Raw genomic sequence first — 55,446 nt, forward strand, 5'->3', positions numbered from 1 at the left:
CAGATAGGGGTTGACGAGCTAAGAATTGTGTCTATAATGGCGGTCTTTCCCGGGCGGGAATAGCTCAGTTGGTAGAGCGCAACCTTGCCAAGGTTGAGGTCGCGAGTTCGAGACTCGTTTCCCGCTCCAAAGAATTCGCAGGCTGGGCAGTGCCCAGCCAAGTGGCCCCGGGGCATTGGGGCAGCTGGCCGAAACGGTTGTGGCGCGATGGCAGAGTGGTTATGCAGCGGCCTGCAAAGCCGTGTACCCCGGTTCGATTCCGAGTCGCGCCTCCAGTAGTAAAAAAGTTGTAAAGAAGTATTGCGATGCGGTGCAAAAGAAGCTAGAATTTGCGCCCTGTCGTCAAAGCGGGAATAGCTCAGTTGGTAGAGCGCAACCTTGCCAAGGTTGAGGTCGCGAGTTCGAGACTCGTTTCCCGCTCCAGATGCACTGCTTCGGAGTTCCACTGAATTCCGCAAGTGGTTGAAAAAAGGGACTTCGGTCCCTTTTTTCATTCCAGCGGCGTCCGCTGGAAGCCACCCCCAGCCACGGATTTTTAGTACATTTTCCAGTACATCAATCGGGGCGAGCGGCGGTTCGGTTTCCTCCGGGTGTGGTCCCGCTGCTGGCGGTACATCTCTCCTCAATCCAACGAGACGGGGAGATGTACGATGCCTCTCACAGACACAGCAATCCGTCTGGCCAAACCCACCGGCAGGGACTACACGCTCAAGGACGGGGACGGCCTGGCGCTCTTCGTCGGCGCCAGCGGGGCGAAGAACTGGCACTTCCGCTTTTCCTGGGCCGGCAAGCAACCCCGCATCTCGCTGGGCACCTACCCCGAGATCAGCCTCAAGGAAGCCCGCGAACTCAGGGATCAAGCCCGCGCGCTCGTCGCCAAGGGCGTCGACCCCCGCATCCACCGTCGGCAGGAACGCAAGGCGGCGCTCCTCGCCGCCTCCAACACCTTCGAGGCGGTATTTCGATCCTGGCGCGACTTCAAGGCGCTGAGCCTCAAGGCCGGGCGCCAAAGCACCCTGTCGCAGGTCGACCGCATCTTCAAGAAGGACCTGCTGCCGACGCTGGGCCCGCAATCCATCTTTGAGATCACGCGCGCCGATTTGCTGGAGGTCCTGCGCAAGATCGAGCGTCGCGGCGCACACACGACCGCCGAGAAGTGCCGGACCTGGTTCAACCAGCTCTTCCGCTACGCGATGGTCGAGGTCGAGCTGCAGAGCAACCCGGCGGCGGATCTCGACATCGTGGCGATGCCGAAGCTGCGCGTGAAGCACAACCCCTTTCTGCGCATGGAACAGCTCCCGGCGTTCCTGGTGAAGCTGCGCCACTATGGCGGCGATCTCAACACGCAACTGGGATTGCGCCTGCTGTTGCTCACCGGCGTGCGTACCGGCGAACTGCGCTCCGCGGTGCCGGAGCAGTTCGATCTCGAGCGCAGCCTTTGGATCGTTCCCCCGGAGAACGTGAAGCAACTGCAGGAGCAGATGCGCAAGAAGAACAAGGACTGCACGGAGATTCCGCCCTACCTGGTGCCACTGCCTCGGCAGGCTGTTGCGATCGTACGGGAACTGCTCCGCGCCAAGTCCCCAGCCCAGCGCTACCTGCTGCCACACCGCAGCAAGCCTAGGGAGCGCATCAGCGAGAACACCCTCAACGCCGCGCTCAAGCGCATGGGCTACAAGGACCAGCTCACGGGCCACGGTATCCGGGCGACGGTCTCGACCGCACTCAACGAGTTGGGCTACCACAAGGACTGGGTGGAGGCGCAGCTTTCCCATGCCGACACCAATCAGATTCGGGCGAGCTACAACCACGCCGAGTACGTGGAGCAGCGCCGGGCCATGATGCAGGACTGGGCGGACCGCTTGGACCAGTGGGAGATGCAAGGCCTGCAGGCCGATCCGGAGATGGCGCCCTCGATGCCGCGGGACCGTCGGCTGCCGCCCGTTCCCGCCGTCGAGCCCCTTCCGATCCGCGACGGTCATGTGGAGAGCGCACCCGCCGAGGTGGCGGCAGGCGAGGGCGATGAGTTGGAGAGATCCCCGGTGCTCACGCTCGTCGCGCGCAAGGATCAGCGTCCTCAGCCGGTCTTGACCGACATCCAGCGCGAACGGGCCCTGGTGCTGGCGACCTTCGAGTCGCCCCACAACCTCCCGCTGCCGGCGTTCGCCAAGCTGGTGGGCAAGTCGCGCCATCAGATCAACCGAGACATCCAGGCCCGTCGCCTGCTGTCGCTCAGCATGGGCAACCGGGGGCAGCGCATTCCGGACTGGCAGCTGGATCCGGTGCGCCAGGACTTCACTCGTGCCGTCCTGGCGCGCGTCGGCGACCTCGACAGCTGGATGTTATATCGCGCCCTGTGCGAGCCGGTGGATGCGCTGGGCGGACTGTCCCCGCTGGAGGCGGTGGTCGCCGGCGCCGCCCGCGACGCCATGCATGCGGTGCTTGGCGTCCTGGGTCTGCTCGGCGAGCCAGAACGCGCGGTGACGGCACTGAGGCAGGTGGTCTAGTGCGAATCCGGTGATGACGCCCCGTCCAGATCGCCCATGCGCATCGAACCGACGCGCATGGCGCGCCGGGCGAACCGGGACACGCTGTCGCTGGCTTCGGCTTTCGGCCGCAGCAGGTAGGTGATCAACTGCGGCGATAGCCCGGCCAGCGGTCGCATCACCACGCCGAGCGGGCGATAGGCCACGATCTGTGTGGCCGGCGCCAAGCCGGTGCCGTAGCCTGCAGCCACGAGGGTCATCATCAAGGCGGAGGACGCGACGCGCTCGGCCACGATTGGGGCGTCGGTCACGTCGTGAAGGATGCGATCGACTTGCCGATGGATGCCCGTGCAGGCTGTCGGATCCCATAACACCATCGGGTAGCGCAGCGCCTCGGGCAACGGGATGTGCGTGTAGGCGAGGAGGGGAGAGCGCGCCGGCACTGCGAGCGCAAGCGGCTCCCGCCAGATGGGCTCGGCAGTCAATCCGCTGCGCTCCTCTCCTGACGTTGCCAACCCGACATCGTACAAGCCAGTCAGCAAGCCCTCGATTTGGCGACCAAGGATGGCTTCGGAGAGCGAAAGCTCAACGTCCGGCTCCTCGCTGCGTTGATGGGCCAGAAGATGAGCCAGTGGTGGCTGAACACCGGCATCGCTGATGGCAAGCCGGAGCCTGGAGGCGCCGGGAGCATGCGTCGACATTGGCATCGTCCAAGTGGATGATCTCCCGGAGATTAGCATTAGTGAGTTAAATTTAACGTGGTTTAAGATGTACTGATCTTCGACGCTTCTGCCGATGCAGAAGCGTCCGATACAACGCGGCCGTCCGGCCGGCTCCACCTCTTTCGAAGCTGAGCCCGCGCTCGCCTTTGGCGCCGCCGTGCGGGAGGCCCGGACCGCTCAAGGTATGGCCCAGGAGACGCTCGCACATCGTGCCGGGATCGAACGATCCCACATGGGCAAGATCGAGCGTGGGGAACACATGCCGACTCTGGCCTTGATCTTCCGAATCGCGCGAGCGTTGGGGTGCAGTGCGACGACGCTGATGGCGGAGACCGAGCAGAAGCTCGGAGAGCTCAAAGACGGGCAAGGATGATGGCGCAGTGGCGGGTTGGTTCAAAGCCGGAAATCCGCACTTCCTGACGGAGCGCAGGCTCAGCCTTGACGCGCACGCTGGGGCAGGGCGAGATTCACTGAGCAGCGAATATTCACTCTGAGTCGAACATTCGGTATAGTGCCGTTATTCGCTGTACAGGGAATAACGGCTGCCATGTTCCAGTCCCGCGCTATTGAACGCGTCCTCATCGAGCAGTTCCTGGAGTCGCTCCGGGGGCTGCCGGGGGTGCGCGCCGAGCCAGATGCGCTGGATTCTGCCGCCGAGATCGCTGATCGGGGATTCGATGCCAAGGTCGACCTGAGTGTCGCGGGCAAGTCGCTCGTCCTGCTACTAGAGATCAAGAAAGCCGTCTATCCCCGGGATGTACGCCAACTGCTTTGGCAGCTCAAGGCCCTGAATCTGGGACAGTACGTCGCCGATGCGCAGTCCCTGCTCCTGGCTGAGTCCATCTCCCCCGGCGCTAAGGAACTGCTTAGGGCCGAGCACGTTGGCTACTACGACAGCGGAGGAAGCCTGTTTCTGTCGGCTCCAGGCGCTTACATCTACATCGACAAGCCGCCCCCGAAGCCATTGGAGAAGTCGGTGCGCTCGCTGTTCTCCGGGCGACGCGCGCAGGTGTTGCACGCACTTCTGGTTCATCACGAGGACTGGTTCGGTGTCACCGAGGTAGCCGAACAGGCCCACGTCGCGCCATCGACCGCTTCGGATGTGCTGACCGAGTTGGACAAGTTCGACTGGCTTGTGTCGCGCGGGCAGGGGCCCGGCAAGGAACGCCATCTGCGCGAACCTGGTGCGCTGCTCGACGCCTGGGGCAAACAAGTCGCTTCCTCTCGCTCGCCGGCACTGCGTCGCTACTACGTGCCCGGTTTGAAGGCTGACGCTCTGATCGAACGGCTCGGGCAAGTCTTTGACGCGCACCGGGTCGACTATGCGGTGAGCTACGAAGCCGCAGCCCAGCGCTATGCACCGTTCCTGTCCGGCATCTCGCAGGTTCGCACATGGATGCTGCCCGGCTCCGCTGCTGACGCGGCGATAGCCGAACTGGATGCACGCGTCGTGAGCGAAGGCGCCAACCTCGCGGTCATCGAAACGAAGTCGGCTGGGGAGTTGCTGTTCCGCCAGCAGGTCGGCGGCGTCTGGCTGGCAAGCCCCATCCAGATCTATCTCGATCTGTTGCGCGGAGAAGGTCGCGCCAAAGAGATGGCCGAACATCTCCGCAGGGAAAAGATCGGTTTCTGATGGCCAAGCCCAAGACACTCGATTGCTACAGCGACCAGTACACGCAGGACTGCGAACGTGTCCTCGTGACGCTGCTGCGTGGGCTTGGACCTTGGAAAGAGTCGGTCTATCTCGTCGGCGGTCTCACACCCCGGTATTTGGTGAGGGCGCGGCCACCCGTCGTACCGGCGCACGCCGGAACGCTGGATGTCGATATCGTGATCGACCTGCAGATCCTCGCCGACACTGAGGCGTATCACACGCTCGAAGACAACCTGAGGAAGATGGGCTTCGAGCGTGCCGAGAACGACAAGCGGCAGAAGCTCTCCTGGCGCTGGCAAACCCGCACCGAACACGGTGCCCTCATGGTGCTGGAACTCCTGGCGGATGCGCCGGAGATCGCTGGCGGCAAGGTGCAGCCGCTCCCAACCGATGGCACGATCTCGGCCCTCAACATTCCGCATTCGTCCATTGTCTTCGACCTGCATCAGATCAGCGAGATCGAGGCGGAACTGCTTGGGGGCGATGGCATTGCCGTCGAGAGGATCAAGCATGCCAACCTGGTCAGCTTCACTTGCCTGAAGGCATTTGCCTTCGACCAGCGCTTCGAGCGAAAGGACGCGCACGACCTGATTTACTGCATCGAGCATGCACCCGATGGAGGCGAGGCGGTCGCTGAGGCGTTCAGAAAGGAGCGTGAAGGGAAGCACGGCGAGGTGGTCAAGAGCGCACTTGCCATTCTGCGGTCCCGGTTTGCGCAGGTTGGCGGGACCGAGGGCTATCGCAAGGATGGGCCCGTCGCGGTGGCCAAGTTCGAGTTGGGCGAGAGCGACGAGCCGGGGCAGCGCGAGGCGCGAGCCTTGAGGCAGCGGCAAGCGAGCGATGTCATCGATCGGCTCCTCATCCGGATCGGCTAATGGGAGAGGGTGGCATGAATTTTCCGGCAGACATCAGAGGGTGCGCGCCGCGGGGTAGTGCAAGAAAGGGGCCGATGACAGAGCACGGATCTTTGACCCATGCCGCCGAAGGCGCGGCGCTCGGCTTCTACTTTCAGTCGCTCCATGCGCTGCGTGGCATCCTGGAGCAGCCCCATGACGACGCCGCCGTGTGCCTCGAGCGGCTCGACGACGTGGAATTCGTCTCGAACGGCGAGCCGCTTTTGGTGCAGCTCAAGCACTCGATGAGCGAGAAACCGGCTGCTGTGACGCTGGCCTCGCGTGCGCTCTGGCGCACGTTCAAGGCATGGATCGACGTGCTGCCGAAGGTGGTTCTGGAGGCAACGCGATTCCAGCTTGTTACGGTGGCATCTCTTGATGCCGAAGGCGTCCTGGGGAGTTTGCTCACGGAGTCCGCCGATCGCGAATCCCTGCATGTCAAACTGCTGCAGGAGGCGCGAAGGGTTGTGGACGCGCACGAGGCGGCTAAGCACGCTGGAACCCCACCCCATGCGGATAGAGTAGGAGGCTGCATGGCATTCCTCCAACTTGACGAAGACACGAGGCGCTCCCTGCTGTCCAAAATCACCGTGCGGCCGGGCAGCAGCAATATCACGGCCATCAGTGGTGAAATTGCGGACTGCCTGGTGAATTTCCCGCCGCAACAGCGCCCTGTCCTCTGCACGCGCCTCATTGAGTGGTGGGACCTGCAGGTCATCTTCACCCTGTGCGGCAAACGGGAGCGTTTCATTACCAAGCTCGAGGTCCAACTGAAGATTGCCGAACTCGCCGGAGAAATTGAGCGCGACGAGCTACTGCCGGATTTCGAGACGGCTCTGTTGCCCACGGACCATGTTCCGGATTCCATGCTCACGCGCCAGATCGAGCTGGTAGGTGGAACTCCCAGTGATGTGCGGCTAGCCGTTCGTGAAGAATGGCGGGCGCGCTCGCAGCGGCACAAGTGGATATCGGAGCGCCTTGACATGGCATCGCGCATCGTCAAGTACGACAGCTTGCTTCAGGAGAGGTGGCAGGATAAGCACGAGCGAATGTGCGAGGAGTGCGGCGAAGAGGAGGAAACTCACAAACGCCAGTGCGGGCACCAACTTCTGCGCTGGTCTTATGACCTCGCGCACACCGAGGTGCGACCCTTCGCCCCCAACTGGAGTGCGACCTACTATGTGCGCGGCAGCTATCAGGTGTTGGCCATCGACTTGCTGGTCGGCTGGCATCCGGACTTCAGGAGGCTTCTGGGGTCCAACTCATGAACCGCGCGCACGACATCTATGCAGAGACAAACCCAGCGTACTGCGCTGCCGTGCTCGCTCAGTTCTGCGCGTCGCATAACGAGCACCGGGGGCGAGCCCCAGCGCTTGCTGTGGCCTATCTGGTGCTCCCCATCGTGCTGTCCGAGGATCTCGCCGAAACCTTCGACAAGTGTGTCAAGAGCACGGGTCTTCTCGTGTGGCTGGATCGTAGTCCGCGCATACGAGTTGGCTTGTCCGGGCGCGTGAACGCCACTTTGCCGGTGTCCACGGAGGCCATTCGCTTTGGGTGTATCGCCGGACTGCTGCGCTTGGAAGGCGAGGGGGCTATCGCCTCGTCGCACAGAAAACTGCCTGCGGCGGTTTCATCCGGTGTCGCTGGTCCGGCGCTGAAGCGAGCGCGGCTACTGGGTTCCTGGTTTGCCGAAGCCGGGTCTGCGCGCGCCGTGATGGAGGCTATGGGAGTATCAGTATGACGCGATGGAATATTGCACGTATCTTCTACCTCGGGATCGAAGGAGCGTTCCGAGAGATCGAGTTGGACGCCGGCAAGGTCAATGTGATCGCGGGTGCGTCGGGCACAGGCAAGTCCGCCGTGATCAAGACGCTGGATTACTGCCTGGGCTCTTCGAGCTGCGAACTGCCGGTATACGTACGACGACACTGTGTCGCAGTGGGGGTCAAGTGGGTGCGCGGGGCTGACGAGCTGATCTCCTGCCGTCTCGTGCCGCCAGTTGGGCAGCGCAGCAGCGATCACATGTACGTGACGACGGGGCGCGGCTTGTCAGTCCCTCGCTTGGTGGAACAGTTCGAGGGTCGGACCAATGTGGAGGCGGCCAAGACCCGGCTGGAGGAGGCATTCGGGATCGGTGACGTTGGTCAGCCAGATTCAACGGTGCCGGGACGGGAATCGCGTGATCGCGCGACGGTACGCCACGTTACGCCGTATGTGTTTGTGACGAAGGAGGTCATCGACAGCGAGACGGTACTGCTTCATGGGCTGGATGACAGGCGCAAGGCCGGCCACATCATCGCGACTCTACCGTATTTCCTTGGCGTGGTGACGGAGTCGACGGCCGCAGATGAGCGCCGGCTGAGGCAGGCGCGCAAGGCGTTAGACATTGAGGTCGCGCGAGAGAACGCGCGCAGGTCCAATGAGAGCTTGGTGAAGCAGCGCATGCGCATCCTGCTGACCGAGGCGAGCCAGATTGGATTGGCCGCTGCCCCATTCGAACAGGCCGACGAGTTCGAGTTGCTGGCGATGCTGCGAAGCGCGATGTCCTCAGATGCGAAGGCGATGCAGTATCCTAGCGAGGGGGAACTGGATGCGTTGCATGAACGCCGCCAGTCGGTGCTGTCAGAGCTGAACCAGACCAAGCGCAGGCACCGGGCGATGATGACTGCGGCTCAGGAATCGCTTAGCTATCAGGATGCGGTTCGCACCTCCGTCAAGGTGCGCCACTACGTCCCCGATGCGGTGGTGTCGAGCTACTCGAACACCGGCGAAAACCCGTGGCTGGAAGTCAGGGCGATGAGCATGCCCAACCCGACCGCCAAGGCTGGCGGTGACGGCACGACCAATCACGACAACGAGAACAACCTCGCCAAGTTCAAGAACGCCGATGTCATCGGCCATCCGGCCGGGATGGTGTTCAGCCAGTTCGCCAGCGCCTCCGGCTACACCTGCGCGGGGGCCGGCACGGCGTTCATGCCCTACCTGCTGAGCACGCTCGACACGCTGGCGTGGCGCTATAACGTCCCCGAATCGCTGTACCCGGAGGCGCTGATCCCCGGCCTGCGCGAGATCGGCACGCGCACGGCCCTGAACCTGTGGGGCAACGTCTATCCACGCGGCGGCTTCATGCACCAGGTGGACGACTACAAGAGCGGCGCCGTGGTGGCGCAGCGCGCGGGCGACATCGTGACCCGTCGCGGCCAGATCCATGTCTACCAACCGCTGCTCGCCAGTGCGCGCGACGGCTACTGGCCTGCCGGCGCGCTGATGGAAACCGATGCCTCGACGGGCAAGTGGCAGGAGCTGACGCCGACCCTCTCGAACACCTGTGCGGTGTTCCCGCACGGAAACACGCGCGTGCAGGCCCGGCAGGGCGACTACGCCTGGGCGCTGTGGCGGCCCTATAGCTGCTGCCGGCGCCGGGGGCAGGTCTTCCTCGGCAGTGTGGATTTCATGTGAGGCGTGTCCGATGAAAGCACTCCTATCCCGCCTCGCCCAGCAGGCCAGGCCCCACATCCTGGCCATCGCGCTCATCTGCGCGGCAACGATCGCGGCGGCTGGCGTCGCTTGGGCGCAGACCCGCAGCGGCGTGCAGCACCAGGGCAGCGTCATCGGCGACGACGTGCTCTACAGCATCGGCGGCGGCCGCGCGGTGTCGATGGGCGGTGCGGCCAACATGCACTCCATCGGCGTCGGCGTGGGCTGGAACAGCAACCTGATCTGCGGCGACATGAGCATCACCACGACGCTGCAGAACCAGCTGAACGGCATCACCAACGGCTTCCAGGCCATCATGTCCTCGGTGATCCAGAACGCCACCGCAGCCGTGGCGTCGCTGCCGGCGCTGATCATCCAGCGTGCCGATCCGGGGCTCTACAACCTGCTGACCAACGGCGTGCTGCAGGCACGGCTCGATTTCGACCGCAGCAAGCTGACCTGCCGCGCCATCGCCAACCGCATGGCCGACATGGCCGGCGGCCAACTCGGCTGGGACCAACTCGCCGAGGGCATGGCGCTGAAGCAGTCGGTTGCCAGCACCGATGCCGTGTCGGCGATCGACGAGGCCGAGGCGAACCGGGGCAACAACGGCGTGCCCTGGGTGGGCGGCGACAACGCCGGCGGCGCCGGCCAGCCCCCGGTGCGCGTGGTCGGCGACGTCACCCGCGCCGGTTACAACCTCATCAACGGCCGCAGCGTCACCGACACCAGCTCGATCGCGCCGTCCAGTTGCAGTGGCAACCTGGCCTGCCAGACCTGGAGCTCGCCCGATGCCGCCGCGGCCTGGGCGGTGCGCGTGCTGGGTGAACAGGAGCAGCGCACCTGCGATGCCTGCACCAAGACCGTGACCACGCCGGGCGTGGGCCTGACCCCGCTGATCCAGGAGGCGTACGAGGACAAGCTGGAGGTCCTGCAGGAACTGGTGGCCGGCAGCCGCCCCACCGGCTTCGACAACCTGCAGGCCGCCGGCAGCGCCTCGCTGCCGGTCACGCGCGGCGTGATCGAGGCGCTGCGCGACGAGCCCGACCAGGACCTCCTGGCGCGACGCCTGGCCTCGGAGGTCGCGCTCGCCAGCGTGCTGGAGAAGGCCCTGCTGCTGCAGCGCACGCTGCTCACCGGCCGCAAGGAGCCCAACGTGGCCGCCAACGAACTGGCCCAGAAGGCCGTCACCAACGAGAGCGACATCCTCGACCGCGAGATCCACAACCTCAAGACGGAGCTGGAACTGCGCCGCGAGTTGGCGAACAACTCTCCGATGGCGATCATCCAGCGCCACGGCACGCGCGCGGCCGGTTCGCGTGGCGTCTACGAGGGTGACCCGGTGCGCAACCGGCTCGACGAGCTGCAGCGGCCGCCGTCCGGCGGGAGCAACCCGTGAGCGCGGGATGGTGGCGCCTGCGCTGGCTGTTCAACCGGCGCGTGGGCCTGGCACTGCTGTGGACCGTGCCGCTGCTGATCGCGGCCGTTGCCGTCAATATGCTCGGCATCAGGATCGCCGGCGGCATCGAGGGCTGGCAGCGCTGGATGGATGCCCACGCCGGCGTCTTTCTAGTCTGGCGGCTGCTGCTGTACGGCGTGACCGTGTGGGGCTGGCTGTGGATGCGCCGGCGCCTGCGCGTGCGGGAGCCGGACGCGGTCGCCGGACAGCGATTGCTGCGCGTGGAGATCGCGGCCGTCGTTGCCGTGGTCGCGCTGGAAGCAAGTCTGCTGATGCAGGCCGCGTGATGCGGGGTTCGCGATGACGCTCCTTACGACCGATTACCTCGAGTACTACCTGACGCTGGTCTCGTGGATCGTCCACAACGGCATCTGGGCGGTGCTGGTCGCCAGCGGCGTGTTCGCCATCCCGTTCCTCGCCATCGTGATCCAGGAGTGGCTGAGGGCTCGCGCGGAAGGCGCGGACGAAGGCAACAAGGGCGTCCTGTCCTCTGCCCGCATCGAGAACCGCGTGTTCGTCGCCATCGCGGTCATCATGTTCGCCGGCATTCCGTTCATTGACGTCGATTTCAACACGATCCGTTACGACCGCTCGCGCTCGGCGCAGTGCCAGGTGAATGTACCGGAGCCGACCGACACGGGCTGGTCTCAGTCCTTCAGCACGATCAACGACCAGTCGGCCAAGGTACCGGTGTGGTGGTTCGCGATGCACGCGATCTCGCGCGCCGTCACCGGTGCCTCGGTGACGGCGATCCCGTGCGGCACGGACCTGCGGCAGATCCGCATGGACATCGACGCCACCCGCATCGACGACCCGGTGCTGGCCCAGGAGGTGAGCGACTTCACCCGCGACTGCTACGGGCCGGCGCGCGCCAGGCTGTTCATGACCCGGCCGAACCTGAACGAAGAGCAGATGCACGACGTGACCTGGATCGGCTCGAACTACTTCGTCGGCACCCCGGGCTTCTACGACAGCTACCGCTCCAGGACGCCACGCGACGCCTGGCCCTACGACAGCGCCCGTGATGCCGGGCTGGCCGAGGTGCCCAGCGGAGGCGGCTATCCGACTTGCGAGCAGTGGTGGTCCGATGGCGGCCACGGCCTGCGGGCGCGGCTGCTCGCCCAGGTCGATCCCGGCTTGCTGACGCGGCTGGCGGGCTGGGCGGGTTTCCTGAGCCAGGCCGAGGTGGGCGACTCGGTGATCCGCGCGATCGCATCGCCGCGCCAGCAAAAGCTCAACCGTGGCGCGATCTATTCGGACTACGGCGGGCAGGTCGACATGACCGTGTCCAACGTCGTCACCCGCGCCGCCGGCGACGTCGGCTTGACCATCGGGTCCCTGGGCTACTTCCCGGCGATGGACGTGGTGCGCCAGGCCCTGCCCATGGTGCTGGCCCTGCTCAAGATGGCGTTGGTGATCTGCATCCCGATGGTGCTGCTGATCGGCACCTACGACCTCAAGACCGTGGTCACCGTGAGCGTGGTGCAGTTTGCGCTGTTCTTCGTGGACTTCTGGTTCCAACTCGCGCGCTGGATCGACTCGACGATCCTCGATGCGCTCTATGGCTCGGGCTTCGGCTGGAACCGGCCGCACGCCAACTTCGATCCGCTGATCGGGCTCGACAACGCCTTCGGGGACATGCTGCTCAACTTCGTGATGGCGGCGATGTTTATCGTGCTGCCAGCGTTCTGGATTGGAGCCCTTACATGGGCTGGAATCCGCGCAGGAACCATCGCAAACAGCTTCTCGGAAGCCACCAAAGGAGCAAGCAACGCCGGCGGAAAAGGCGCTGGAGCAGTCTCGAGCAAACTGAAGTAGGGAGGCCCTGGGCCTTAATCCTCCTCGTACATCTCGTGCGATGTGTCGTTGTAGAGGTTCGGGTCATACCCAGGTTTCTTCCTGAGTGTCTCCAGCGTCGTGAACGAATGCTCGTCCTCGCGATCTGTGGAGGTTTGCCCAGCCGTCCAAGCGGCAGCTACGACAAACACCAGCAGCAGCGCGATCCAGAACGCGGCGTACAGCAGTGCTCCAAGCACGGCCAGCTTGACGATCCACAGCAGCGCCGTGGCGCTACCTGCTGGCATGCCTCGCGCAATCAGCCAACCGGACACACCTCGTTCTTGACGCATGAACCCACGCCACAACCCGCCCAGCCAGCGGCCGAGGCGCTCTGCATTACCTGGACGGGTTTTCGTGGTCATGGGCCTCACCTGCTACATGCGTGATCCAGTTATTCCGTTTTGCTCCAATCCTGCTGGCTGGCTGCCATCAACGCGTTCCAATCGTCGGGCGGATTGCCCCGCCCCAGCATCTTCTCGAAGACCGCATACGGATCGGACTTGCTGCCCGCCGACCGCAGGGTCTGCTCGTCGTTGACCCAGGCGTAGACGATCACCTTCGCCTTGGAGTCATAGCGGAAGAACAGGCGGAACCGCCGTCCGATCTTCGCACGTCGCCAATGCCGGTACGCAGGTCCCAGGGTGTTGCCCTGACGGAACTCGTCGCGTGCCGGATCGCTCGGCACACCGTCCATGATCAACTGGCTCAGCGCGCGGAACAACTTGACGTTGGCGTTGCCTGCGAACCCCCGTGGGTCATTCCGCTCCGCCCGCTGCGCCGCCGCGTGCAGTTTGCGCAACTGCTCGACCACACCCTCGTGGAACAGCAGCGTCCAGCCGTGACACTCCATCAGAGCGCCACTTCCCCATCGATCTCTTCATCGAGGTTCACGGCGTGGCCGGCATTCGCCAACATCGCGCGGACGAGATCGTCCGGCAAGGACTGCAGGTGCCTTCCGGCGCGGATGTCGGCTTCCAGCAGCCCCAGGAATGCACCGATCGCCGGATCTTCGTGTTCGAACTCGGCGCGCGTGACGACGACTTCGCCGCCGCGCAGCTCGAATGCCACCTTGCCGCCGGTATCGACGCCCAGCGCCTGCCGGATCGACTTGGGTAGGGTGATCTGTCCCTTTGACGTAAGTGTGGCGAGTTCGTGGATGCTGGACATGGCCAAACTCCTGCTCTCAGTAGCGACACCTTCAATGTAAGGATAATTCCTTACTACGTCAACCGGCGCACGTCCGGACATATCCTGTTTCAGCGCGTCGAGCATGATGTCGGGCCTGCAGTGAGAAAGATCTCATCGTAGGCGCGGCACAGCCAGCCTTCCGCCCTCAATCCGGAAAGGGCCAACACCGCATTGGCTGTAGTTGGACGAGCGTGGCTGTCATATACCCAAACGGTTCCGGTAGGGGTGGAAAGGCTGGGAAGGGGCAATGGAAGGGGAGCAAGGGGAAAGGCCCTACCCGAAAAGGCCAAAAGGCCAAAAGACCCTCCTTCCCGCCACGACCACAGGGATCGCCACCATGCTCACGCTGTTCCAGCGCAAAAAGACGCCACCATCGACTGGTACCTCGTCGTCCGGCCCTGCCGATGCGTCCAAAGGGCTGACGCGGCCGCAGTCGGCGGCGGCACTGCTGGCCACGCCGCGGCGCCAGAAACTGCTGGAGCACATCTGGCAGCGCACCTCGCTCTCCCGGCGACAGTTCGCCACGCTCTACCTCGCACCGCTGGAACGCTACGCCGAACTGGTCCAGCAGTTTCCCGCCTCGGAAGCGCATCACCACGCCTATCCGGGCGGCATGCTGGACCACGGTATGGAGATCGTCGCCTACGCGCTCAAGCTGCGGCAGTCGCACCTGCTGCCTGCCGGCACCACGCCGGAGGCCCAGGCCGCCCAGGCGGAAGCCTGGACCGCCGGCACCGCCTACGCCGCTCTTCTACACGACATCGGCAAGATTACCGTGGATCTGCATGTGGAGTACGCAGACGGCACGATCTGGCACCCCTGGCACGGCCCGTTGCAGCGGCCGTACCGCTTCCGCTACCGCCAGGAGCGCGAATATCGGCTGCATGGCGCCGCGACCGGGCTTCTCTACGCCCGGGTGCTCGACCCGAACATCTTCGACTGGCTCAGCCTCTATCCCGATCTGTGGTCAGCACTGCTGTTCGTACTGGCCGGACAGTACGAACACGCCGGCACACTCGGCGAACTGGTCGTGCAGGCCGACCAGGCATCGGTCGCCCATGAACTCGGCGGCGACCCTGCGAAGGCGATGGCCGCCCCGAAGCATGCACTGCAGCGCAAGCTCCTCGACGGCCTGCGCTTCCTCCTGCGCGAGGAGTTCAAGCTGAACCAGCCGCAAGCCTCGGATGGCTGGCTGACCCAGGATGCCTTGTGGCTGGTCAGCAAGACCGTCTCCGACAAGCTGCGCGCCCACCTGCTGTCGCAGGGCATCGAAGGCATCCCGTCGAACAACACGGCGGTGTTCAACGTGCTGCAGGATCACGGCATCGTGCAGCCGACTGGGGACGGCAAGGCCATCTGGAAGGCCACCGTCACGAGCGACGCTGGGTGGTCGCACAGCTTCACCTTCCTCAAGCTGGCGCCGGCGCTGATCTGGGATGCCGGCGAGCGGCCGGCGCCGTTCGCGGGAACGGTGCGCATCGAACAGGATGAGGCATCGCCCGAGGCCGGCCCACCGCCGGCGACGCCGACCACCGTGACCGCTGATGCCGCCGCAGTCGATGCCGCTCCCGTGACCGTCACTCCTGACATCGTTCCGGCGGATCCGTTTTCCGGCCTGCTGGAAATGCTCGATGAGCCGCCCATGTCGTTCGCGCCCCCCTCACCCAACACCTCGGCCGGTACCGAGCCACTCGCCCCGCCACCCCTAGCAGCAGCGACCGCACCTGCCGACGTGCCGTCGATCGCCTCGGAAGTGATGGTCCCGTCCACGATCGAGCCCTCCGGCGAGCATTTCATCGCCTGGCTGCGGCACGGCATCCACACCCGCAAGCTCATCATCAACGATGCCAAGGCCCTGGTGCACACCGTGGCCGACACCGCCTATCTGGTCAGCCCCGGCGTGTTCCAGCGCTACGCGCAGGAGCACCCCATGGTGGCGAAACAGGCCAAGGAAGCCGAACTCGCCGACTGGCAATGGGTGCAGAAGCGTTTCGAACGCCTGCAAGTACACCGAAAACAGCCCAACGGCCTGAACATCTGGACCTGCGAGGTGACGGGGCCGCGCAAGTCGCGGAGGCTGCATGGCTATCTTCTCTCCGACCCTGAGCGGCTATTCAGCGACGTTCCGCCCAACAATCCCTACTTGCAACTGATGTGACAGCATTCGGCCTACGCCACTCCGACATCAACAGGCCGCGCCGCCCATGACCTGCGCGTCTCGGTCCGGGGACAGGGCGTCCTCGGAGAGTTGGGCAGCCGACTCCCGCGAGCTTCATCATCTAGAGTTCGGTCGCCGTTTCCAGTGTTTCGGAATCAACGCCTCCCCGGACGCACGGGTCCAGCGCGCCTTCGTCGCCGCCACGTAGCGAGGATCGTCTTTAAAGTATGCATGCTCCAGCAGCAACACCTGCAGCCCCTTGCGCGCCTCGACCTGACTGAACAGGAAGTCGATGTGCTGGCGCATGGCTTGGAAATCCTCGTCCCCCTCGCTGATGGCAATCACGTCGCGCCCCGCACGGTCAGCACCTGCCTCCGGATCATCGTCTTCAACGCTGCCGACCACGACGGCCTTCTCTTCCTCGCCCTTGTTCGGGAAGTACGGGCGGCTGAGTTGGTCCAGCACGAGCAGTCCCGGCACGGGGCGTTGTTCTTTCTCGAAAAAGCGCTGAAAACCGAACGCCAATGCAACATGGACCGCCAGCCAGTTCTGATCTGAGCCCAGATCAGCCATGGACAGAATGGCGCCGCCGGGTCCCGGCTCAACGATGCTCACTTGTGGCACCCTGGAGGAAAACTGCAGTTCCGCATCGACACACGGCTCCACTTTCGGTAGATCCGCAAAAGCCTCGGAAGCGAATCGCGACACGTCCGCTTCGGCGCGCTGGAGACGTACGCGCCGGCTGTCGTTGTCCAGGCGTGTTTCCAGTTCCGCGATCTCCTCGCGCAACGCACTCAGGTCCTTCCCAGGACGCAGCAGCTGGTCGTCTAGCGTTTCCAGGAAGAAGCTAGCTTTGCCTCGGAAATACGCCTGGGCCTGCGCCAGATCAGTAAGGCGCCTGCCCTCCTGGATTTGACTCAGGGCCGAAGCAATGCGCGCATCCAGTTCCCGCAGTTGGGAGCTCAGGGTCTGTATCCGTTCCGCGAGCATACTTACCGAAGCGTCGAGTTGCGGTCGGATACGGCCGACCTCGCTGGCCTCGGCGCGGATCGTTTCCAGGGAACGCTTGAGCGCCAACGCCGCGGACGCACCAGCCGTGGTGTCCGACTGGCATATCGGACAGGTCGAGGGAACCTCCAACAGATTTAAGTGTTCTGCGATGTGCAGCTTGTCGTGCTGCTTGGCCACCGCATCCTGATAGCTAAGCGATTCCTGAGCCGCAGTCATCATCGCCCGGTGCCTGCGCTTGGTCTGGTTCAGCTCTGACAGCACCGACTGGCGGCGTTCATGCAACGCATCCAGTTCCCCCTCGCTAGGATACTGCATCGCCTTCGCATCTGAGGACATCGCGCTTCGCAGCATCGCCAGCAACTCGAACTCGTCGGCCTGTTCGAATGGGGCAGCGGCCAATCCAATCTGGCTCGCCTCGGTCAGCAGGATGCGCATGCGCTGCTTCACCAAGCTCTCATTGGACCTGCGCGCGTTCTCTCGCGCGACCTCAATGTCTAACGCCTTGCGCGCCTGCCTCAGCCGGCGCTCATCTGCGGCCGTCGACTCCGTCACCACGCCAAGGAAATACGGTAGAGTCGCGATGATGTGGCCGGCCTTGCGCCTGTCATCCAGCCCATGAAGCAGTACCGTCTCGCTGTCGATGACCTCCTTCGTCACAAACACATACGGCGTAACGTGGCGTACCGTCGCGCGATCACGCGATTCCCGTCCCGGCACCGTTGAATCTGGCTGACCAACGTCACCGATCCCGAATGCCTCCTCCAGCCGGGTCTTGGCCGCCTCCACATTGGTCCGACCCTCGAACTGTTCCACCAAGCGAGGGACTGACAAGCCGCGCCCCGTCGTCACGTACATGTGATCGCTGCTGCGCTGCCCAACTGGCGGCACGAGACGGCAGGAGATCAGCTCGTCAGCCCCGCGCACCCACTTGACCCCCACTGCGACACAGTGTCGTCGTACGTATACCGGCAGTTCGCAGCTCGAAGAGCCCAGGCAGTAATCCAGCGTCTTGATCACGGCGGACTTGCCTGTGCCCGACGCACCCGCGATCACATTGACCTTGCCGGCGTCCAACTCGATCTCTCGGAACGCTCCTTCGATCCCGAGGTAGAAGATACGTGCAATATTCCATCGCGTCATACTGATACTCCCATAGCCTCCATCACGGCGCGCGCAGACCCGGCTTCGGCAAACCAGGAACCCAGTAGCCGCGCTCGCTTCAGCGCCGGACCAGCGACACCGGATGAAACCGCCGCAGGCAGTTTTCTGTGCGACGAGGCGATAGCCCCCTCGCCTTCCAAGCGCAGCAGTCCGGCGATACACCCAAAGCGAATGGCCTCCGTGGACACCGGCAAAGTGGCGTTCACGCGCCCGGACAAGCCAACTCGTATGCGCGGACTACGATCCAGCCACACGAGAAGACCCGTGCTCTTGACACACTTGTCGAAGGTTTCGGCGAGATCCTCGGACAGCACGATGGGGAGCACCAGATAGGCCACAGCAAGCGCTGGGGCTCGCCCCCGGTGCTCGTTATGCGACGCGCAGAACTGAGCGAGCACGGCAGCGCAGTACGCTGGGTTTGTCTCTGCATAGATGTCGTGCGCGCGGTTCATGAGTTGGACCCCAGAAGCCTCCTGAAGTCCGGATGCCAGCCGACCAGCAAGTCGATGGCCAACACCTGATAGCTGCCGCGCACATAGTAGGTCGCACTCCAGTTGGGGGCGAAGGGTCGCACCTCGGTGTGCGCGAGGTCATAAGACCAGCGCAGAAGTTGGTGCCCGCACTGGCGTTTGTGAGTTTCCTCCTCTTCGCCGCACTCCTCGCACATTCGCTCGTGCTTATCCTGCCACCTCTCCTGAAGCAAGCTGTCGTACTTGACGATGCGCGATGCCATGTCAAGGCGCTCCGATATCCACTTGTGCCGCTGCGAGCGCGCCCGCCATTCTTCACGAACGGCTAGCCGCACATCACTGGGAGTTCCACCTACCAGCTCGATCTGGCGCGTGAGCATGGAATCCGGAACATGGTCCGTGGGCAACAGAGCCGTCTCGAAATCCGGCAGTAGCTCGTCGCGCTCAATTTCTCCGGCGAGTTCGGCAATCTTCAGTTGGACCTCGAGCTTGGTAATGAAACGCTCCCGTTTGCCGCACAGGGTGAAGATGACCTGCAGGTCCCACCACTCAATGAGGCGCGTGCAGAGGACAGGGCGCTGTTGCGGCGGGAAATTCACCAGGCAGTCCGCAATTTCACCACTGATGGCCGTGATATTGCTGCTGCCCGGCCGCACGGTGATTTTGGACAGCAGGGAGCGCCTCGTGTCTTCGTCAAGTTGGAGGAATGCCATGCAGCCTCCTACTCTATCCGCATGGGGTGGGGTTCCAGCGTGCTTAGCCGCCTCGTGCGCGTCCACAACCCTTCGCGCCTCCTGCAGCAGTTTGACATGCAGGGATTCGCGATCGGCGGACTCCGTGAGCAAACTCCCCAGGACGCCTTCGGCATCAAGAGATGCCACCGTAACAAGCTGGAATCGCGTTGCCTCCAGAACCACCTTCGGCAGCACGTCGATCCATGCCTTGAACGTGCGCCAGAGCGCACGCGAGGCCAGCGTCACAGCAGCCGGTTTCTCGCTCATCGAGTGCTTGAGCTGCACCAAAAGCGGCTCGCCGTTCGAGACGAATTCCACGTCGTCGAGCCGCTCGAGGCACACGGCGGCGTCGTCATGGGGCTGCTCCAGGATGCCACGCAGCGCATGGAGCGACTGAAAGTAGAAGCCGAGCGCCGCGCCTTCGGCGGCATGGGTCAAAGATCCGTGCTCTGTCATCGGCCCCTTTCTTGCACTACCCCGCGGCGCGCACCCTCTGATGTCTGCCGGAAAATTCATGCCACCCTCTCCCATTAGCCGATCCGGATGAGGAGCCGATCGATGACATCGCTCGCTTGCCGCTGCCTCAAGGCTCGCGCCTCGCGCTGCCCCGGCTCGTCGCTCTCGCCCAACTCGAACTTGGCCACCGCGACGGGCCCATCCTTGCGATAGCCCTCGGTCCCGCCAACCTGCGCAAACCGGGACCGCAGAATGGCAAGTGCGCTCTTGACCACCTCGCCGTGCTTCCCTTCACGCTCCTTTCTGAACGCCTCAGCGACCGCCTCGCCTCCATCGGGTGCATGCTCGATGCAGTAAATCAGGTCGTGCGCGTCCTTTCGCTCGAAGCGCTGGTCGAAGGCAAATGCCTTCAGGCAAGTGAAGCTGACCAGGTTGGCATGCTTGATCCTCTCGACGGCAATGCCATCGCCCCCAAGCAGTTCCGCCTCGATCTCGCTGATCTGATGCAGGTCGAAGACAATGGACGAATGCGGAATGTTGAGGGCCGAGATCGTGCCATCGGTTGGGAGCGGCTGCACCTTGCCGCCAGCGATCTCCGGCGCATCCGCCAGGAGTTCCAGCACCATGAGGGCACCGTGTTCGGTGCGGGTTTGCCAGCGCCAGGAGAGCTTCTGCCGCTTGTCGTTCTCGGCACGCTCGAAGCCCATCTTCCTCAGGTTGTCTTCGAGCGTGTGATACGCCTCAGTGTCGGCGAGGATCTGCAGGTCGATCACGATATCGACATCCAGCGTTCCGGCGTGCGCCGGTACGACGGGTGGCCGCGCCCTCACCAAATACCGGGGTGTGAGACCGCCGACGAGATAGACCGACTCTTTCCAAGGTCCAAGCCCACGCAGCAGCGTCACGAGGACACGTTCGCAGTCCTGCGTGTACTGGTCGCTGTAGCAATCGAGTGTCTTGGGCTTGGCCATCAGAAACCGATCTTTTCCCTGCGGAGATGTTCGGCCATCTCTTTGGCGCGACCTTCTCCGCGCAACAGATCGAGATAGATCTGGATGGGGCTTGCCAGCCAGACGCCGCCGACCTGCTGGCGGAACAGCAACTCCCCAGCCGACTTCGTTTCGATGACCGCGAGGTTGGCGCCTTCGCTCACGACGCGTGCATCCAGTTCGGCTATCGCCGCGTCAGCAGCGGAGCCGGGCAGCATCCATGTGCGAACCTGCGAGATGCCGGACAGGAACGGTGCATAGCGCTGGGCTGCGGCTTCGTAGCTCACCGCATAGTCGACCCGGTGCGCGTCAAAGACTTGCCCGAGCCGTTCGATCAGAGCGTCAGCCTTCAAACCGGGCACGTAGTAGCGACGCAGTGCCGGCGAGCGAGAGGAAGCGACTTGTTTGCCCCAGGCGTCGAGCAGCGCACCAGGTTCGCGCAGATGGCGTTCCTTGCCGGGCCCCTGCCCGCGCGACACAAGCCAGTCGAACTTGTCCAACTCGGTCAGCACATCCGAAGCGGTCGATGGCGCGACGTGGGCCTGTTCGGCTACCTCGGTGACACCGAACCAGTCCTCGTGATGAACCAGAAGTGCGTGCAACACCTGCGCGCGTCGCCCGGAGAACAGCGAGCGCACCGACTTCTCCAATGGCTTCGGGGGCGGCTTGTCGATGTAGATGTAAGCGCCTGGAGCCGACAGAAACAGGCTTCCTCCGCTGTCGTAGTAGCCAACGTGCTCGGCCCTAAGCAGTTCCTTAGCGCCGGGGGAGATGGACTCAGCCAGGAGCAGGGACTGCGCATCGGCGACGTACTGTCCCAGATTCAGGGCCTTGAGCTGCCAAAGCAGTTGGCGTACATCCCGGGGATAGACGGCTTTCTTGATCTCTAGTAGCAGGACGAGCGACTTGCCCGCGACACTCAGGTCGACCTTGGCATCGAATCCCCGATCAGCGATCTCGGCGGCAGAATCCAGCGCATCTGGCTCGGCGCGCACCCCCGGCAGCCCCCGGAGCGACTCCAGGAACTGCTCGATGAGGACGCGTTCAATAGCGCGGGACTGGAACATGGCAGCCGTTATTCCCTGTACAGCGAATAACGGCACTATACCGAATGTTCGACTCAGAGTGAATATTCGCTGCTCAGTGAATCTCGCCCTGCCCCAGCGTGCGCGTCAAGGCTGAGCCTGCGCTCCGTCAGGAAGTGCGGATTTCCGGCTTTGAACCAACCCGCCACTGCGCCATCATCCTTGCCCGTCTTTGAGCTCTCCGAGCTTCTGCTCGGTCTCCGCCATCAGCGTCGTCGCACTGCACCCCAACGCTCGCGCGATTCGGAAGATCAAGGCCAGAGTCGGCATGTGTTCCCCACGCTCGATCTTGCCCATGTGGGATCGTTCGATCCCGGCACGATGTGCGAGCGTCTCCTGGGCCATACCTTGAGCGGTCCGGGCCTCCCGCACGGCGGCGCCAAAGGCGAGCGCGGGCTCAGCTTCGAAAGAGGTGGAGCCGGCCGGACGGCCGCGTTGTATCGGACGCTTCTGCATCGGCAGAAGCGTCGAAGATCAGTACATCTTAAACCACGTTAAATTTAACTCACTAATGCTAATCTCCGGGAGATCATCCACTTGGACGATGCCAATGTCGACGCATGCTCCCGGCGCCTCCAGGCTCCGGCTTGCCATCAGCGATGCCGGTGTTCAGCCACCACTGGCTCATCTTCTGGCCCATCAACGCAGCGAGGAGCCGGACGTTGAGCTTTCGCTCTCCGAAGCCATCCTTGGTCGCCAAATCGAGGGCTTGCTGACTGGCTTGTACGATGTCGGGTTGGCAACGTCAGGAGAGGAGCGCAGCGGATTGACTGCCGAGCCCATCTGGCGGGAGCCGCTTGCGCTCGCAGTGCCGGCGCGCTCTCCCCTCCTCGCCTACACGCACATCCCGTTGCCCGAGGCGCTGCGCTACCCGATGGTGTTATGGGATCCGACAGCCTGCACGGGCATCCATCGGCAAGTCGATCGCATCCTTCACGACGTGACCGACGCCCCAATCGTGGCCGAGCGCGTCGCGTCCTCCGCCTTGATGATGACCCTCGTGGCTGCAGGCTACGGCACCGGCTTGGCGCCGGCCACACAGATCGTGGCCTATCGCCCGCTCGGCGTGGTGATGCGACCGCTGGCCGGGCTATCGCCGCAGTTGATCACCTACCTGCTGCGGCCGAAAGCCGAAGCCAGCGACAGCGTGTCCCGGTTCGCCCGGCGCGCCATGCGCGTCGGTTCGATGCGCATGGGCGATCTGGACGGGGCGTCATCACCGGATTCGCACTAGACCACCTGCCTCAGTGCCGTCACCGCGCGTTCTGGCTCGCCGAGCAGACCCAGGACGCCAAGCACCGCATGCATGGCGTCGCGGGCGGCGCCGGCGACCACCGCCTCCAGCGGGGACAGTCCGCCCAGCGCATCCACCGGCTCGCACAGGGCGCGATATAACATCCAGCTGTCGAGGTCGCCGACGCGCGCCAGGACGGCACGAGTGAAGTCCTGGCGCACCGGATCCAGCTGCCAGTCCGGAATGCGCTGCCCCCGGTTGCCCATGCTGAGCGACAGCAGGCGACGGGCCTGGATGTCTCGGTTGATCTGATGGCGCGACTTGCCCACCAGCTTGGCGAACGCCGGCAGCGGGAGGTTGTGGGGCGACTCGAAGGTCGCCAGCACCAGGGCCCGTTCGCGCTGGATGTCGGTCAAGACCGGCTGAGGACGCTGATCCTTGCGCGCGACGAGCGTGAGCACCGGGGATCTCTCCAACTCATCGCCCTCGCCTGCCGCCACCTCGGCGGGTGCGCTCTCCACATGACCGTCGCGGATCGGAAGGGGCTCGACGGCGGGAACGGGCGGCAGCCGACGGTCCCGCGGCATCGAGGGCGCCATCTCCGGATCGGCCTGCAGGCCTTGCATCTCCCACTGGTCCAAGCGGTCCGCCCAGTCCTGCATCATGGCCCGGCGCTGCTCCACGTACTCGGCGTGGTTGTAGCTCGCCCGAATCTGATTGGTGTCGGCATGGGAAAGCTGCGCCTCCACCCAGTCCTTGTGGTAGCCCAACTCGTTGAGTGCGGTCGAGACCGTCGCCCGGATACCGTGGCCCGTGAGCTGGTCCTTGTAGCCCATGCGCTTGAGCGCGGCGTTGAGGGTGTTCTCGCTGATGCGCTCCCTAGGCTTGCTGCGGTGTGGCAGCAGGTAGCGCTGGGCTGGGGACTTGGCGCGGAGCAGTTCCCGTACGATCGCAACAGCCTGCCGAGGCAGTGGCACCAGGTAGGGCGGAATCTCCGTGCAGTCCTTGTTCTTCTTGCGCATCTGCTCCTGCAGTTGCTTCACGTTCTCCGGGGGAACGATCCAAAGGCTGCGCTCGAGATCGAACTGCTCCGGCACCGCGGAGCGCAGTTCGCCGGTACGCACGCCGGTGAGCAACAGCAGGCGCAATCCCAGTTGCGTGTTGAGATCGCCGCCATAGTGGCGCAGCTTCACCAGGAACGCCGGGAGCTGTTCCATGCGCAGAAAGGGGTTGTGCTTCACGCGCAGCTTCGGCATCGCCACGATGTCGAGATCCGCCGCCGGGTTGCTCTGCAGCTCGACCTCGACCATCGCGTAGCGGAAGAGCTGGTTGAACCAGGTCCGGCACTTCTCGGCGGTCGTGTGTGCGCCGCGACGCTCGATCTTGCGCAGGACCTCCAGCAAATCGGCGCGCGTGATCTCAAAGATGGATTGCGGGCCCAGCGTCGGCAGCAGGTCCTTCTTGAAGATGCGGTCGACCTGCGACAGGGTGCTTTGGCGCCCGGCCTTGAGGCTCAGCGCCTTGAAGTCGCGCCAGGATCGAAATACCGCCTCGAAGGTGTTGGAGGCGGCGAGGAGCGCCGCCTTGCGTTCCTGCCGACGGTGGATGCGGGGGTCGACGCCCTTGGCGACGAGCGCGCGGGCTTGATCCCTGAGTTCGCGGGCTTCCTTGAGGCTGATCTCGGGGTAGGTGCCCAGCGAGATGCGGGGTTGCTTGCCGGCCCAGGAAAAGCGGAAGTGCCAGTTCTTCGCCCCGCTGGCGCCGACGAAGAGCGCCAGGCCGTCCCCGTCCTTGAGCGTGTAGTCCCTGCCGGTGGGTTTGGCCAGACGGATTGCTGTGTCTGTGAGAGGCATCGTACATCTCCCCGTCTCGTTGGATTGAGGAGAGATGTACCGCCAGCAGCGGGACCACACCCGGAGGAAACCGAACCGCCGCTCGCCCCGATTGATGTACTGGAAAATGTACTAAAAATCCGTGGCTGGGGGTGGCTTCCAGCGGACGCCGCTGGAATGAAAAAAGGGACCGAAGTCCCTTTTTTCAACCACTTGCGGAATTCAGTGGAACTCCGAAGCAGTGCATCTGGAGCGGGAAACGAGTCTCGAACTCGCGACCTCAACCTTGGCAAGGTTGCGCTCTACCAACTGAGCTATTCCCGCTTTGACGACAGGGCGCAAATTCTAGCTTCTTTTGCACCGCATCGCAATACTTCTTTACAACTTTTTTACTACTGGAGGCGCGACTCGGAATCGAACCGGGGTACACGGCTTTGCAGGCCGCTGCATAACCACTCTGCCATCGCGCCACAACCGTTTCGGCCAGCTGCCCCAATGCCCCGGGGCCACTTGGCTGGGCACTGCCCAGCCTGCGAATTCTTTGGAGCGGGAAACGAGTCTCGAACTCGCGACCTCAACCTTGGCAAGGTTGCGCTCTACCAACTGAGCTATTCCCGCCCGGGAAAGACCGCCATTATAGACACAATTCTTAGCTCGTCAACCCCTATCTGCGCTTTCTCGCGATCCGCTTCATTCTTCCGTCTCGCGCAGCAGCGGCATCGCGCGCCGCAGATAGTACCCCATCGACCATAGCGTGAGCGCGGCGGCGACGTAGATCAGCACTTCTCCGGCCAGGCGCAGGTCGAGACCGTACAGGGAGGCATCGAACAGCAGCATCGGGATCGCGACCATCTGCGCGGTGGTCTTGAGCTTGCCGACATAGGCCACGGCGACGCTGGCCGACTGGCCGACCCGCGCCATCCACTCGCGCAGGGCCGAGATGGTGATCTCGCGACCGATGATGACGACCGCGATCAGCGCATCCACTCGACCGAGCTGCACCAGCAGGATCAGCGCGGCGGCCACCATCAGCTTGTCGGCAACCGGGTCGAGGAAGGCGCCGAAGGCCGAGGTCTGGCCGAGCGCGCGGGCGAGGTAGCCGTCGAACCAGTCGGTCACCGCGGCGGCGACGAAGATCACCGTGGCGACGAGGTTCTGGGTCGCGATCGGCATCCACGATTCGGGGAGATAGAAGAGGCCGACGAAGACCGGGATCATGGCGATCCGCGCCCAGGTCAGCGCATTCGGAATGTTGAGCGGCATGCCGGAGGGCGACTCGCAAAGGTTCGGGGAGCGGCGAGTATATCAAGCGCCCATACGCGCGTAGGGACGGCCGCATTCCGTGCGCGCGCGCAGCGTGCCGAAAGTCCCGCCCTGCGGCGCTTCCGGTGCACACAGGCACGCGCGCGCTAGGTAAGATCCTCGACAAGCATCCATCTTCCTCGCATCGGCCGTTCCGGTCCCTTCCAATGCCTGCCCCCAGCTCCCTGGCCGCCTGGAAATCGCTCCAGCAGCGCCGTCGCACCCATCTCCCGCGCTCCCTGCGCGAGCGCTTCGCCGCCGATCCCGGGCGCGCCGCACGCATGCAGGCCAGCGCCTGCGGCATCACCCTGGATTACTCGAAGAACCTGCTCGACGACGACGAGCTGGTGCTGTTGCTGCGCCTGGCCGACGAGGCCGATCTCGCCAGTCGCATCCGGGCGATGTTCGGCGGCGAACGCATCAACACCACCGAGGTCCGCGCCGTCCTCCACGTGGCCCTGCGCTGCCCGCCGGGGGCACACTGGCCAGTCGGGGACCTGGACGTCGCTGCCGAGGTGCATGCGGTGCGGGCGCGCATGCGCACGTTCTGCCTGCAGGTGCGCGGTGGCGACTGGCGTGGCCACGGCGGCGAACGCATCACCGACGTGGTGAACATCGGCATCGGCGGCTCCGACCTCGGTCCGGCGATGGTGTGCGAGGCGCTCGCGGACCACGCCGGCGACGGCCCGCGCGTGCACTTCGTCTCCAACGTGGACGGCGTGCACATCGGCGACGTGACGCGCCGCTGCGATCCGCGCAGCACCTTGTTCGTGGTCGCCTCGAAGACCTTCACCACGCAGGAGACGCTCGCCAACGCGCACGCCGCACGCGCCTGGCTGGTGGGCGCGCTCGGCGACGAAGCCGCGGTGGCGCGCCACTTCGTCGCCGTGTCGACCAATGCCGCAGCGGTGCGCGACTTCGGCATCGACACCGCAAACATGTTCGGCTTCTGGGACTGGGTGGGTGGGCGCTTCTCGCTATGGAGCGCGATCGGCCTGCCCATCGCGCTCGCGCTCGGCCCCGATCGCTTCGACGAACTGCTCGCCGGCGCGCACGCGATGGACGAGCATTTCCGCACCGCTCCGCCTGCCGCCAACCTGCCGGTGCTGATGGCGCTGCTCGCCATCTGGAACGTGAATTTCCTCGACGCCGCCAGCCAGCTCGTCGCACCCTATCATCAGCGCCTGCACCGCCTGCCCGCCTACCTGCAGCAGCTCGACATGGAATCCAACGGCAAGTCGGTGCGCCGCGACGGCACGCCGGTGGATTGCCGCACCAGCCCCATCCTGTGGGGCGAGCAAGGCATCAACGGCCAGCACGCCTATTTCCAGCTTGTGCACCAAGGTACGCAGCTCGTGCCGGTGGATTTCATCGGCGTGCTCGATCCCGGCCGAGAGGACGAGGCCCTGCACCGCATCGCCTTCGCCAATCTGGTGGCGCAGGCCGAAGCGCTGATGCGCGGCAAGACCGCCGCCGAAGCCGAGGCCGAGATGCGCGCGGCCGGCGTTCCCGAGGAACGTATCGCTGCCCTGCTCCCGCACCGCGTGTTCCCCGGCAATCGGCCGAGCAACGTGCTGCTGCTCGATCGGCTCGACCCCTTCACGCTCGGCGCCCTGATCGCAGCCTGGGAGCACCGCACCTTCGTCCAGGGGGTGGTCTGGGATGTGAACAGCTTCGACCAGTGGGGCGTCGAACTCGGCAAGCAGCTTGCGTCGCGCGTGCTCGCCGAGCTCGACCCGCACGCGGCCGCCCCCTCGGCGGACGCCCACGACGCCAGCACGCGCGGCCTGATCGAGCGCTACCGCGCCCGCCCGCGCTGAGCGCCGCGGCGCGAGGTGCCTGCGGGGCGGCCTTTCTTGCGGGAGCGACGCGCGTCCTCGATCGCGATGGGCGAGGGCCATACGCGGCCACAGGATGCAAGCCTTCCCTCACCATCCCTTAGTCTCCCGCATGCTCGCCTTCCAGGACGACTACCCCGAGAAGCGCCCGAGAGGCAGCGAGCCGCCGCTGCGCTTCATCACCGCCGCGCTGTGGGGCGACGACCTCGACCCACGCCGCTCGGCCCGGTCCTCGAGATCCATGGGCGCTTCAAGGAGGTCAAGGGTCGCAAGGTGATCGTCGAGGCCAAGGCCGCGGCCGCTGGCGTGCTCGCCGCGCGCGGCGAAGTCGTCGCGGTGCGGATGCCCGGCAACTTCAAGGCCCGAAGGTTCGGACAAGCGCCGTCGCGAGCAGGGTGCGGGCGGGCGCAGGACGACACTAGCCTGCCAGCGCTGCCAGTAGCGCCAGCCGAGCTGCCACGCTGGCGCAAGTGGGCACGCGGCGAGCCCGCCTCGACCGCCGGATCGCCGGCAACGACGCCGCTTCCGCCATCGCACGACGCTGGCACGATTCCTGTTAGTCATCTTGGGACGAGGCTCGCGCGGCCCGCACGATCCATGCGAGCGCAGCGGGCCCGTCGGACAATCCACCCCGGAATGCGGCACCGCCGTATCCGCCCCCCCGCCGACCCCAGGGAGTGTTCCATGCAGAACAAGCTGCTCGCCGACAAGTACCCGATCCACGTGCTCGAACTCGGCAAGAACGAAACCGATCACGTCCGCCTCGACGACCTGCTCGCGGCGATCGAGGCCAAGGCCGAGGCGGACCCCACCGTGCGCCTGATCGCGACCTTCGACCATCTGAGCCACACGAAGCTGATCGGCGGCGAGATTCGCCCCGACATCCTGGCGGCGAAGAATCTCATCTTCTGTTTCGGCGTGAAGCTGCTCGATCCCAACATGATGGCGGTCCGCCCGCGCTCGATCGGCTTTGCCGAGTTGCCCGACCGCTTCGTCATCAGCTTCCTCGAGGCGCCGATGCCCGAGGCCAACCGCAAGATGATCGAGTGGGTCACCGCCCTGCGCAAGGCCGCCTGACAACCGAATCCGCCCGCTGGAGCGGGCGCGCGCCGCCACGTACCTTCATCCCCTGCACAGCCCCGACTCCGGCCCGATCGGCTACCTGCTCGCCGACCTCGACGAGCAGGAGGCGGTGGTCATCGACCCGCCCCCGCGCCAGACCGAGCTCATCCTGGCCCTCCTCAGCGAGCGCAGCCTGTGCCTGTGCCATGTGCTGCGGCCCCATGTCCATCAGGCAGACATGGCCGATTGCAGTGCGCCGTGCGACTGCACCAGCGCTCAGCTGATGGTCGGCGCGGGCTGAGTCAGGTTTCGCCGAGCGCTTCCGCCTCGATCGGACGGCCTCCCGCGACGCGCGCGGCGAACTCGTCGGCGAGCCGCTCGCTTTCCGCGATCGCGCGCCGCCACACCACCGCGCGTCCTGCGTGGTCGGCGCCATAGGTCTTGAAGTCGCGCCGATCAGGCAGCTTGGCGTTGGGCAGGCGGGCGATCCACTCGGCGTCCGGCACCAGCAGCACCACGTTGTCCAGGCGCGCGGTAGCGCGATGGCGCGTGCGCAGCGACTTGTCCAGCCAACCCGGAACGACGCTGGGCTGGAAATGCGGGTAGAGCACGAGCCGGGGCGCCTCTGCACGGGTTTCGTTGCGCGGCCGCCGCCCCATCGTCGTCTCGCCGTCCTCTTGGCTACCCGCATTCCCGGCCATCCTGCCGGGACTGCGCTCGCCCGCGCGTTGCGCTACCGCAAGGCTGTTCCCCTCCCCGCGCAGCAACGAGGCGTAATCCAGGTGCAGATGGTAGTCGGTGATGCCGCCATCCCAGTAGGCACCCGGCGGGGCGCCGGGAATGTCGTGCACCGCCTGCAGCCAGAACGGGATCGAGCAGCTCGCCACCAAGGCCTCGAAGGCGTTGTGCGGACCGAGCGCGCAGACGCGCCCGGCGTAGTCGTCCAGGGCGAAGGGCAGCGCGTCGCGCGGATCCGAGAACACCACGCGCTCGAGCCATTCGCCCATGCGGGCGCGGCTGTGCAGGTTGGCAGCGTAGGCGCCCGCATAGCCGGCGAGCGTGCGCAGCCGGCCCTCGCGCCGCAGCAGGGGATGCACGCCGCGGCTGGTGAAGAGGTGCAGCCTGTATCGGGGGTGGTGCAGCAGCTCGTCGCTGCGCCCGCCCAGATGGCTGGCGAGGCGCGCGCGGAAGGCGCGGCTGACCGCCGCCGCGCCGGGTTGGCGCACCGGGCGGCCGCTGGCGCGCGCCTTCTGCACCTCTTCGGCGTCGAGATAGCTCTCCTCGATGTAATGACGCGCCATCTCGGCGAGCTCGGCGTCCGCATCGGGCAGGCATGCGCTGGCCATGCGCCAGGCGCCGATCGAGGCGCCGAGCAGGTGCACCGGCGCACCCGCGCCCGCCAGCCAATGGCCGAAGACGAAGCGATCGAGCGGATTGAGGATGAGGCCCTTGGGGCCGCCGGCCGCGCCGGGGATCGCAAGGACGTCGGCGGGCGCCAAACCGCGCTCGCGCAACTGCGCACGCGCCGCCGGACCAGCCAGGATGCGCAGCGCCGGCTTCATCGCGCCGTCGCCTCCGCGCGGCCCCTCACGGCCTGATCGGCTCCCACCCCGGGTGGTCGTACTCGCGACCGTAGAAGTTCAGCGTCTCGGCGACCCGCAGCAGGCCGAGCCGCTTGGCTTGCAGGCGCGGCGCATCGCGCATGAGCCCGGCGCCATCGCTGATGTCGCCGAGCAGCCATTGCAGGTGGCGGCCGGGACGGCTGTGGAAGTCGCGCCCCTCGCTGATCATGGCGACCTGGCGCAGGATCTCGCCGGCGAGCGCGACCTGCGCAGCCTCGTCCATGGCCGGGTCGGACACGCGTGCGGCGACGGTCTCGCGCAGTTGCAGCATGCCGGCGCGCAGCTTCTCGTCGGCGGGGCGCGGCAGCTCGTCGGCCGATGCCTGCAGCCTGGGTTGCGGGCGTGTGTCGTCGGCGGCGAGAACGGGAACAGGGGCGGCACACAGCGCCGCGATGGCGGCGCTCAGGAAGGCGAGGCGCATGCACGATCTCCGGTTGGATGCGAACGGTCGCCATCCTACCCGGGCGGCCCCTGAAAGCGCTTGAACTGAATCAAGCCGCCACCGTGTCCTGCACCACGACGACACGTTGCCCGGGCGCATCGGCGTACAGCGTGGGTGCCTGCGCGGGCTCGGCCACGTGCACCACCGTGCTCCAGTCCGCGTCGTCCGGCAGCAGCGTGCCGAGCCGGTTGGGCCAACGCAGGATCGCCGCCTCGTCGAGTACGTTGCCCGCCATCCGGGGGAACAGCGCGAAGTACAGCAGGTCGGCCTCGATCAGCTCGTTGAGGAAGTGGGTGCCGAGCGAGACGTCGGGCACCAGGTGCTCGTGCATGGCGACGATCTCGCACAGCGCGGCGACGTGATTGATCTCGGAGAACAGCACCGGGATGCCGAGGAAGGGGTCCTTGGAACCCCAGCGCCCGGGGCCGAGCATCAGCACGCAGCGTCCGCCGGCGAGCGCGTTGAGGCGGCCGAGCGCGCGCGTCACCGCGAGGCGCCGGGGTTGATCGAGCGCGGCGAAGGCGGCCGGGCGCACCAGCACGATGCGATCGGGGCGGATCACCCGGCTCGGCCCGATGACCGCGCCGCGCGCCTCCAGCAGGCGCGCGGCGCCGGCCGGCGGCTCCACGCCCTGCACGCCCTCCACGCTGCGCACCTGCATCGGCCGGCACTGCAGCAGGTTGATGCGATAGCCGCCGTCGGGCACGAAATTGAGCGCGAACTCGATCTCCACCGGATGCGCGTAGGCGGTATGCAGCGCGCGCAGCAGCGTGCGCAGGTCGGCGACGAAATCGGTGTGGGCGATCAGCCCGTCGAAGGTCAGAAAGGCCGGACGGTCCTCGGCCTCGCGCGTCGTGAACAGCGCGTGCGGAAAATCCGCATGGCCGCGCACCAGCTCGGCGAAGGGGCCCGAGACCACCTCGCCGCGCTCCAGGTCGAGGCTGTCCATGCGGCGCTGGGCATGGCGCGCGATCGCACCGAAGCTGGTCTCCGGGCGCAGCTCGGGCGCATCGAGCGCGATCAGGCGGGTGTAGTCGTCGTCGGCGCGATCCACCGCACGCGTGCCGAGACCGGCGACCAGGCGCACCACGCCCGCCCTCATGTCGATGCGCGGGTTCCACGGATAGGGATTGACCGACAGCCCGACGCCGGCCGCGTGCGGGTTGAACCAGCGCCCGCCGGCGGTGCCCGAGACGCGCATGATCAGCAGCGCCATCTGCTCGTGCTCGTCGAGCAGGCCGCGGCGCTGGCGGTAGCGCAGCGCCGACTCCGACAGCGTGCTCGCATACACCTGGCGCACGGCGTCGAGCAGCGCGGCGAGGCGCTCCTCGCGGGTGCCGCGGTTGGCGCAGAACACGCTGTCGTACTGGCCGGCGAAGGCGTTGCCGTAGCGATCCTCCAGGCGCGAACTGGAGCGCACGATGAAAGGCCACTCGCCAAAATAATCCAGCATGCCCTCGAACTGGCGCAGGGTCGATTCGGGGAAGCGGCCGTGCAGGATGCGCGCACGCGCGCCGTCCTCGCCGTCGAGCCCGCGCAGGAAGCCCGCGGCGTCGCGTTGGCCGCGGCGCACCCACCACAGCCCGTTGAGCACGAAGAAGGTGTCGAAGACCTCGCTGCCGACATGGAAGGAGTCGTGCGCCTCGAGGCGGGCGTGCAGCGCAGGCGCGTCGCGGCGCACGATCGCGCGCGCGATCAGCATGCCCGCGGCCTTGCCGCCGATGGTTCCGATGCCGATCATGCGCGCGCGCACCGCGAGCAGGTCGTCGAGGTTCAGGTAGCGCGCGATCAGCTCCTGCAGGCCCGCCTCGTCGGGAAACAGCAGGCCCGCCAGGCGGGCGAAGGCGGCGGCCTCGCCGGCCAGCTCGGGCGCCCCGGCCGCGCGCAGGGCGGCGAAGGTTCGCGCCTGATCGAAGAGGCGCTGCCAGTGGCTGCGGATCTGTTCGTCCTCCAGCCCCTGCCAGCCCGAGCCGGCGAGGATCTCGGCCACCGTGCCGCTGTCGGCGACCGCGCGGAAGCGATCGCCCGGCTCCCAGGCGTGGATCAGGTTCATCGCCGCGGCCGAGCGGTGCTGCACCTTGATCGGCCGGATGTAGAGCCGATCGCGGCAGCGGAACACGTCGAGCAGGTACTGCGTCGTCTCGGTGATCATGTCCATGCCCGCGCGCGCATGTCGATGGCGCAGCACGCCGAAGTAGGTCACCGTGTCGAGGTCGAAGAGCCGCGGGCAGGTGAGGCGAAAGAAGTTGCCGAGCATGCGGTCGGACAGCCAGGCGTCGGCGAGGTCCGAAAGGCAGTCGAAGACATACATGGTCTCGCGACCGGCGGCCTCGATCACCGAATGCACCTGATCGACGAAGGCGTCGAAGCCGTCCTCGGGACGCGGGGTGAACAGCTCGGCGCCGCTGTCCCCGGCGAGCAGCGGAGGATGCGCGGCGAAACGGAAATAGATCAGCCGCCGTCCCTGCGCCTGCGCCGCGGCCGCATAGGGCAGCACCAGCGCGCGGTAGTCGTCCAGCGCCTGCACCTGCCAGACGATGTTGTCGCCGCGCGCCACGCCACGCAGCATGGCGTCGAGGTCGGGCAGGCCGGTGGTCGGGGCGAAGGTGGCGGGGAGCGTGGGAGCGGACTTGGCGGGAGACGTGGGAAGATCGGACGGGATGGGTCCGGCCGACGTCGGAACGGCAGAATTCATCAGGAGCTCCTCGGACAAGGCCTGCGAGCGCGATTATGCGCGCAAGCCCCGCGGGAACTTTCCCGCAGCTTGGCATTCTTCTTGCCTTGCAAACCGTCGAACGATCGTGCTGCGGCATCATCGGCCGGCGGCCGCGCGCCCTCGTGCCGGGAATCCGCCCCTTCCCGCCTCGCCTTCGAGTTCCGCAAGAGCCTAGACCGGCACCCGACGCATCACTCCCGACTCCTCACGCCCGAAATGTCCCGACAGCCCCTCGCCCGCATCCTGCTCCTCGCCCTGCCCGCCGTCCTGCTGCTCGCCTGTTCGTCGGAGCCGCCCGATACCCACCCGGACAAGCCGGTCACCCAGCGCCGCGACGCCTTCAAGGCCATGCTGCGCAGCACCGAGCCCATGAACACCATGCTCAAGGACCGGCGTTTCGACGCCGACCAGTTCGCCAGCCTCGCCGAGCAGCTCGCCGCGAAGCGGGACGCGCCGTGGAAGCACTTCGGCCCCGGCAGCAATTACCCCCCCACCAAGGCCCGCCCGGCCGTCTGGGAAAAGCCCGCCGAGTTCGAGCGCCGTCGCAGCGAGTTCATCACCGCCACCGACCGCCTCCTCGCCGCCGCTGCGGCGCGCTCGGAGGAACAGGCGCGCACCGCCCTCGCAGCCGTTCAGGACAGCTGCAAGGCCTGCCACAACGACTTCAGGCGCTGAGGCGGCAAGACTGCAGGCGCGATTGCGGAACCCGCGGTCCCACCGGGCGTCGTCGCATCTCCTGCGCCCGATCGCGACTCGCGTCGCTCCCACGGTGCGCTTCCGGAGACGCCGCGGTCTCGCGCAAGTGCGATTCCAGCGTACGAGATCCCGCCGGGCGTTCCCGAACCTCATGCGCTCCGATCGCGACTCGCGTCGCTTCCGTCCTTGGCCCTGCCGCCGACACTCAGCAAGCGGGTTGGTAGCGGCGGCCTTGCCAGCTTTCCCTCCGCGCCAGCTCTGCACTCAGCCGCGGGGCGAGCTCGGAGAGGCGGATGTTCCACTGCGGCGCCAGCTTCAACGCCGGGGGAACCTCGCTGCCCAGGCGCTGGAGCAGGATCGTGGGCGCAAGCCGCTCGACGAAGTCGGCCAGCAGCGCGATGTACTCGTCCTCGGCGAGCAAGGGTACGCTCGCGGGATCGCGCTCCCAGTCGCGTGCCATCGCGGTGCCCCTTACCAGCTGCAGCTGATGCAGCTTGAGCGCCGCCACCGGGAGCGCGGACAGGCGGCGCGCGGCTTCCAGCATGCCGGCGCGCGTCTCGCCGGGCAGGCCGAGGATCAGGTGGGCGGTCACCCCCAGGCCGCGCGCCGCGGCACGCCGGATCGCCTCCTCGCTGCAGGCGAAATCGTGGCCGCGGTTGATCCGGCGCAGGACTTCGTCGTCGCAGGACTCCACGCCGATCTCGAGCTCCACGATGTGCTCGCGCGCGAGCTCGGCCAGGTAGTCGAGTACTACGTCGGGCAGGCAGTCCGGCCGCGTGCCGATCGCGAGCCCGCAGATGCGCGGGTGCGCGAGCGCGGCCTCGTAGCTCTCGCGCAGGCGCGCGAACTCGCCGTAGGTGTTGCTGTAGGTCTGGAAGTAGGCGATGAAGCGCGCGGTGCCGGGATAGCGCCGGTCGAGGAAGCGCAGCCCGGCGTCGATCTGCTCGCCGATCGGGTCGCGGCGATCCAGGTAGCCGGGGGTGAAGCCGGCGTTGTTGCAGAAGGTGCAGCCGCCGCTGCCCAGGGTGCCGTCGCGGTTCGGGCAGGTGAAGCCGGCCGCCACCGAGACCTTCTGCACCCGCCCACCCCAGCGCCGCTTCACGTGGTCGTTCCAGGCGTTGTAGCGGCGCTCGCCGAAGGGCGAAACCGCGTGCGGCTCATCGACCGGATCCAGCACCGGAGAGTGAACGCAGGGAGAGACGAGTGCGGGAACCGGGTTCATGCGGGGAGCGAAAGTGGATGGACGGTGAAAGCGGCGCAGCCGGATGCCGCTGGCGAAGTTGCCGAGGCGCGAGTGTGCCGCCGATCGCCCGCGCAGCCCTTGACCGTGCGCAAACGCAGGCCGCTGGAGAAATCGCCCCGCGGAGCAGAATGGCTTGCGCGGAAGTGCCGCGCTTCGGAAGCCCTGCAGGAGCGGCAGCCCCGTTCATGCCATGCCGTGGTCGTCCTCGCCGATCAGCACGAGGCCGTCGGAGAGCCACTTGTGCGGCGGGATCTCGAGGTTGGTGGGGGCCGGCTGGCTGAGATAGACGCGGCCGGCGAGGTCGAAGATCGAGCCGTGGCAGGGGCACAGGAAGCCGCCGGGCCAGTCGGCGGTCATGCCCTCGGTGGTGCCGATGGCGAACTTCTCGGACGGCGAGCAGCCCAGGTGCGTGCAGATGCCGATCACAACGAGGTATTCCGGCTTGATCGAGCGCTGCCGGTTGGTGGCGTACTCGGGCTGCTGCGGTTCGCCCGAGACAGGGTCAGCGAGGCGGGCCTTATTGTGCTCGAGCGTGGCGAGCATCTCGGGCGTGCGGCGCAGGATCCACACCGGCTTGCCACGCCACTCCACGGTCACCATGTCGCCGACTGCAAGTTTGGAGACGTCGGCCTCGACCGGCGCGCCGGCGGCCCGGGCGGGCGGCGGAAAAAAGGGCGAAGCGGCCGGGGGGCACTCCATCGGAACTGCGCTGCCAGGGGCAAGACCGTCGAGGGGGGACGATCATGCAGCGATCACGACGCGGCCTGCTTCGCTCTGGGCTCTACAAAGCAATCGGCGTACCAGCTCCAGAAAAGGCCGGTCTGTCGGGCATAGTTGTCGTATTTGGGCGCCTTGATACTGCCAAAGGCTGCCGCCCCCTCGATGGTACTGCCACAGCTGACAGCAACCCGGCACCTCCGCGACCAAGTGCCGCGATCCGGTGCTGCTTCCCGCGCCCCCCCACTCAGCGCGCCGCCCCCCCACCCTCCTCATCCCCGCCGCGCATCGCCTGGCCCTCGAGCAGGCCGAGTGACTTCAGCCGCCGATACAGCGTGCGCTCGCTGATCCCCAGCCGGTGAGCCAGCTCGCGCCGACTGCCACGATGCGCGCGCACGGCGCGCAACATGGCCTGGCGCTGCACCTCCTCGAGATCCAGCGGATCGCGCACCGGGATCGCTGCGGCCAACGGACCTCCACTGGCAAATCGTGACTCGGCGCTCTCGCTCTCGGGATGCAGCACCTCCTCGGGCAGATGCTCGAGCCCGATCAGCTCGCCGTCGCACATCAGACTGGCACGCTCGAGCACGTTGCGCAGCTCACGCACGTTCCCCGGGAAGGCGTAGTTGCTCAGCACGCGCAGCGCGGCCGGACTCGGCGACAGCTTGCGCTTCGGCGCGACACGTTCGAGCAGGGAGTCGATCAGCAGCGGCAGGTCGCCCTCACGCTCGCGCAGCGGCGGTACGGTGATCGGGAAAGTGTTGATGCGGAAGTACAGGTCCTGACGGAAGCCGCCCTCCGCGATCATGCGCTTGAGCGGACGGTGGGTGGCCGAGACCAGGCGGATGTCGGCACGACGCAGCTCGGTGGAGCCGACGCGGCGGTAGGTGCCGGTCTCGAGCAGGCGCAGCAGCTTGACCTGCATGGCGAGCGGAATGTCGCCGACCTCGTCGAGGAAGAGGGTGCCGCCGCTGGCCGCCTCGACCAGCCCGGGCTTGCGCGCCGTGGCGCCGGTGAAGGCGCCGCGCTCGTGACCGAAGACCTCGCTCTCGAACAGGGTCTCGGGCAGGCCAGAGCAGTCCACCACCACGAAGGGCCCCTCGGCGCGCCGGCTCGCCTCGTGCACCGCGCTCGCGAGCAGCTCCTTGCCGGTGCCGGATTCGCCCTGCAGCAACACGCTCGCGTCCGAGGGCGCGACCCGCGCGATGAGCTCGAGCATGTGCTGGAAGGCCGGCGAACGTCCGATCAGGCCGCGATGGTCGGACACCCCGCGGGCGACGTGCAGCGGCTCCATCTTCTCGATGAACCAGGCGATCTCTCCGCCGGCGTCGCGCACCGGAGAGAGCTCGATGTCGACGTACTCCTCGCCGCGCGGCGTGTGGTGAAGGTGCAGCACGCGCTCGCGCTGGCCGGACTGCAGGCTGCGCGCGAGCGGGCAGGATTCGCCGGCACGGTCGCAGGGCACGCTGTAGTGGTGCGACACGTCGTAGCAGGTGCGCCCGATCACGCTGCGCGCCTCCGGCCACGAGCGCCGGTAGGCGGCGTTGGCGGCGAGGATGCGGTAGTCGCGATCGCACAGGATGTGCGGTTCGGGGAAGGTCTCGAGGAAGGAGACCAGCTCGGGCAGCGGGCGGGGGTCGGGCGGCATGTCCTGTCAGATCTGGCGGAAGGTCTGCCAGCAGTCTGCGTCCCCGGGAGCGGCGCCGTCAATCGCCTCCCCTTGAGCCGGGCCTGGGCAGCGCGAGCGGGCGGCGCGACTGCGGCAGGCGTGCTTCGGCAACGTGCGCCGCGTCAGCGGGAACCGCAGGCTGCGAGGCGCGATCCGGGCGCTGTGGCGGTACGGGCTGCGGTAGACTCGGCCCCCGACCGGCGTCCTGCACGCCGCTCCGTGACCGGAGGCCTGCGTCGCACGCCTCCCCCGCTCGATTCCACCGGAGACCCCGATGAGCCTGCTGGCCCAACTCAAGAAAGACTCCCTGCTCGCGCGCAAGGCTGCCGACAGCGTGCGCGCCACCCTGCTGTCCACCCTGATCGCCGAGGCCGAGATGGTCGGCAAGAACGCCGGCAACCGCGAGAGCACCGACGACGAGGTGCAGCAGACGATCCGCAAGTTCCTCAAGAACAACCAGGAAGCCGCGGCCGTGATCAGGGACAGCGGCCGCCTGGCCGTGCTCGAGCGCGAGTGCGCGGTGCTGACGGCCTACCTGCCGCCGATGGCCACCGAGGCCGAGGTGAAGGCCTTCATCGCCGACGCGGTCGCCAGCCTGGCCGAGCGCTCGCCCAAGCAGATGGGCGCGGTGATGGCTGCGCTGAAGGCCAAATACGGCAGCGGCTTCGACGCCAAGCAGGCGAACGCCTGGGTCAAGGAAGCCCTGGCCGCTTGAGGCCCGTCGGCAGGCCCGGCCGGCCGCTGCGGCTTCCATGCGGCGAGCCGGGCACCATGTAAGAAAGGCCGCCCGGCAATGCCGGGCGGCCTTTTCTGTTGCGTGGAGAAGCGACCGCCTCTCCGCGCGCTGCGATCACTTCTTGGTCGCGGCGCTCACGGCCTTGACGGTGGCTTCGGTCGCGGCGGCCATGTTGGCTTCGGCGACTTCGGCGGCTTGGCGGGCGGCCTTGCTGGCGTTGTCGTACAGGCTGTTGGCGGTGTTCATCGCCGAGCGGACGGCCTCGAACACGCCTTCCGAACCGGCGGGCGCCTGCTTGGCGGCCTGCTCGAGCATGTCGTGGAAGCGCTTGTTGAGGTCGGCGATCTGCTTCTCGAACAGGTTCGACACTTCCTGCTGACCCTCGGTGGCGATCTCCTGAACGCTACGGGCGTAGGCGACGGCCTTGTCGAGCATCGGCTTGGTCAGCTCGCCCTGGAGCTTCGCGAGCTGCTGCGGGTCCTTGGCTTCGGCCAGCTTGCGGGTGGTGGCGACGCTGTCCTCGAGCACCGAACGCACGGTGTTGAGGTTGAGTTCGGCCAGGCGCTCGGCACGGGCGATGGCGCTGTTGGCGAGCGACATCATGGCTTCGAGGTTGGCTTGGCCGACGGCGGCGAACTGCTCGGGGGTCTGGATCTTGGTCATGGCTGGCTTCCTTGGTGAGTTGCAGTGGAGTCGATGATGCGAAAGAAACTCGCGGTCCATGCGGCCTTGTTGCCCGAAACCATTCCGGCTTCGTTTTGCTGCACCGCACAATGGAGCCGATTATAGCGTTGGGAATTCCACCGTCAACACTTTTTTGTTGCACCGCAACATTCCGCTGTGCCACCCGTTAGCCAAGTGGTGGAAATCCCGCTCGCAATCGCATTCGCCGCGATCCTCCTGATGCTCTTCCATCGAGGTTTCAGGCGCATGAAAGAGGCAGCGCAGCGCCCTCGCCCGCCTGCTCACGCCGCCTTCTTCTTGCCCGGCGTCGCGGGATCCTCCGGGTCGATGCCCCAGTCGCCATAGGTGTACCAGTCGTCGCCGAGCAGCTCGATCGGGTGCTGGGTGCGTCCCGAGCCGTTGCCGCAGCCGAGCGCATCGACCGGACAATATTTGTCGCAACCCCAACAGATGCGCTCCGGGTTCTTCGGATGAAGGGGAAATTTCTTCGCCATGACCACACTCTCCAATACGCTGCCCGGGTTCCGGGCGCGCTCGACTGCCCGCGCGGGCACCCGGCAGGCGGCCGGGTGCGCCACCTCCCCGCTCAGGCCTTGCGCTCGCCCTTGAGCATCACCAGCAACATCTTGAACTGCGCGCGCGGCGCCACCGCGTGCGGCGCGCCGGCGGGGATCAGCAACGTTTCGCCCTCGCCGAGCCGATGGATGTCGGCGTCGACGCGCACTTCCGCTTCGCCCTCCACACCGATCAGCAGCGCATCGAAGGGCGCGGTGTGCTCGCTGAGGCCCTCTCCCTTGTCAAAGGCGAACAGCGTGACGCTGCCGGCGGCATTCTTCACCAGCATGCGGCTCACGATCGCCTGGTGCTGGAAGTCGAGCATCGACTTGAGCTTCTCGACGCGGGTTTCGCCGCCCGCGGCATTCGTGCGATCCGTCATTTCGGGTTCCTCCCTTCTGTCAGGCATTCCATTGCAATCCTACTCCTGCGCGCGGGTCGATCCGCCGGCGTCCGCTAAGCCCCGCGCTCGCCGGCGAAGAGCGCCGCCACCACGTCCGACTGGGTGATCATGCCGACCAGCCTGCCGTCCTCGTCGGCCACCGGCAGGTGATGCAGGCCGCCGTCCGAGAAGGCCCCCGCCAGGTCGGCGAGCGATTGCCCGGGGCGGGCGCTGTGCACGCGCCCGCTCATGATCTCGGCGACCACGCGGGCGGTGCGCATGCGCGGCACCGGCTGCGGCTCGGGGTTGTGGCGGTCGATGAAGAAGTCCGGCACCGATACGATGCCGACCAGCCGGCCGCCCTCCTCCACCACCGGCAAGGCCTTGATGCGGTGGTGCGCGAGCAGCGCCCAGGCCTCGCCCACCGGGGCCTGCGGACCCACGCTCACCACGTCGCGCGACATGATGTCGGCGCAGCGCAGCGCGCCCCAGGTGCGCCGGCGCGCGTTCATCTGCGCGCGCACCATGATCTCCTCGAGGTCGTCGCGATCGACGTCGAGCACCTCGCCGAAAGAGGCCAGCGCCGCGTCGAGGTCCTCCGCACGAAAGCCGACGCGCTTGCTCGGCAGCGGATCGGCCGTGCCGTGCGCCTGCGCACGCGCGGGCGCAAGGTGCGGATAGCGCCGTCCCACGAGGTTGTTGAACAGGAAGGCGACCACCAGCATTGCCAGCGTATTGACGAGCACGGGCATCAGCGCGAAGGCGTAGCCGAGTTCATGCACCATCGGACCACCCAGCACCGCCGTCAGCGCCACCGCTCCGCCCGGCGGATGCAGGCAGCGCAGCAGGAACATCGCCCCCACCGCGAGGCAGCCGGCGAGCGCGACGGCCGTCCCGGTCTCGCCCAGCCAGCGATAGCAGCCTACCCCGATCAGCGCCGACACCAGGTTGCCGACGAGGCTCGGCCAGGGCTGCGCGAGCGGACTCGCCGGGACACAGAACAGCAGCACCGCCGACGCCCCCATCGGGAGGATGAACCACGGTTCCTGCCCGCCCAGCGCGAGGAAGCCGATCCACTCGGTGCAACCCAACCCTACCGCCACCCCCAGCGTCCCCAGTGCCATCTCGCGCCGCCCCGCAGACAAGGCGGCAGGCAGGGAGAACAGTCGGGCGAGGGACATCGGCAGGCTCCAGCGGCGAGGCGCAACGAGGGGTGCCCACCGGTCGGTCAGGCAGGCGGCAGACTCCCGTCTGCACTGTCCGGCAAGCACGGCACCGTGCGGGTGGGCGCTCGCCCTTGCGGCATCGACCCGCATCCGCACGAGCCGGTCATTACATCAAAAAATGATATTTTAAACCGTATCCCGGATTCGGCGAGGACTCGCGGCATTACAAAATGTATGGGTGCGAGGGTGCGGGAGTCAGCGGGAACGGATGGGGGATGGGCGGCGGGTGCGCAACGGAGGGCGCGCGACCATTCGATCATCCACGACAAAAAGGCCCGGTACGCGGTCCGGGCCTTTCGTTTCGCCGAGAAATCGGCGCATTCGGTGGTGGGTGCTGACGGGGTCGAACCGCCGACATTCGCCTTGTAAGGGCGACGCTCTACCGACTGAGCTAAGCACCCGCGCTTTCCCCGGCGCGGATGCCGGAGCAGCAAAGTCCGCTAGTTTACAGAATCCTTGAGCCCTTTGCCAGCGCGGAATTTCGGCACCTTGGCCGCCTTGATCTTGATGTTCTTGCCGGTGCGCGGGTTGCGCCCGGTGCGCGCGGCGCGCTCGCCCACGTAGAAGGAGCCGAAGCCCACCAGGGTGACGGTTTCGTTCTGACGCAGGGCCTCGGTCACCGCGGCAACGGTCGCGTCCAGCGCGCGCGCCGCATCCGCCTTGGTCATGCCAGCCTTCTCCGCAATGCTTGCAACCAGTTCCTGTTTATTCACTTGACCCCCTCCGGTTTTGTACTGCAATGGGTGGAACCGTGGCCTTGGAATGGTCGGAATGCGCCACGGGTTGCGACATGACCTGCGGAACTCGCGATTTTATAGCGCGCGCGATTCAGCACTGTCAACGCGGCAGGAAGTGCCGCCGTGGGACATTCGACGAGACTTCCGGCGCGTGCGGTGCAGCATGGCCGAAGCCTGCATCTCCACCAGACCACCTACTGCGGCTCAGCCGCAGCGGGCAGGCGCTCTTGGATGAAGCGGTCGTACCCCTCCAACACCAGCTCGCGCGTCTTCATCACGTCGGCCTCGACCGCGCCCTTGAAGACGCCCAGGCCTTCGAGGATCTCGCGCGCCTCGCCGAAGCCGCTCTCGAAACCGCCACGGATCACGTCAATGAAGTCGCGCAGCACGGTCTCGGGGGCATCGTCCTGGCGCCGCGCGGCATAGACCTCGAAGAACGCGGTCGACATCGACACGATGCGCCCGGCGGTGGCTTCGGCCGAACGATCCTGGTCCATGGAGTTCTGGATGGCCTGCGGACCCAGCGTGGGTGCAAGCGCCTCGTTGATGCCCTCGATTGCCGAGCGCAACAACAGCGCTTGTGATTGATCTCCCGAGCGGATCGACACCTCTATCGAAGCCTGCAGGATGCCGATATGGAGATCCTTGCGCAGCTCGGACTCGGTGGTTGGCGCCTGACGCTGCAGGCGCGACGCCGCCGCACTGTTCTGGCGCGCGGCATCCGCCGCCTGGACGGACGCACCCGCGGGGACGGAGGCACTCGTCAGGACGGTATTCATGGCGGACTCCTTTGGCGTTGTTCTCTCACTTCCAGTCTAGACAGCGGCCCGGCATCGCGCTGCGCCAAGACCGCTCAAACGTCGCGAGTCCGCAGCCGCCCGGGATGATCATCGCCCCGACGGCGAGCGTGAGCGCGCGCGGATTCATGCCGGCACCCCCCGTCCGCACGGGCGCCGCAGCACCCGCAGGACCAGGATCGCCGCCAGCGCGACGACGAGGAAGAACAGCCATTTCGGCATGATGTCCCACCACCTGTCGAAGAGCTTGGTGTATCGGAAGAGCATGAAGAACACGATTCCCGTGTTGACCATGTCGTTCCACGCGCGGCGCGCGCCGAACCAGATCGCCAGGGCGCTGGTGACGAAGCCTGTGAGGCGCCGGTGCGGGGCTTGCACCGATCAGGATCGCCACCTGCACCGTCTCGGGAAAGAAGCCCCGGAACAGGTGGGAGAGGAAGAACACGCTCGCCAACATCGCGAGCGCACCGAGAAAGGACGCCACCCGCATGCCGAGCGAGACATGGCGGGCGCACTGCCTCGTCGGCCGGTCTCGATGACGTGAGCCAATCCGGCGCCACGCTGCCCGGCAAGGCGTGTGCGGACGACTCCGGTACCGGACTGCCTGCCGCGCTGCGCGACCGCGCCGCTTCAGGCGTGCAGCCGAGCAGCCCAGCGCGCGATGATCTCCGCCAGCGCCGGCAGCCCCTCGCGGATCGCCACCGGCCCCGGCGCCAGGATCAGCGCGGATTTCACCTCGTGCAGCTCGTCGTCGCGCACGGCCGGAACGTCCTCCCACCCCGCACGTGCAGCCACACGCTCGGGGCGGAAGCGCTTGCCGCACCACGAGCCCACCACGATATCCGGCGCCGCCCGCGCCGCCTCCAGCGGATCGGCGAGGATGCGCTGCGCCGCGCCCGGATGGCGCGCGCGCTCGGCAAAGATGTCCTCACCGCCGGCGATCCCGATCAGCTCCGACACCCAGCCCACCGCGCTGATCGGCGGCTCGTCCCACTCCTCGAAATACACCCGCGGCCGCCGCGGCAGCGCCGCCGCCCGCGCGCGTACCGCGTCCATCGTCGCCTCGAGCTCGGCCACCAGGGTCAGCGCACGCGCCTCCGCCCCAACCAGCCGGCCCACCGTCTCGACCATCGCCAGGATGCCGTCGACGCTGCGCTGGTTGAACACATGCACCGCCACCCCGGCCTTGATCAGGTCACGCGCCACGTCCGCCTGCATGTCGGAGAACCCCAGCACCAGGTCCGGCGCGACCGCGAGGATCTTCTCCAGGTCGCCGCTGGAGAAGGCGAACACCTTCGGCTTCTCCTTGCGCGCACGCGGCGGGATGACTGTGTAGCCGCTGATGCCGGCGATACGGTCCTCCTCGCCCAGGGCATAGAGGACTTCGACGGTCTCGGTGGTCAGGCAGACGATGCGGGAGGGGAGGCGGCGTGGGTTCATGGCGGGATTATCGCGCATCCCCTCGGGCACGCGTGCTCAGCCCCGGTCTGCTCCTCGCCCATTCGCCGCGCGTACGGCCTGCATGCTGGGAGCGACCCGCTTCGCGATCCCCACGTGCAGAAACCGGTGCGATCCGGAATCGTCAGCTTTGGCGACCGATTGCGAACGGCCTTTCGGCTACCTGGAGGACGCTCGACTTGAAACGGCGGCCTAGCTTCAGGCGTTATCTTTAACACTTCACTTGTTTTCTTTAAAACAGACCACTATCCTCGAAGTACCGATCACCACCAAGCGAGGAGCCCGCCATGAGCGCCATCGCCGAGCGCGAAGTGAACGCATCGGAAGACCGCGGTGCGCTGGCCAGGATGGTCATGACCCTGCTCGATCACTGGAATCTGAGCACCGAGGACCAGGCCGCGCTGCTCGGCATCGCCGCCAGCAACCGGGCGGCGCTGTCGAACTACCGCAGCGGCAAGCCGATCGGCACCAGCCGCGACCAGTACGACCGGGTGGGGCACCTGCTCGGCATCCACAAGAGTCTGCGCCTGCTCTTTCCGCACAACCGCGACCTGGCCTATCGCTGGATGAGCACCCGCAACAAGGCCTTCGACAACCTGAGCCCGGTCGAGGTGGTGAAGGAATGGGGCTTTGCCGGGCTGCTGATGGTGCGGGGCTACCTCGACCACGCTCGTGGCCTGTGAGCCGGGCGCACGATGAATTCGCCGTTCGCGCAGGTCTCGCTGGCCGACGTCCATCAGGACGTGGCGCGCAATATCGTGTCGCTGCGCCAGTCGCAGGACCTGTTCGACGACCTGACGGACGATCCGACCGGGTGGTTGCTGGCGCAGAAGGTGGAGGCGGAGGTTCGGCCGCCGTCGTACCGCTCGCACACGCCGATCATCGACCGCCCCTTCGAAGATGCGGCCTGGTTCAACGCCATCCTGTGGCCGTTCAAGCACTGGCAGGCAAGCCGGTTTTCCGACGGATCCTTCGGCGTGTGGTACGGCTCGGACTCGGTCGAGACCACGGTCTTCGAGTCGGCCTATCACTGGTACCGGGGCCTGCTGTGCGATGCCGGGTTCGAGCGCGAGACCGTGATCGCCGAGCGCAAGGTCTATCGGGTGGCCTGCAGCGCCGCCTTGCTGGACTTTCGCGAGGCCGCTGTCGACTACGCCGACCTGCTGCACCCGTCCGATTACAGCTTGCCGCAGTCGGTGGGCGCGCGGATTCACCGCGAGGGCCACCCGGGCCTGCTCATCCAGTCGGTCCGCCGACGCGGGGGCGAGAACGTGGCGATCTTCAACCCGGGCGTGCTTTCCAACCCGAGGCACCACTGCCAGCTCACCTACCGCCTCGAGGGCGCGCGGATCGTGGTGGAAAAGCACCCGGGGGAGACCTGGATCAGCGCGGCGGTCGCCGAATTGGGCTGATCGCGCAGCAGCCTCCGCTGCCCGGGGCACCGGCGCCCCCAAAAGCAAAACCCCCCGCCATCGCTGACGAGGGGTTTCTCCACCAGGACGGCCTCTCAGCCGTCCCGGCGCTCGAGCCGCTTACCGAATCAGACTTCCACCGTATCCGCGACCGAGCGGAATTCCTCGATCTGGTCGAAGTTCATGTAGCGGTAGATGTCGGCGGCCTTCTTGTTCACCACCTCCACCTGCGCCATGTACTCGGCAACGCTCGGGATCTTGCCCATCAGCGCGCACACCGCGGCCAGCTCGGCCGAACCCAGATAGACGCGGGTGTCGATGCCGAGGCGGTTGGGGAAGTTGCGCGTCGAGGTCGACATCGCGGTGCTGCCCTTGCGGATCTGCGCCTGGTTGCCCATGCACAGCGAGCAGCCCGGCATTTCCATGCGGGCGCCGGACTTGCCGAGCACGCCGTAGTAGCCTTCCTCGTTGAGGATCATCGCGTCCATCTTGGTGGGCGGGGCGATCCACAGGCGGGTCGGGATGTCGGACTTGCCGTCGAGCACCTTGCCGGCGGCGCGGAAGTGGCCGATGTTGGTCATGCACGAGCCGATGAAGACCTCGTCGATCTTGTCGCCGGCGACTTCGGACAGCAGCTTGACGTCGTCCGGGTCGTTCGGGCAGGCGACGATCGGCTCCTTGATGTCGGCGAGGTCGATCTCGATCACGGCGGCGTAGTCGGCGTCGGCGTCGCCCGACAGCAGCGTGCCGTTGGCGATCCAGTCCTCCATGGCCTTGATGCGGCGCTTGAGGGTGCGGGCGTCCTGGTAGCCGTTGGCGATCATCCACTTCATCAGCGTGATGTTCGAGTTCATGTACTCGACGATCGGCGCCTTGTTGAGGTGGACCGTGCAGCCGGCGGCGGAGCGCTCGGCCGAGGCGTCGGTGAGCTCGAAGGCCTGTTCGACCTTGAGATCCGGCAGGCCTTCGATCTCGAGGATGCGGCCGGAGAAGATGTTTTTCTTGCCCTTTTTCTCGACGGTCAGCAGGCCCTGGCGGATGGCGTACAGCGGGATGGCGTTGACCAGGTCGCGCAGGGTGACGCCCGGCTGCATCTTGCCCTTGAAGCGCACCAGCACCGATTCCGGCATGTCGAGCGGCATCACGCCGGTGGCCGCGGCGAAGGCGACCAGGCCCGAGCCGGCCGGGAAGGAGATGCCGATCGGGAAGCGGGTGTGGCTGTCGCCGCCGGTGCCGACGGTGTCGGGCAGCAGCAGGCGGTTGAGCCAGGAGTGGATCACGCCGTCGCCCGGGCGCAGCGCGACGCCGCCGCGGGTGCTGATGAAGCTCGGCAGCTCGCGGTGCATCTTGACGTCGACCAGCTTCGGATAGGCGGCGGTGTGGCAGAAGGACTGCATCACCAGGTCGGCGGAGAAGCCGAGGCAGGCGAGGTCCTTGAGCTCGTCGCGGGTCATCGGGCCGGTGGTGTCCTGGCTGCCGACGGTGGTCATCTTGGGTTCGCAGTAGGTACCCGGGCGGATGCCCTGGCCTTCCGGCATGCCGCAGGCGCGGCCGACCATCTTCTGCGCCAGGCTGAAGCCCTTGCCGGTATCGGCGGGGGCCTGCGGCAGGCGGAACAGCGTCGAGGGCGGCAGGCCGAGGGCCTCGCGCGCCTTGGTGGTGAGGCCGCGGCCGATGATCAGCGGAATGCGGCCACCGGCGCGCACTTCGTCGAGGATGACCAGGGTCTTGAGCTGCGATTCGGAGATCACGGCGCCGTTCTTGAGCGCGGTGACCTTGCCGGAAGCGTGGTCGACCTTGAGCTCGATCTCGTCGCCCATGTCCATCTGGCCGGCGTCGATCTCGATCGGCAGCGCGCCGGCATCTTCCATGGTGTTGAAGAAGATCGGGGCGATCTTGGAGCCGAGGCACACGCCGCCGAAACGCTTGTTCGGGACGAAGGGGATGTCCTCGCCGGTGAACCACAGCACCGAGTTGGTGGCGGACTTGCGCGAGGAACCGGTGCCGACCACGTCACCGACGTAGGCGACCAGGTTGCCCTTGGCACGCAGCTCTTCGAGGAACTTGACCGGGCCGCGCACGCCCGCTTCTTCCGGGGTGATGCCCGGACGCGGGTTCTTGAGCATGGCCAGCGCGTGCAGCGGGATGTCGGGGCGCGACCAGGCGTCGGGTGCGGGCGACAGGTCGTCGGTGTTGGTCTCGCCGGTGACCTTGAAGACGGTGAGCTTTTGCGAGGCGGGGACTTCCGGGCGGCTGGTGAACCACTCGGCGTCGGCCCACGACTGCATCACGGCTTTGGCGTTGGCGTTGCCCTTCTCGGCCAGCTCCTTGACGTCGTGGAAGTAGTCGAACATCAGCAGGGTCTTCTTGAGACCCTCGGCGGCGACCGCGCCCACTTCGGCGTCGGCCAGCAGATCGATCATCGGCTTGATGTTGAAGCCGCCCAGCATGGTGCCGAGCAGCTCGGTGGCCTTGGCGCGCGACACCAGGGCACAGGCTTCCTCGCCCTTGGCGACCCTGGCCAGGAACTCGGCCTTGACCTTGGCGGCGTCATCCACGCCGGCGGGGACGCGGTAGGTGAGCAGCTCGACGAGGAAGGCCTCCTCGCCGGCGGGGGGGTTCTTGAGCAACTCGACGAGTTCGGTGGCCTGCTGCTTGGAGAGCGGCAGCGGCGGGATGCCGAGGGCGGCACGTTCGGCGACATGGGCACGGTAGGCTTCAAGCACGGCGACTTCCTCACTATGTGACGGTGATCGGGACTCCGGACGGGTCGGCCCCACCGGAACGGGCGAGATTATATGTCTTTTATAAGACTTGCGGTGCAGTGCAACACCATGGCTCGTCGCCCGACATTCGAGCCGGAAGATTCTACGCCTTCGTCACGCTGCGGGGGATATCCCCGCGCGCGGCATGCGTTCGCTGACCGGCAGGGTCTTGCGGACGATCCCGCAGAGGGTGTGCCGTAGAGCGATGCAAGTCGCGATTGCAGCGTCTGCACCCCGCCGTCGCCCGTCGCCACCACGCCATCGCGACTCGCGTCGCTCCCACGGGAACGCACGACTTGCGCCTGCAGGAACTTCCCCGCCGCGCAGCGATCGTTTGTATTGGTCCCAACAGGAAAAGGAGATCCACGATGTCTGCCACCCCGTTCGATACGCTCCGCCCCCTGCCCGCGTCCGCCGCCCGCCTCTCCTATCACTCGCTGCCGGCGCTCGAAGAGGCCGGCGTGGGCCGCATCTCGCGGCTGCCGGTGTCGATCCGCATCGTGCTCGAGGCCGTGCTGCGCCACTGCGACGGCCACAAGGTGACCGCCGAGCACGTGCGCGAACTCGCCAACTGGGAGGCCGACGCGCCACGCACCGCCGAGATCCCCTTCGTGGTCGCGCGCGTGGTGCTGCAGGACTTCACCGGCGTGCCGCTGCTCGCCGACCTCGCCGCGATGCGCAGCGTGGCCGTGGCGCAGGGCCGCGAGGCCAAGCTCATCGAGCCGCTCGTGCCGGTCGATCTGGTGGTCGACCACTCGGTGCAGATCGACCACTACGGCACGCCCGACGCGCTGCGCCGCAACATGGAGATCGAGTTCGAGCGCAACCACGAGCGCTACCAGTTCATGAAGTGGGGCATGCAGGCCTTCGACAGCTTCCGCGTGGTGCCGCCGGGCATCGGCATCGTGCACCAGGTCAACCTCGAACACCTTTTCCGCGGCGTGCGCACGCGCGATGGCCTGTGCTTCCCCGACACCCTGGTGGGCACCGACTCGCACACCACCATGATCAACGGCATCGGCGTGGTGGGCTGGGGCGTGGGCGGCATCGAGGCCGAAGCGGCGATGCTCGGCCAGCCGGTGTACTTCCTCACCCCCGACGTGATCGGCGTGGAGCTGCGCGGCAGCCTGCCCGGCGGCACCACCGCCACCGACCTGGTCCTCGCCGTCACCGAGATGCTGCGGCGCGAGAAGGTGGTGGGCAAGTTCGTCGAGTTCTTCGGCGAGGGCACCGCCAGCCTGTCGGTCACCGATCGCGCCACCCTCGCCAACATGGCGCCGGAGTATGGCGCCACCATGGGCTTCTTCCCGGTGGACGCGAAGACCATCGACTACATGCGCGCCACCGGCCGCGAAGAGGCCGAATGCGCGCTGATGGAAGGCTACTTCCGCGCGCAAGGCCTGTTCGGCGTGCCGCGCGCGGGCGAGATCGACTACACGCGCAGCCTGATGCTGGACCTCGCCACGATCGAGCCCGCGCTCGCCGGCCCCAAGCGCCCGCAGGACCGCATCGCCCTGCCCGCCATGCGCCACGAGTTCGAGCGCCTGTTCTCCGCGCCAGTGTCCGAGAACGGCTTCGGCCGCGAGGCCGCCCGGCTCGACGACCGCTTCGCCACCGGACGAGAGGATGTGGACCTCGGCCACGGCGACGTGCTGATCGCCGCCATCACCTCGTGCACCAACACCAGCAACCCGGCGGTGATGATCGCCGCCGGCCTGCTCGCGCAGAAGGCGGCCGCGCGCGGGCTGCGCGTGAAGCCACACATCAAGACCTCGCTCGCGCCGGGCTCGCGGGTGGTCACCGACTACCTCGGCAAGGCCGGCCTGCTCGAGCCGCTCGCCACGCTCGGCTTCGCGCTCGCCGGCTACGGTTGCACCACCTGCATCGGCAACGCCGGCGATCTCGCCCCCGACTTCAACGCGGCGATCGTCGAGCACGACCTCGTGGTGGCCGCCGTGCTGTCGGGCAACCGCAATTTCGAGGCCCGCATCCACCCCAACATCCGCGCCAACTACCTCGCCTCGCCGCCGCTGGTGGTGGCCTTCGCGCTCTCCGGGCGGGTCAACATCGACCTCGACACCGAGCCGCTCGGCACCGGCAGCGACGGTCGGCCGGTGTATCTGCGCGAGCTCTGGCCGAGCTCGGACGAGATCGCCGCCGCACTACCCTTCGCCACCGATCCGGCCAGCTACCGCCGGCTCTACGCCGACTTCACGCGCGACCACGACCTGTGGAACGCGATCCCCGCGCCCACCGGCCAGACCTACGACTGGCCGCCCTCCACCTACATCGCCTGCCCGCCCTTCTTCGCGGGCTTCGGCATGACGCCCCCGCCGGCGAGCGACATTCACGACGCACGCGCACTGCTGCTGCTCGGCGACTCGGTGACCACCGACCACATCTCGCCCGCAGGTTCCTTCCGCGAGACCAGCCCGGCCGGGCGCTGGCTGCGTGGGCAGGGTGTGGAGAAGACGGACTTCAACTCCTACGGCTCGCGTCGCGGCAACCACGACGTGATGGTGCGCGGCACCTTCGCCAACGTGCGCGTGAAGAACCTGATGCTGCCGCCCAACCCCGACGGCAGCCGCGTCGAAGGCGGCTACACCCTGCTCGACGGCGAGCAGACCACGGTGTTCGAGGCGGCGAGCGCATGGATCGCGCGCGGCGTGCCGACCATCGTGTTCGCGGGCGAGGAATACGGCACCGGCTCGTCGCGCGACTGGGCTGCCAAGGGCACCGCGCTGCTCGGGGTGAAGGCGGTGGTGGCGAGGAGCTTCGAGCGCATCCACCGCTCCAACCTGGTCGGCATGGGCGTGCTGCCGCTGCAGTTCATCGGCGAGGACAGCTGGCAGGCGCTGGGGCTGGATGGGAGCGAGAAGTTCACGCTGGAAGGCATTGCCGCCGGTCTGGCGCCGCAGCGGACGCTCACGCTGCAGATCGAGCGCGCCGACGGCTCGAGGCAGTCCGTGCCCCTGCTGTGCCGTATCGACACCCCGATCGAGGTCGAGTACTACCGCCACGGCGGCATCCTGCCCTACGTGCTGCGCGCGATCCTCGGCGGAAGCTGAGCCGCGCGGCCGGATCGCAACCTGCGTCGTCGCAGCCCCCCCCGCAGCACGCTCCGGCCCCGCGTCCGCATCTCCCCTCGGCCCGCTATACTCGCCCCCCATGATCCCCTCCACCCCTTGCCCCTGCGGCTCCGGTCGCGCATTCGGGGCGTGCTGCGGGCCGGTGCTCGCGGGCGAACGCCCGGCGCCCACCGCCGAGGCGCTGATGCGCTCGCGCTACACGGCCTTCACCTTGCGCGACACCGCCTACCTGCTCGCGAGCTGGCATCCCTCCACCCGCCCGCAGGACTTGGCGCTCGACGAGCAGCCGCCGCCGAAATGGCTCGGCCTCGACGTGCGTGCCCACCGCCCGCTCGCCGACACCCGCGCGGAGGTCGAATTCCTCGCCCGTTGCCGCATCGGCGGCCGCGCCCGGCGCCTGCATGAGACCAGCCGCTTCGTGAAGGAGGACGGGCGCTGGTATTACGTCGACGGCGACCTCCACGACTGAGGCTCGCCCTCGTGCCAGCCGGCCTCGGCCCGGGATCACCGCCGGCGCCTGAGCGAACCGCCCGATCGCGACTTGCGTCGCTCCCACAAAGACCAAAACGCCCCGCAATCCGCGCGGCCACCCGGCCTGCTGTCGGCGCTGCGCGACATCGCAGGTCCGGCGCGCGCATAATTGCCCCATCGTCATCGCGCGCACCCAACGGAAGATCATGAACCTCGAAAAAGTCATCTTCGGTTTCTTCATCGTGCTGGCGGCCACGCTCAACTTCGGCTTCTTCGTCGGCGACATCGACAATCCGGTCCACCACGACGTCTACGAGCTCTTCGCCGCGCTGGTGGTCAGCCTGATCGCCACCGTGCTCAAGTTCGGCGACCGCACCCAGATCGGCGCGGTGCATCTGTCCACCAGCCTGGTGGCCGACCTGCAGCTGGTCGCCGCCGCGATGGTGTGGGGCTACTCGGCGCACGTCGCGGGCGCGGGGATGACGCCGGAGATGACCGCGCGCGTGGTCTCGCTCTCGGGCGGCGCGCTCTTCGCCAACGTGGTGTCGGTGATCATCCTGATCGCCGAGACCATCATGCAGCGCCGCTGAACGCCACCTCGCCGAGACCCGCGCCGTGCAGCAGGCCCTCGCCCGCCACCACAGCATCTTCCTGCTGATCCTGCGTCGCCTGCGCGCACCGCTGATCCTGCTGATCGTGCTGTTCGCGATCGCGGTGCTCGGCCTCACCCTGGTGCCCGGCCCGGTCGTCGACGGCGAGACGAGCTATCTCAGCTTCTTCCACGCCTTCTACTTCATCAGCTACACCGCGACCACGATCGGTTTCGGCGAGATTCCCTACACCTTCTCCGACCAGCAGCGGCTGTGGGTGATCGTCAGCATCTACCTGTCGGTGATCGGCTGGGCCTATACGCTGGGCTCGGTGTTCAGCCTGCTCGCCGACCGCAGCCTGCGCCAGGCGATCGCGATGCAGGGTTTCGTGCGCGCGGTGCGGCGGCTGCGCGAGCCCTTCTACCTGGTGTGCGGCTACGGCGAGACCGGCCGTCTGATCTGCGACGCGCTCGACCGCATGGGCCTGCGCGTCGTGGTGATCGAGGTCGACGAGACCAAGCTCGGCGAGCTCGATCTGCACAGCTATTCGGCCGACGTGCCCGCGCTGTGCGCGGACGCCGCAAACCCCGAGACGCTCCAGTTCGGCGGCCTCACCCACGCGAGCTGCATCGGCGTCATCGCGCTCACCAACGACGACGCCACCAACCTGGCGATCGCGATCGCCGCGCGCCTGCTGGCGCCGAAGGTGCCCGCACTGTGCCGCGCCGAGCACACCGCGACCTCGGCCAACATGACCTCCTTCGGCACCCGCCACATCCTCAACCCCTTCGAGCGCTTCAGCGAAACGCTCGCACTCTCGCTGCACGCGCCCAAGGCCTCGCAGCTCTTCGACTGGCTCACCGGCCTGCCCGGCAGCCACGTCGAGCAGCGCCGCGATCCGCCGCGCGGCAACTGGATCGTCTGCGGCCACGGGCGCTTCGGTCGCCTGCTGGTCGATGCGATGGACTCCGAGGCAGTGCCGGTGACCATCATCGACATCGACCCCAAGCCCGACGGCATCCACCGCTGGGTGCAGGGCGACGGCACCGGTGCCGCATCCCTGCTCGAGGCCGGCGTGCGCGAGGCGACCGGGATCGTGTGCGGCACCAGCTCGGACGTGGACAACCTTTCGATCGCGGTGACGGCGCGCGAGCTCAACCAGGAGCTCTTCGTGATCCTGCGCCAGAACCACGAATCCAACCGCGCGCTCTTCGAGGCCTTCGAATCCGACATCACCGTGGTCCCGAGCCGGGTGATCGCGCACGAATGCATCGCGATCCTGAGCACACCGCTGCTCGCGCCCTTCCTGGCCGAAATCCGCCGCCGTGACGAGGAGTGGTGCGGCGCACTGCTGCATCGCCTGACCCGCCACCTCGGCTGGAAGGTTCCGCGGATCCGCAGCCAGCGCGTCAACCTGTCGAGCGCGCCGGCGCTGTATCGCCGCCTGATGCGCGGCGAGACGATCACGCTCGAACGCCTGCTGCGCTCGCCCGCCGACCGCTCGATGGCGCTCGACTGCGCGGTGCTCTACCTCGAGCGCGACGACGACGACCACCGGATGACGCCCGCCGCCGACGAGAAGCTCCGCCCCGGCGACGAATTGCTCTTCGCCGGCACCCGCCGCGCGCTCGAGGATGTCGCCCTGATCTTCGCCAACGAGCACACCCTCGAATACATCCTCACCGGCCGCGACCTGCCCGGCGGACGGGTCTGGGAAATGCTCGCGCAGCGCAAGCACGGGAAACGCTCGCCGCAGCTGCCCTGAGCCGCTCCCCACGTTGCCGGGGCACGGCCCCGCCGCTCGAGCGCCGATCGCGACGTGCGCCGCGTCTGCGAGACCTGCTAGCCCGCGCCTTCCTCCACGAGTTCCACCGCCTCGCCGGCGAACGACACCCGCTGTCCCGGCCGCAGCTTGGCGCGCTTGCGCGACTCGGGCTTGCCGTCGACCTTCACCAGGCCGTTTTCCACCGCGGCATGCGCCGCACCGCCCGACTCGACCAGACCGGCGGCCTTGAGCAACTGGTCGAGCTGAATGTATTCACCGCGCACTTCGAACCGTATCGCCATCGCGATCCCTCCTGCCCGCCACGGCTGCGCGCGCGGGCCTCGTGTCAAAATGGCGGCATTGTCTCCCGCACGCCCGCCCATGACCAGCACGCCCACCGCCCGCGATCCGGCAAGCGACGCCGCCCCGGCCAGCGCCTCGGCGCCCGCCCACCGTTCTCCGTCCGACGCCGCAGCGCTCACCGCCCATCCGCCGTCGAGCGCCCGCTCGCGCGCGGACGACCTCCTCGAGCGCACCGACCACGTGATCGCCGCGGCGCTCGCCAGCGGCGCACTGCAGCCGATCCGTACCGAGCTCGACTGGCTGGAGCAGGACGGCCTTCGC

General features: G+C 66.8%; 52 protein-coding genes, 7 tRNA genes and 1 pseudogene (1 of these 60 only partly in view). 27 read left to right on the top strand and 33 right to left on the bottom strand.

Features of this window, described 5'->3' with window-relative positions:
• Positions 1–53: 53 nt before the first annotated feature.
• The 4 genes from PO78_RS03930 (at position 54) to PO78_RS03945 (ending at position 2,507) form a co-directional block, all read left to right on the top strand.
• Positions 54–129: transfer RNA gene (locus PO78_RS03930), tRNA-Gly, on the top strand.
• Between the two features lie 72 nt (positions 130–201).
• Positions 202–275 (top strand) — tRNA-Cys (locus tag PO78_RS03935).
• Between the two features lie 72 nt (positions 276–347).
• Positions 348–423, top strand: a tRNA-Gly gene (locus tag PO78_RS03940).
• Positions 424–650: 227 nt separating this feature from the next.
• The gene (locus PO78_RS03945) at positions 651–2,507 is read left to right on the top strand and encodes a tyrosine-type recombinase/integrase (protein ID WP_052484355.1); all 1,857 of its coding nucleotides are present in this window, start codon (positions 651–653) and stop codon (positions 2,505–2,507) included.
• On the opposite strand, the gene PO78_RS03950 is transcribed toward PO78_RS03945, so the two are convergent.
• A complete protein-coding gene (locus PO78_RS03950) occupies positions 2,504–3,187 on the bottom strand; it encodes a LysR family substrate-binding domain-containing protein (RefSeq protein WP_052484356.1) in 684 nt (227 codons plus the stop codon). The two genes, PO78_RS03945 and PO78_RS03950, sit on opposite strands and share 4 nt — an antisense overlap.
• A 94-nt stretch (positions 3,188–3,281) precedes the next feature.
• On the opposite strand from PO78_RS03950, the gene PO78_RS03955 reads away from it, so the two are divergent.
• From PO78_RS03955 to PO78_RS03995, 9 genes and pseudogenes are all read left to right on the top strand, one after another.
• Positions 3,282–3,581 (top strand): helix-turn-helix domain-containing protein, encoded by a 300-nt coding sequence (locus tag PO78_RS03955; RefSeq protein ID WP_043742187.1) that lies wholly within the window; start codon positions 3,282–3,284, stop codon positions 3,579–3,581.
• 174 nt (positions 3,582–3,755) lie between these two features.
• A complete protein-coding gene (locus tag PO78_RS03960; protein ID WP_043742190.1) occupies positions 3,756–4,841 on the top strand; it encodes a hypothetical protein in 1,086 nt (361 codons plus the stop codon).
• The gene (locus tag PO78_RS03965) at positions 4,841–5,737 is read left to right on the top strand and encodes a hypothetical protein (RefSeq protein WP_043742193.1); all 897 of its coding nucleotides are present in this window, start codon (positions 4,841–4,843) and stop codon (positions 5,735–5,737) included. The genes PO78_RS03960 and PO78_RS03965 overlap by 1 nt, the downstream gene beginning before the upstream one ends.
• Before the next feature lie 74 nt (positions 5,738–5,811).
• Entirely contained in the window at positions 5,812–7,023 is a 1,212-nt protein-coding gene (locus PO78_RS03970) for an ABC-three component system protein (RefSeq protein ID WP_043742196.1), read from the top strand.
• A complete protein-coding gene (locus tag PO78_RS03975) occupies positions 7,020–7,496 on the top strand; it encodes a three component ABC system middle component (protein WP_043742199.1) in 477 nt (158 codons plus the stop codon). The genes PO78_RS03970 and PO78_RS03975 overlap by 4 nt, the downstream gene beginning before the upstream one ends.
• 956 nt (positions 7,497–8,452) lie before the next feature.
• Positions 8,453–9,214 (top strand): annotated as a pseudogene (locus PO78_RS03980) (TIGR03756 family integrating conjugative element protein); the annotation flags it as partial.
• Between the two features lie 10 nt (positions 9,215–9,224).
• Positions 9,225–10,631, top strand: coding sequence for an integrating conjugative element protein (locus tag PO78_RS03985; protein WP_043742202.1), 1,407 nt, complete (start codon positions 9,225–9,227; stop codon positions 10,629–10,631).
• Positions 10,628–10,978 carry a hypothetical protein gene (locus PO78_RS03990; protein ID WP_043742204.1) on the top strand — a complete coding sequence of 117 codons (351 nt, stop codon included), beginning with the start codon at positions 10,628–10,630 and terminating at the stop codon, positions 10,976–10,978. Before PO78_RS03985 ends, PO78_RS03990 begins: the two co-directional genes overlap by 4 nt.
• A gap of 13 nt (positions 10,979–10,991) precedes the next feature.
• Positions 10,992–12,509 carry a conjugal transfer protein TraG N-terminal domain-containing protein gene (locus tag PO78_RS03995; protein WP_043742206.1) on the top strand — a complete coding sequence of 506 codons (1,518 nt, stop codon included), beginning with the start codon at positions 10,992–10,994 and terminating at the stop codon, positions 12,507–12,509.
• A 14-nt stretch (positions 12,510–12,523) separates the two neighbouring features.
• Here the strand turns inward: PO78_RS03995 and PO78_RS04000 are convergent, their stop codons facing one another.
• Genes PO78_RS04000 through PO78_RS04010 form a run of 3 tightly spaced genes read right to left on the bottom strand, consistent with a single transcriptional unit; the run spans position 12,524 to position 13,697 of the window.
• Positions 12,524–12,892 (bottom strand): DUF3742 family protein, encoded by a 369-nt coding sequence (locus PO78_RS04000; protein ID WP_043742208.1) that lies wholly within the window; start codon positions 12,890–12,892, stop codon positions 12,524–12,526.
• A 29-nt stretch (positions 12,893–12,921) separates the two neighbouring features.
• A complete protein-coding gene (locus PO78_RS04005; protein WP_043742210.1) occupies positions 12,922–13,380 on the bottom strand; it encodes a type II toxin-antitoxin system YhaV family toxin in 459 nt (152 codons plus the stop codon).
• The gene (locus PO78_RS04010) at positions 13,380–13,697 is read right to left on the bottom strand and encodes a type II toxin-antitoxin system PrlF family antitoxin (RefSeq protein ID WP_043742212.1); all 318 of its coding nucleotides are present in this window, start codon (positions 13,695–13,697) and stop codon (positions 13,380–13,382) included. Before PO78_RS04010 ends, PO78_RS04005 begins: the two co-directional genes overlap by 1 nt.
• Before the next feature lie 358 nt (positions 13,698–14,055).
• Between PO78_RS04010 and mobH the strand changes: the two genes are divergently transcribed.
• Positions 14,056–15,876 carry a MobH family relaxase gene (gene mobH, locus PO78_RS04015; RefSeq protein ID WP_043742214.1) on the top strand — a complete coding sequence of 607 codons (1,821 nt, stop codon included), beginning with the start codon at positions 14,056–14,058 and terminating at the stop codon, positions 15,874–15,876.
• A gap of 117 nt (positions 15,877–15,993) precedes the next feature.
• On the opposite strand, the gene PO78_RS04020 is transcribed toward mobH, so the two are convergent.
• The 6 genes from PO78_RS04020 to PO78_RS04045 all read right to left on the bottom strand — a co-directional run bounded on the left by PO78_RS04020 (position 15,994) and on the right by PO78_RS04045 (position 22,238).
• Positions 15,994–18,027: a DUF3732 domain-containing protein gene (locus PO78_RS04020; RefSeq protein WP_043742215.1), complete on the bottom strand. Its 2,034-nt coding sequence runs from the start codon at positions 18,025–18,027 to the stop codon at positions 15,994–15,996.
• Positions 18,024–18,500, bottom strand: coding sequence for a three component ABC system middle component (locus PO78_RS04025; protein ID WP_043742199.1), 477 nt, complete (start codon positions 18,498–18,500; stop codon positions 18,024–18,026). Before PO78_RS04025 ends, PO78_RS04020 begins: the two co-directional genes overlap by 4 nt.
• A complete protein-coding gene (locus PO78_RS04030) occupies positions 18,497–19,708 on the bottom strand; it encodes an ABC-three component system protein (RefSeq protein ID WP_043742196.1) in 1,212 nt (403 codons plus the stop codon). The genes PO78_RS04025 and PO78_RS04030 overlap by 4 nt, the downstream gene beginning before the upstream one ends.
• A 74-nt stretch (positions 19,709–19,782) precedes the next feature.
• The gene (locus tag PO78_RS04035; protein WP_043742193.1) at positions 19,783–20,679 is read right to left on the bottom strand and encodes a hypothetical protein; all 897 of its coding nucleotides are present in this window, start codon (positions 20,677–20,679) and stop codon (positions 19,783–19,785) included.
• Positions 20,679–21,764 carry a hypothetical protein gene (locus PO78_RS04040; protein WP_043742190.1) on the bottom strand — a complete coding sequence of 362 codons (1,086 nt, stop codon included), beginning with the start codon at positions 21,762–21,764 and terminating at the stop codon, positions 20,679–20,681. Before PO78_RS04040 ends, PO78_RS04035 begins: the two co-directional genes overlap by 1 nt.
• Before the next feature lie 174 nt (positions 21,765–21,938).
• Entirely contained in the window at positions 21,939–22,238 is a 300-nt protein-coding gene (locus PO78_RS04045; RefSeq protein WP_043742187.1) for a helix-turn-helix domain-containing protein, read from the bottom strand.
• 94 nt (positions 22,239–22,332) lie between these two features.
• Here PO78_RS04045 and PO78_RS04050 point away from each other — a divergent pair, with 94 nt between their 5' ends.
• A complete protein-coding gene (locus tag PO78_RS04050; RefSeq protein ID WP_052484356.1) occupies positions 22,333–23,016 on the top strand; it encodes a LysR family substrate-binding domain-containing protein in 684 nt (227 codons plus the stop codon).
• On the opposite strand, the gene PO78_RS04055 is transcribed toward PO78_RS04050, so the two are convergent.
• From PO78_RS04055 to pgsA, 5 genes are all read right to left on the bottom strand, one after another.
• On the bottom strand, positions 23,013–24,869 hold the full coding sequence (locus tag PO78_RS04055) for a tyrosine-type recombinase/integrase (RefSeq protein WP_052484355.1): 1,857 nt from the start codon (positions 24,867–24,869) through the stop codon (positions 23,013–23,015). The two genes, PO78_RS04050 and PO78_RS04055, sit on opposite strands and share 4 nt — an antisense overlap.
• A gap of 227 nt (positions 24,870–25,096) precedes the next feature.
• Positions 25,097–25,172 (bottom strand) — tRNA-Gly (locus tag PO78_RS04060).
• 72 nt (positions 25,173–25,244) lie between these two features.
• Positions 25,245–25,318: transfer RNA gene (locus tag PO78_RS04065), tRNA-Cys, on the bottom strand.
• 72 nt (positions 25,319–25,390) lie between these two features.
• Positions 25,391–25,466, bottom strand: a tRNA-Gly gene (locus PO78_RS04070).
• Between the two features lie 72 nt (positions 25,467–25,538).
• Positions 25,539–26,111, bottom strand: coding sequence for a CDP-diacylglycerol--glycerol-3-phosphate 3-phosphatidyltransferase (pgsA, locus tag PO78_RS04075; protein ID WP_012585317.1), 573 nt, complete (start codon positions 26,109–26,111; stop codon positions 25,539–25,541).
• Between the two features lie 206 nt (positions 26,112–26,317).
• Here pgsA and pgi point away from each other — a divergent pair, with 206 nt between their 5' ends.
• Positions 26,318–27,970 carry a glucose-6-phosphate isomerase gene (gene pgi, locus PO78_RS04080; RefSeq protein ID WP_043742216.1) on the top strand — a complete coding sequence of 551 codons (1,653 nt, stop codon included), beginning with the start codon at positions 26,318–26,320 and terminating at the stop codon, positions 27,968–27,970.
• 150 nt (positions 27,971–28,120) lie between these two features.
• Here the strand turns inward: pgi and PO78_RS04085 are convergent, their stop codons facing one another.
• Complete coding sequence (locus PO78_RS04085) at positions 28,121–28,366, bottom strand: hypothetical protein (RefSeq protein WP_004301214.1); 246 nt, start codon at positions 28,364–28,366, stop codon at positions 28,121–28,123.
• Positions 28,367–28,672: 306 nt separating this feature from the next.
• Here PO78_RS04085 and PO78_RS04090 point away from each other — a divergent pair, with 306 nt between their 5' ends.
• Positions 28,673–29,065, top strand: coding sequence for a DUF6858 family protein (locus tag PO78_RS04090; RefSeq protein WP_004301217.1), 393 nt, complete (start codon positions 28,673–28,675; stop codon positions 29,063–29,065).
• Between the two features lie 115 nt (positions 29,066–29,180).
• Positions 29,181–29,351 carry a hypothetical protein gene (locus tag PO78_RS23125; RefSeq protein ID WP_187282999.1) on the top strand — a complete coding sequence of 57 codons (171 nt, stop codon included), beginning with the start codon at positions 29,181–29,183 and terminating at the stop codon, positions 29,349–29,351.
• A 1-nt stretch (position 29,352) separates the two neighbouring features.
• Here PO78_RS23125 and PO78_RS04100 read toward each other — a convergent pair whose 3' ends face one another.
• The 3 genes from PO78_RS04100 to PO78_RS04110 form a co-directional block, all read right to left on the bottom strand.
• The gene (locus PO78_RS04100; protein WP_043742221.1) at positions 29,353–30,612 is read right to left on the bottom strand and encodes a hypothetical protein; all 1,260 of its coding nucleotides are present in this window, start codon (positions 30,610–30,612) and stop codon (positions 29,353–29,355) included.
• Positions 30,613–30,637: 25 nt separating this feature from the next.
• Complete coding sequence (locus PO78_RS04105; RefSeq protein ID WP_012585316.1) at positions 30,638–31,093, bottom strand: hypothetical protein; 456 nt, start codon at positions 31,091–31,093, stop codon at positions 30,638–30,640.
• Between the two features lie 70 nt (positions 31,094–31,163).
• Positions 31,164–33,809: a PEP/pyruvate-binding domain-containing protein gene (locus PO78_RS04110; protein ID WP_043742223.1), complete on the bottom strand. Its 2,646-nt coding sequence runs from the start codon at positions 33,807–33,809 to the stop codon at positions 31,164–31,166.
• Between the two features lie 237 nt (positions 33,810–34,046).
• Here PO78_RS04110 and PO78_RS04115 point away from each other — a divergent pair, with 237 nt between their 5' ends.
• On the top strand, positions 34,047–34,505 hold the full coding sequence (locus PO78_RS04115; protein WP_004301224.1) for a c-type cytochrome: 459 nt from the start codon (positions 34,047–34,049) through the stop codon (positions 34,503–34,505).
• A 226-nt stretch (positions 34,506–34,731) separates the two neighbouring features.
• On the opposite strand, the gene PO78_RS04120 is transcribed toward PO78_RS04115, so the two are convergent.
• The 3 genes from PO78_RS04120 to PO78_RS04130 all read right to left on the bottom strand — a co-directional run bounded on the left by PO78_RS04120 (position 34,732) and on the right by PO78_RS04130 (position 38,134).
• Complete coding sequence (locus tag PO78_RS04120) at positions 34,732–35,748, bottom strand: TIGR01212 family radical SAM protein (protein WP_012585314.1); 1,017 nt, start codon at positions 35,746–35,748, stop codon at positions 34,732–34,734.
• A gap of 204 nt (positions 35,749–35,952) precedes the next feature.
• Positions 35,953–36,468: a ubiquinol-cytochrome c reductase iron-sulfur subunit gene (petA, locus tag PO78_RS04125; RefSeq protein ID WP_004301228.1), complete on the bottom strand. Its 516-nt coding sequence runs from the start codon at positions 36,466–36,468 to the stop codon at positions 35,953–35,955.
• Between the two features lie 265 nt (positions 36,469–36,733).
• On the bottom strand, positions 36,734–38,134 hold the full coding sequence (locus PO78_RS04130; protein WP_043742226.1) for a sigma-54 interaction domain-containing protein: 1,401 nt from the start codon (positions 38,132–38,134) through the stop codon (positions 36,734–36,736).
• A gap of 295 nt (positions 38,135–38,429) precedes the next feature.
• Here PO78_RS04130 and PO78_RS04135 point away from each other — a divergent pair, with 295 nt between their 5' ends.
• The gene (locus PO78_RS04135; protein WP_004301232.1) at positions 38,430–38,870 is read left to right on the top strand and encodes a GatB/YqeY domain-containing protein; all 441 of its coding nucleotides are present in this window, start codon (positions 38,430–38,432) and stop codon (positions 38,868–38,870) included.
• A 135-nt stretch (positions 38,871–39,005) separates the two neighbouring features.
• On the opposite strand, the gene PO78_RS04140 is transcribed toward PO78_RS04135, so the two are convergent.
• The 9 genes from PO78_RS04140 to PO78_RS04180 form a co-directional block, all read right to left on the bottom strand.
• Positions 39,006–39,554: a phasin family protein gene (locus PO78_RS04140; protein WP_004301234.1), complete on the bottom strand. Its 549-nt coding sequence runs from the start codon at positions 39,552–39,554 to the stop codon at positions 39,006–39,008.
• Positions 39,555–39,856: 302 nt separating this feature from the next.
• Positions 39,857–40,069 (bottom strand): DUF3079 domain-containing protein, encoded by a 213-nt coding sequence (locus tag PO78_RS04145; RefSeq protein WP_004301235.1) that lies wholly within the window; start codon positions 40,067–40,069, stop codon positions 39,857–39,859.
• Between the two features lie 92 nt (positions 40,070–40,161).
• Positions 40,162–40,512 (bottom strand): cupin domain-containing protein, encoded by a 351-nt coding sequence (locus PO78_RS04150; protein ID WP_043742228.1) that lies wholly within the window; start codon positions 40,510–40,512, stop codon positions 40,162–40,164.
• 74 nt (positions 40,513–40,586) lie between these two features.
• Positions 40,587–41,693 (bottom strand): HPP family protein, encoded by a 1,107-nt coding sequence (locus PO78_RS04155; protein WP_043742231.1) that lies wholly within the window; start codon positions 41,691–41,693, stop codon positions 40,587–40,589.
• Positions 41,694–42,063: 370 nt separating this feature from the next.
• Positions 42,064–42,139: transfer RNA gene (locus PO78_RS04160), tRNA-Val, on the bottom strand.
• Positions 42,140–42,178: 39 nt separating this feature from the next.
• Positions 42,179–42,451: an HU family DNA-binding protein gene (locus PO78_RS04165; protein ID WP_004361487.1), complete on the bottom strand. Its 273-nt coding sequence runs from the start codon at positions 42,449–42,451 to the stop codon at positions 42,179–42,181.
• A gap of 218 nt (positions 42,452–42,669) precedes the next feature.
• Positions 42,670–43,254, bottom strand: a complete 585-nt coding sequence (locus PO78_RS04170) for a DUF5610 domain-containing protein (RefSeq protein WP_043742235.1) — start codon at positions 43,252–43,254, stop codon at positions 42,670–42,672.
• A 144-nt stretch (positions 43,255–43,398) separates the two neighbouring features.
• The gene (locus PO78_RS04175; protein WP_043742238.1) at positions 43,399–43,650 is read right to left on the bottom strand and encodes a hypothetical protein; all 252 of its coding nucleotides are present in this window, start codon (positions 43,648–43,650) and stop codon (positions 43,399–43,401) included.
• Positions 43,651–43,902: 252 nt separating this feature from the next.
• Positions 43,903–44,712, bottom strand: coding sequence for an ABC transporter substrate-binding protein (locus PO78_RS04180; protein ID WP_043742460.1), 810 nt, complete (start codon positions 44,710–44,712; stop codon positions 43,903–43,905).
• Between the two features lie 305 nt (positions 44,713–45,017).
• Here PO78_RS04180 and PO78_RS04185 point away from each other — a divergent pair, with 305 nt between their 5' ends.
• Positions 45,018–45,413 (top strand): MbcA/ParS/Xre antitoxin family protein, encoded by a 396-nt coding sequence (locus PO78_RS04185; RefSeq protein WP_004301248.1) that lies wholly within the window; start codon positions 45,018–45,020, stop codon positions 45,411–45,413.
• 12 nt (positions 45,414–45,425) lie between these two features.
• Positions 45,426–46,142: an RES family NAD+ phosphorylase gene (locus PO78_RS04190; protein ID WP_043742240.1), complete on the top strand. Its 717-nt coding sequence runs from the start codon at positions 45,426–45,428 to the stop codon at positions 46,140–46,142.
• Between the two features lie 128 nt (positions 46,143–46,270).
• On the opposite strand, the gene acnB is transcribed toward PO78_RS04190, so the two are convergent.
• Entirely contained in the window at positions 46,271–48,868 is a 2,598-nt protein-coding gene (acnB, locus tag PO78_RS04195; protein WP_004301251.1) for a bifunctional aconitate hydratase 2/2-methylisocitrate dehydratase, read from the bottom strand.
• A gap of 407 nt (positions 48,869–49,275) precedes the next feature.
• Here acnB and acnA point away from each other — a divergent pair, with 407 nt between their 5' ends.
• The 4 genes from acnA to PO78_RS04215 all read left to right on the top strand — a co-directional run bounded on the left by acnA (position 49,276) and on the right by PO78_RS04215 (position 54,822).
• On the top strand, positions 49,276–51,975 hold the full coding sequence (acnA, locus tag PO78_RS04200) for an aconitate hydratase AcnA (RefSeq protein ID WP_012585310.1): 2,700 nt from the start codon (positions 49,276–49,278) through the stop codon (positions 51,973–51,975).
• Between the two features lie 100 nt (positions 51,976–52,075).
• Positions 52,076–52,465, top strand: coding sequence for a YchJ family protein (locus PO78_RS04205; RefSeq protein ID WP_012585309.1), 390 nt, complete (start codon positions 52,076–52,078; stop codon positions 52,463–52,465).
• A 208-nt stretch (positions 52,466–52,673) separates the two neighbouring features.
• Entirely contained in the window at positions 52,674–53,057 is a 384-nt protein-coding gene (locus PO78_RS04210) for a DUF6394 family protein (protein ID WP_004301257.1), read from the top strand.
• A 25-nt stretch (positions 53,058–53,082) separates the two neighbouring features.
• Complete coding sequence (locus PO78_RS04215; RefSeq protein ID WP_043742243.1) at positions 53,083–54,822, top strand: potassium channel family protein; 1,740 nt, start codon at positions 53,083–53,085, stop codon at positions 54,820–54,822.
• 77 nt (positions 54,823–54,899) lie between these two features.
• On the opposite strand, the gene PO78_RS04220 is transcribed toward PO78_RS04215, so the two are convergent.
• A complete protein-coding gene (locus PO78_RS04220; protein WP_004301260.1) occupies positions 54,900–55,124 on the bottom strand; it encodes an RNA-binding S4 domain-containing protein in 225 nt (74 codons plus the stop codon).
• Between the two features lie 79 nt (positions 55,125–55,203).
• On the opposite strand from PO78_RS04220, the gene PO78_RS04225 reads away from it, so the two are divergent.
• Positions 55,204–55,446, top strand: the start of a protein-coding gene (locus PO78_RS04225) for an ATP adenylyltransferase family protein (RefSeq protein ID WP_004301262.1). It continues 744 nt past the right edge of the window; the window shows 243 of its 987 coding nt (coding positions 1–243); the start codon lies at positions 55,204–55,206; its stop codon lies beyond the right edge, outside the window.

The sequence above is a fragment of the Thauera sp. SWB20 genome (assembly GCF_000831325.1).
GTDB classification, from domain to species: domain Bacteria; phylum Pseudomonadota; class Gammaproteobacteria; order Burkholderiales; family Rhodocyclaceae; genus Thauera; species Thauera aminoaromatica.

Excerpts from the sequence above, each read along its gene's own strand:
- PO78_RS03970 (WP_043742196.1), top strand. The coding sequence starts at position 5,812 with ATGACAGAGCACGGATCTTTGACCCATGCCGCCGAAGGCGCGGCGCTC.
- PO78_RS03945 (WP_052484355.1), top strand. The coding sequence starts at position 651 with ATGCCTCTCACAGACACAGCAATCCGTCTGGCCAAACCCACCGGCAGG.
- PO78_RS04155 (WP_043742231.1), bottom strand. The coding sequence starts at position 41,693 with ATGTCCCTCGCCCGACTGTTCTCCCTGCCTGCCGCCTTGTCTGCGGGG.
- PO78_RS03985 (WP_043742202.1), top strand. The coding sequence starts at position 9,225 with ATGAAAGCACTCCTATCCCGCCTCGCCCAGCAGGCCAGGCCCCACATC.
- PO78_RS04220 (WP_004301260.1), bottom strand. The coding sequence starts at position 55,124 with ATGGCGATACGGTTCGAAGTGCGCGGTGAATACATTCAGCTCGACCAG.
- acnA (WP_012585310.1), top strand. The coding sequence starts at position 49,276 with ATGTCTGCCACCCCGTTCGATACGCTCCGCCCCCTGCCCGCGTCCGCC.
- PO78_RS04045 (WP_043742187.1), bottom strand. The coding sequence starts at position 22,238 with ATGCAGAAGCGTCCGATACAACGCGGCCGTCCGGCCGGCTCCACCTCT.
- PO78_RS04020 (WP_043742215.1), bottom strand. The coding sequence starts at position 18,027 with ATGACGCGATGGAATATTGCACGTATCTTCTACCTCGGGATCGAAGGA.
- PO78_RS03960 (WP_043742190.1), top strand. The coding sequence starts at position 3,756 with ATGTTCCAGTCCCGCGCTATTGAACGCGTCCTCATCGAGCAGTTCCTG.
- mobH (WP_043742214.1), top strand. The coding sequence starts at position 14,056 with ATGCTCACGCTGTTCCAGCGCAAAAAGACGCCACCATCGACTGGTACC.
- PO78_RS04055 (WP_052484355.1), bottom strand. The coding sequence starts at position 24,869 with ATGCCTCTCACAGACACAGCAATCCGTCTGGCCAAACCCACCGGCAGG.
- PO78_RS04100 (WP_043742221.1), bottom strand. The coding sequence starts at position 30,612 with ATGAAGCCGGCGCTGCGCATCCTGGCTGGTCCGGCGGCGCGTGCGCAG.
- PO78_RS04140 (WP_004301234.1), bottom strand. The coding sequence starts at position 39,554 with ATGACCAAGATCCAGACCCCCGAGCAGTTCGCCGCCGTCGGCCAAGCC.
- PO78_RS04035 (WP_043742193.1), bottom strand. The coding sequence starts at position 20,679 with ATGGCCAAGCCCAAGACACTCGATTGCTACAGCGACCAGTACACGCAG.
- PO78_RS04130 (WP_043742226.1), bottom strand. The coding sequence starts at position 38,134 with ATGCCGCCCGACCCCCGCCCGCTGCCCGAGCTGGTCTCCTTCCTCGAG.
- PO78_RS04115 (WP_004301224.1), top strand. The coding sequence starts at position 34,047 with ATGTCCCGACAGCCCCTCGCCCGCATCCTGCTCCTCGCCCTGCCCGCC.
- PO78_RS04190 (WP_043742240.1), top strand. The coding sequence starts at position 45,426 with ATGAATTCGCCGTTCGCGCAGGTCTCGCTGGCCGACGTCCATCAGGAC.
- PO78_RS04025 (WP_043742199.1), bottom strand. The coding sequence starts at position 18,500 with ATGAACCGCGCGCACGACATCTATGCAGAGACAAACCCAGCGTACTGC.
- PO78_RS04170 (WP_043742235.1), bottom strand. The coding sequence starts at position 43,254 with ATGAATACCGTCCTGACGAGTGCCTCCGTCCCCGCGGGTGCGTCCGTC.
- PO78_RS04090 (WP_004301217.1), top strand. The coding sequence starts at position 28,673 with ATGCAGAACAAGCTGCTCGCCGACAAGTACCCGATCCACGTGCTCGAA.
- PO78_RS04030 (WP_043742196.1), bottom strand. The coding sequence starts at position 19,708 with ATGACAGAGCACGGATCTTTGACCCATGCCGCCGAAGGCGCGGCGCTC.
- pgi (WP_043742216.1), top strand. The coding sequence starts at position 26,318 with ATGCCTGCCCCCAGCTCCCTGGCCGCCTGGAAATCGCTCCAGCAGCGC.
- PO78_RS04150 (WP_043742228.1), bottom strand. The coding sequence starts at position 40,512 with ATGACGGATCGCACGAATGCCGCGGGCGGCGAAACCCGCGTCGAGAAG.
- PO78_RS04040 (WP_043742190.1), bottom strand. The coding sequence starts at position 21,764 with ATGTTCCAGTCCCGCGCTATTGAACGCGTCCTCATCGAGCAGTTCCTG.
- PO78_RS04110 (WP_043742223.1), bottom strand. The coding sequence starts at position 33,809 with ATGAATTCTGCCGTTCCGACGTCGGCCGGACCCATCCCGTCCGATCTT.
- PO78_RS03975 (WP_043742199.1), top strand. The coding sequence starts at position 7,020 with ATGAACCGCGCGCACGACATCTATGCAGAGACAAACCCAGCGTACTGC.
- PO78_RS04185 (WP_004301248.1), top strand. The coding sequence starts at position 45,018 with ATGAGCGCCATCGCCGAGCGCGAAGTGAACGCATCGGAAGACCGCGGT.
- PO78_RS04000 (WP_043742208.1), bottom strand. The coding sequence starts at position 12,892 with ATGACCACGAAAACCCGTCCAGGTAATGCAGAGCGCCTCGGCCGCTGG.
- petA (WP_004301228.1), bottom strand. The coding sequence starts at position 36,468 with ATGGAGTGCCCCCCGGCCGCTTCGCCCTTTTTTCCGCCGCCCGCCCGG.
- PO78_RS04180 (WP_043742460.1), bottom strand. The coding sequence starts at position 44,712 with ATGAACCCACGCCGCCTCCCCTCCCGCATCGTCTGCCTGACCACCGAG.
- PO78_RS04120 (WP_012585314.1), bottom strand. The coding sequence starts at position 35,748 with ATGAACCCGGTTCCCGCACTCGTCTCTCCCTGCGTTCACTCTCCGGTG.
- PO78_RS04050 (WP_052484356.1), top strand. The coding sequence starts at position 22,333 with ATGTCGACGCATGCTCCCGGCGCCTCCAGGCTCCGGCTTGCCATCAGC.
- PO78_RS03950 (WP_052484356.1), bottom strand. The coding sequence starts at position 3,187 with ATGTCGACGCATGCTCCCGGCGCCTCCAGGCTCCGGCTTGCCATCAGC.
- PO78_RS04210 (WP_004301257.1), top strand. The coding sequence starts at position 52,674 with ATGAACCTCGAAAAAGTCATCTTCGGTTTCTTCATCGTGCTGGCGGCC.
- pgsA (WP_012585317.1), bottom strand. The coding sequence starts at position 26,111 with ATGCCGCTCAACATTCCGAATGCGCTGACCTGGGCGCGGATCGCCATG.
- PO78_RS03995 (WP_043742206.1), top strand. The coding sequence starts at position 10,992 with ATGACGCTCCTTACGACCGATTACCTCGAGTACTACCTGACGCTGGTC.
- PO78_RS04135 (WP_004301232.1), top strand. The coding sequence starts at position 38,430 with ATGAGCCTGCTGGCCCAACTCAAGAAAGACTCCCTGCTCGCGCGCAAG.
- PO78_RS04010 (WP_043742212.1), bottom strand. The coding sequence starts at position 13,697 with ATGTCCAGCATCCACGAACTCGCCACACTTACGTCAAAGGGACAGATC.
- PO78_RS04005 (WP_043742210.1), bottom strand. The coding sequence starts at position 13,380 with ATGGAGTGTCACGGCTGGACGCTGCTGTTCCACGAGGGTGTGGTCGAG.
- PO78_RS04105 (WP_012585316.1), bottom strand. The coding sequence starts at position 31,093 with ATGCGCCTCGCCTTCCTGAGCGCCGCCATCGCGGCGCTGTGTGCCGCC.
- PO78_RS03965 (WP_043742193.1), top strand. The coding sequence starts at position 4,841 with ATGGCCAAGCCCAAGACACTCGATTGCTACAGCGACCAGTACACGCAG.
- PO78_RS03955 (WP_043742187.1), top strand. The coding sequence starts at position 3,282 with ATGCAGAAGCGTCCGATACAACGCGGCCGTCCGGCCGGCTCCACCTCT.
- PO78_RS04145 (WP_004301235.1), bottom strand. The coding sequence starts at position 40,069 with ATGGCGAAGAAATTTCCCCTTCATCCGAAGAACCCGGAGCGCATCTGT.
- PO78_RS04205 (WP_012585309.1), top strand. The coding sequence starts at position 52,076 with ATGATCCCCTCCACCCCTTGCCCCTGCGGCTCCGGTCGCGCATTCGGG.